A 48,704-nucleotide genomic window follows, 5' to 3' on the forward strand; every position below is an offset into this window, starting at 1 on the left:
CCCACCAGCGCCAGTCCTCGACTCCAGCGAAATACAGCGCAGTGCTAATCAGCAGCACTGAGCCCTGGAAACAGACGAATACTGCGACGAAGAAAGACACTCGATGGCGGCTGATAGCCATCGCACGAACCATGGAAAATGACACGGTAACCAAGGCGACAATGCCGGCCATTGCCGTCCACGGTCCGTAGACGACACCTGCGATGGCACAGGCAATCAGAGCGACCACAGTCATGGCGAAACCACTCGGAATGAGACCGTGGTCGTAATCATCGCGGCGCAGCAAAAGCCGATCGGCCCCAAAGCCGACGAAGGGCGCCACAATATAGGCGAACTGCAAAACGGTAGCGACCTCGCCTCGACCGGCGGGCCCCAGCACTCGCGCGGAAAGAATACTGACCACAAAGGCGACGACTGCGGCGAGCGCTGAAGCTGCCGAAATCGTCGCAACTGTTCGAACTCTTTGCGCCAGCTGCCCGGAGTTAGAGGAGCTGGTGGTTGTCACGGTGGGGAGTCATCCTAACTATTTTGCTTTCGAGCTAGCGGTTGCAAGTGATTGTGCATCAGCGGGATACGCCGCAATACTGCTTTGCGCCCCACCGAGCTCTGCAAGCCAACGACGTGAAGCATCGTGATTATGTGTGCACTGGAGAATCCGCGAATTCAGCCGTTCCGGCTCAACACGTACCTCAGTGATCAGCGGATGACGATCACCAATCTTGGGAACCTCGCGGTCATCAACCAAGTCCTCGGAGATCTTCTCACCTTCGCGAAGACCCGTGTAGACAATCTCTACGTCTGCGTCATGGAGCCTGATAAGGTTCTCCGCCAGCTCAGCAATCTTGACCGGCTTACCCATCTCCAGCACCAGAGTCTCACCGGACTCTGCAATAACGGTAGCCTGCAGCACCAGCTGCGATGCCTCCGGAATGGTCATGAAGTAGCGCTGAACGTCAGGGTGCGTCACCGTAACCGGGCCGCCCTCTTCAATCTGACGCTGGAAAGTCGTAATGACCGAGCCACGCGAGCCAAACACGTTACCGAATCGGACAGATGCCCAGACACCTTCGTGAGTTTGCCCCATGTGCGCAGTCAGACGTTCTGCGGCGCGCTTGGATTCACCCAGAATCGAGGCTGGGTTCGCAGCCTTGTCCGTGGAAATATTAATAACGGTTGAAACATTGGCCGCAGCGGCTGCATCCAGGACGTTCTGGGTTCCGATGACATTGGTTTGCACTGCTTCTGCAGGGTAGCTCTCCAGCAGCGGCAGGTGCTTGAGAGCTGCAGCATGGTAGACAACATCGGGCTTGCGCTCGGTGAAGATCTGCGTCAGCATTTCCGCGTCACGGATATCAGCCAAGACGGTATCGGAGCCGTCGAGAAGCGCCGAACCCGTCAGCGACAGCTGAGTGGCATGCAAGCCGCCCTCATCGCGATCCAGCATGATAAGTTCTGCCGGCTCAAAGCGGTGAACCTGTCGGCAGATCTCGGAACCGATAGAACCGCCAGCGCCTGTGACCAGCACCTTCTTACCGCGGATTATCGAAGCGACCTTGGATTCATCCAGGTGTAGGGGCTGACGGCCAATGAGGTCGGCGATGTTAATTTCGCGCACCTGCGAGGTAGCGACAGCGCCACGGTGGCGCGAGTACTCCTCCACCGGCGGCAGAATGAGCAGGCGCAGGGACGATTCCTCACAAATGTGGTTGAGGACGTTGATGCACTCAGTGGACAGTGGCTCATCAGTCGCAATAATGACCGACTCCGCCGAAGTGCGCGATGCGACTTCGCCCAGCTGATCAATGCCACGAATCACGCGGAGACCATGGATACGAGAAATATGGTTCTCGCCGCTTTCTTCGGGATCGACGATTCCAACCAAGTGGAAGCGGTTCTCACGGGAAATACCGGAATCCGTAAGGCTGTTAATAAAAAACTTGGCTCGACGGCCTGCACCGAGAACAATCAAGCGATCATCCGTCTGGCGGGAACCAAAGTTGTTGGTGATCCAGCGAGCGAGAGTTCGGGTATAGATACTTGCCAAAGTTGCGACACACCCACCGGCGAACGGAACGTACCACGCAATTTCCGGGACGGTCTTCAGAATTTGAGCCAAACCAGTGGCTGCGGTAGCGCCACCCATGCTGATGGTCAGCAGAACAATATCTTCAGTTCGACTGCCGGGCCATACGCGTTGCGGGTTAGTGTACTCCCCGAGCAGCAGGCCTAGCAGGACAATGACGACTACGGCGACGGCGACAACCAAAAAATTAGTGCCTGATATCTCAGAGAAAGATACCAATTCCCCGCGGACGATTCCGTTAGCGGCGGACAGCGCAACCAGCCAAGCGAGTACATCAAATACACACCAGGCGAGCTGCTTCCAGTCTCGGATAAACATTCTTATGCCTTTTACTGCTGGTTAAATTTCCTAACGCACAATGCGTTCCACAGGCTTGGCATACTATGCGATATAAACTACATTTACAGCTCCTACCCCAAAGGGCTACCCCATCGTTCGGGTAGCCAAAAAGCCACCCTTTCCACCCATCATTCTCCCTGGTAAAACAATGTTTCACCAACTATTTACCGAAGCTTCAATCTGTTTACATTCATATAACTAGCTGTACAAACTAACTTCTAACGTAACCACTTCCTGACGATTGCAATTAATGCAAAATCACCTCTTTATTGAGATGCTTATTCAAGGAAGTATTTGCGTGAATACTCAAACAATCGTTTTTGACAAAAGGGTTACACTTCCCCCGTGAGCACATCATCAACGCGTCGGGCACGCGCTTTCATCATCCGAAAGCCCTTCCTTGCTGCACTGATTACTGCCGTTTCAGTTCTAACGGTGATGGCGCTGTTGCTTGCTACCCTGATGCTGATTCAAAACCGGATGAGTCAGACACAGAACGTCGCCGACACATCGGCCACGCACCAAGAGACACTGCTCATCCTTGGTGTCGATAGTCAAGACTCATCCATGGTGGGACACCGCTCAGATGTCATCATGCTCATGCGTATGCGTCACGATCCGGAGTGGATTGACATTGTCTCTGTGCCGCGAGATTCCCTGGTAGATTTACCCGACTGCGCTGGTTCTCACGCCACCGAGCACTCCGGCAAAAAGGACAAACTGAACTCCGCATTCGCCTACGGATCCGTCGCCGATGTCGATGACCGCGGATCAGCCCAAGCGGGCATGGACTGCGCAGCCATGGCGATTACTGAAGAAGCTGGGATTCCCATCGATGACACCATCGCCACCACTTTCAACGGTGTCACCGGCATCATCGATAGCCTCGGCGGCGCAGACCTCCCCGTCGATGACGGCGGTCGCATCGTCCGCGAAGGCAAAGGTGAGCAGCACTTTTCCGGCCAAGGTGTGGTCACACAGCTTCGCGCTCGCAAGACCGAAACGGGTGGCAGTGACCTCTCGCGCATCAACCACCAGCAGGAAATTCTGGGAGCGCTACTGGATTACTACCGCAGCGAAGGAATCATTGACAGCAGCGGCTCCGTGAACTCCATGAAGGAGTTCACTGCCCTCCTCACCGCCCTAACTAATGGAACGGCCACTACTGTCAGTCTGAATGATGTCCGCAGCCTGATGCAGCGCGCCGCGTCCACACCGGTGTCCACCGCGACACTACCGACAGGCCCTGCCGACGATGGTGTCAATGCGGTCTGGACACAGCAGACCACACAGTTCTGGCAGGCCTACAAAAACGGCGAAGACCTGCCCAAATAAAAGCACTCTTACATGCACCCCTATTAAATACGCAACTAGTATGCGTATTATTGATATATGTCGTCGCCCGCCACACCAGAACCCCAAGCCCCCACAACCAAACCACCTTCTAAACCTGGCAAGAGTCACCGCATGTCCTGGCATCGCAAGGCCAGTATGCCGGTGCGCTGGTGGTTCGCTGCCATCATTGTGGCCGCATTAGTCCACCCATTTGTCTCCGATGGGCGCTGGCTGTTGGTGCACCTCTTTACCCTCGGCGCCGTCACCAACTCCATCCTCATTTGGGGCCGCCACTTCACCGAGAAACTACTGAAAATCGATGTGCCCGATGGCAATCGGCACATTCAGTTAGCAAACATTTACCTGCTCAACGTAGGTATTGGCACAACAGTCATCGGAAAGCTGGGTGATTGGTGGCCAGTGACCACCGCCGGCGCAGCGGTCGTCGGCGTCGCCGTCGCATGGCATGCGATTTCCCTCGGACGCGACCTGGTAGCGAAGCGCAATCGACCATTCGCCATCTCCGTTGCGTACTACGTCGCGTCGGCATGCCTACTGCCGATCGGCGCCACGCTCGGCGCCATCCTCGCATCTCCGAAGGGCGAAGCGCTTCACGACGACCTCCTACTGGCACATGAAGCCATCAACCTCATTGGCTTCCTCGGGCTCGCGGCCTGCGGCACGCTCATCACCATGTTCCCAGCGCTGTGGCGAACCCAGATGTCGCCGCATTCCCGCCCGAAGCTGGCACTAGCAGTACAGCTCATAGGTATCGCGACTACCACAATCGGTGCACTGACCAGCTTCAACTGGTTCGCCTCCGTCGGCCTTGGCATCATCACTATCGGCTGGGTCATAGCCGCCATTCCGTGGGCGCACAACGTCATGACTGTCGCTAAAGACCCCCGCGACCGCCTCAGCTACCCGGCGCTGTCTGTTGCGGCTGCGGTCGTCTGGCTGATCGGCACACTCACAGTTGCCACAGTCAAGGCGCTTGACGGCAGCTTCGTAATCTCATCCTTTACGCTGCCGCTGGTAATCGGTTTCGGCGCACAATTGCTTATCGGCATGATGAGCCAACTCTTGCCCGCTACCATCGGCGGAGGTGCTGGTCCAGTCTCCGCCGGTATGAAGGAACTTGACCGCGCGGGAGCATTCCGCTGGTCGACCATCAATATTGGTCTGGCACTGTGGCTAATGCCGCTGCCGTCCTGGACCAAAGTAGCGGTCTCCGCAATGGTCTCCCTTGCCTTGGTGTCCTATCTGCCACTTGTCGGCCGTGCCGCGAAGGCTCAGATTGGTGCGCTGAAAGAAAGTCAGAAGGCACGGGCCAACAAAGAAGCAACGCCGAAGCCGGTCGAACTGCACGCAACTGCACGTCGACTCGGTGCTCAAACTACCGCCGCTCTGGCTGTATTGGGCCTGGTAGTGACTATTGGTGTTGCGCTGAGCGGTGGCGGTACGGGAAGCATTGAAACCACCAGCGATGTTGCGCCCACCGGAGAAACCGTCGAGGTCACGGTTACTGCCAACGATATGACCTATACCCCGAACGTTATAGAGGCGAACCCCGGCGACCGACTGGTCATCACCATGGTCAACGCTGATTCCCAGGTCCACGATCTGCGCTTGGCCACCGGCGAGGACACCGGACGTGTCGCCCCTGGCAACTCCGCCACCATTGAAGTGCCGGTTGTTCCCGGTGACATTGACGGCTGGTGCACCATTGCTGGTCACCGCCAGATGGGCATGACGCTCACGGTCAATGCAGGTGGCTCGAATCATTCACACCACACCGGAGGTGGCAACCACGCTGACCATGCCACTCCCGGTGCGCTCGGGAATGTCGGCGAGCAACCCGGCCCGGATTCCCCCACCATCAACCCGCTATTAGAACCCGCCGAGGACGCCACGGTTCACCACGTCACCCTGAGAGCCAGCGAGTTCACCGGCTACGCTGCCCCTGGCGTCGAGCAGCAGCATTGGGTATTCAACGGCAAACCGCTGGGGCCAACTCTGCGCGGCAAGGTGGGCGACGAGTTCGTCGTCACGCTCATTAACGACGGCACGATGAGTCACTCCATCGACTTCCACGCGGGCATCGTTGCACCGGATGAACCTATGCGCGACATTGCCCCTGGTGAACAGCTTGAGTACCGCTTCCGTGCCGACCGCGCGGGCATATGGATGTACCACTGCGCAACCATGCCCATGTCCATGCACATCGCTGCCGGCATGCACGGTGCTGTCATTATCGACCCACCGAATCTCACCGAAGTCGACCACGAAGTTCTTCTGGTGCAGTCGGAAAGCTACTGGGGCGAGGACGGCCCCGATGCCGACAAGACCATGGCCGAGGACCCCGATATCTACAAGTTCAACGGCTACCCCGACCAGTATCTCACCCACCCAATTCGTATTCGCGCAGGTGAGACGGTACGTTTCTGGGTACTTGCCGCAGGTCCAAACAAGGGCACGAGCTTCCACATCGTCGGCACGCAGTTCCATCGCGTGTACAAAGAGGGAACGCTTTTGCTTGACGACGGCGTGGGCGGCGCCCAAGCCCTTGACCTCGGTGCCGCGCAGGGCGGTTATGTTGAGGCCGAATTCCCGGAGCCAGGCACGTACCGCTTTGTTGACCACCAGATGGTGCATGCCGAAATGGGGGCACGCGGCGACATAGTGGTGAACTAAACCAGGGTTTACAACTTAATTGGAGCATCCTCCGGCTCCACCGCGCGAGGCAGATTGGACTCGCCCATCAGGTACTGGTCCACGGCCTCGGCGCAGGCGCGGCCTTCGGCGATAGCCCACACAATCAAACTGGCACCGTGGCCATTGTCACCGGCCACGAACACCGGACCGTCGAAGTTCTGCTCGATGTCGCTGCGCACGGCAAGGTAGTCGTCGTCACGCATCATCACACCGCGATCGTTGAACTGAATACCCAGCTCATGCGGCAGGCCCCCGCGCTCCGGACCGGAGAAGCCCAGAGCAATGAGAACTAGGTCGGCATCGAGCTCGAAATCCGTGTCCTCCATGGGCACGCGCTTCCCATCGATGACCTCGACCTCGTTGGCGGACAGACCGGTCACGTGACCGTCCTCGCCGTGGAAGGAGACGGTGTTGACATTGAAGACGCGCTTGCCGAGAGTCTCACCGGTAACGCGGGCGTTGAGTCCAAGGGCCTCGGTAACCTCTGGTGGCTCGGAACCAGTGATGGTGTACTCGCCCTCTTCGTGAGCGGTGGCCACACGCCAGACCAGCGGGTACATCGGCCACGGAGTCGACGCCGCACGGGACTTCGGAGCCCGCGGACGGATATCGAACTGCGTGACGGACGCAGCACCTTGACGCAGCGCGGTACCAAAGCAGTCAATACCGGTGTCGCCACCGCCAATGACGACAACCTTCTTGCCCTTGGCATCAATTGGCGGGCTGTCGAGCTCGCCTACGGCAACGCGGTTGGCGCCCGGCAAGTACTCCATAGCCTGGTGAATGCCCTCGAGGTCACGGCCATCGACGGGCAGGTCACGAGCCAGCGAGGCGCCGGTAGCTAGGACCACTGCATCGAAATCGGCCAGGTCAGCGGCTGTCGGTGAGATGTTGGTGCGGAACTCAGTGCCCTCGATTTCCATCTGCTCAAGGCGACGGTCGAGGAAACGCTGCTCCATCTTGTAGTCCGGTACACCGTAGCGCATCAGACCACCAATCTTGTCGTCACGCTCGAAGACCGTGACATCATGCCCGGCGCGAGTGAGCTGCTGTGCTGCAGCAAGGCCCGCCGGCCCGGAGCCGATGACAGCGATGTGTTGGCCGGTGTCGAAAGTCGGCACAATCGGCTGCACCCAACCCTCATCGAAACCTCGCTCAACGATGGCCAGCTCAATATTTTTAATGGTCACCGCATCGTCGTTGATGCCGAGGACGCAGCCGCCTTCACAGGGAGCCGGGCACAGCCGGCCAGTCCACTCGGGAAAGTTGTTGGTGGCGTGCAAGCGCTCGAAAGCCTCGTGCCAGCGGTTCTGACGAACCAGGTCATTCCACTCCGGAATGATGTTGCCCAGAGGGCAGGCCGAGTGACAAAACGGCACGCCGCAGTCCATACAGCGGGTCGCCTGCTGTTGCAGGTGCTCCTGACTAGCCTCCTCATAGACTTCTTTCCAGTCCATCAGACGCAGCGGAACCGGGCGATGAGCAGGCTCTTCGCGTTGGAACTTCATGAAACCCTTCGGATCAGCCATTGCTTACTGCCTCCATGATTGCCTCGTTGATGTCAGCGTCGTTGTCCTTTGCCTTCGCGACTACGTCGAGAATTCGGGCGTAATCACGCGGCATAATTTTGATGAACTGTGCAGCCGGGAACCGAGTCTTAGAACCCGTGAGCTTGCGGTGCTTCGACAGCGTTGCCTCCAGCCAGCTGATGTCCTCATCGTCGAGCGGCACGATGTCGACCAACTCGGTGTTGATGTTCGCTCGCGTCGCCTCGTTATCCAGCAGGTAGGCGATACCGCCACTCATACCGGCGCCGAAGTTGTGACCGACCGGGCCCGCCACTACGACGCGGCCACCGGTCATGTACTCGCAACCGTGGTTACCGATGCCCTCGACCACGGCCGTGGCACCGGAGTTACGCACGCAGAAGCGCTCGCCGACGGTGCCGCGGACGAAGATTTCACCGCTAGTGGCACCGAAACCAATGACGTTGCCGGCAATCGTGTCGGTAGCCACATCCGCGGTTGGCGGGGCCGAACGTGAAGGTCGGACCACAATCTTGCCGCCGCATAGGCCCTTGCCGACGAAGTCGTTGGCATCGCCCTCCAGCTTGATAGTCACACCGGCTGGCAGGAACGCGCCCAGCGAGTTACCGGCAGAACCGAGCAGGTTGACGACGATAGAGTCGTCGGCAAGCCCCTGCTTACCTGCGACCTTGGTGACTTCGTACCCGAGGCGCGTGCCCACGGAACGGTTCACATTGCTGATGGCGTGGTGCAGCGCCACTGGCGTCGGCGCCAACCCGTTCGCACGCGCCGTACGCAGCGCGGGCTGCGCTTCGTCGATGAGGCGCTCGTCCAACGCCCCCTCGAGGCCGTGGTCCTGCGCCTTCGTGCAGTAGGAATCCTGATCCACAAAGAAGGGGCTCTCGGCAACGTGCAGGATTCGCTCTAGGTCAAGCTTTGCGACGCGCGGAAGGTTGCCCAGATTCTTGCGCGGACGCAGGCACTCGGCATGTCCGACCGCTTCATCGATGGTGCGGAAACCCAGCTCAGCGAGGTATTCACGGACCTGCTGGGCGATGAAGGTGAAGAAGTTGACCACGTGCTCGGCACGGCCGGTGAACTTGCTCCGCAACGTCGGATTCTGGGTGGCAATACCGACTGGGCAGGTGTCCAGGTGGCAGACGCGCATCATGACGCAGCCCTCAACCACCAGCGGAGCGGTAGCAAAACCAAACTCCTCAGCGCCCAACAGCATCGCGACCACGACATCGCGACCGGTCTTGAGCTGGCCATCGCACTGCACGCGGATGCGGTCGCGCAACCCGTTGAGCATCAGGGTCTGCTGGGTTTCAGCGAGCCCCAGCTCCCACGGACCGCCCGCGTGCTTGAGGCTGGTCAGCGGCGAGGCACCAGTGCCGCCATCGTGGCCGGAGATCAGCACGACGTCGGCATGCGCCTTCGACACACCAGCGGCGACAGTACCCACACCCTGCTCGGAGACGAGCTTCACGTGAATGCGGGCGCGCGGGTTGGCGTTCTTGAGGTCGTAAATGAGCTGCGCCAAATCCTCAATCGAGTAGATGTCGTGATGCGGTGGTGGCGAGATCAGACCCACGCCCGGGGTGGTGATGCGCACTTCCGCAATCCACGGGTAGACCTTGTTCGGTGGCAACTGGCCGCCTTCGCCGGGCTTTGCACCCTGGGCCATCTTAATCTGGATGTCGGTGCAGTTGGACAGGTAGTGGCTGGTCACACCGAAGCGGCCCGACGCTACCTGCTTGATGGCAGAGCGTTTCCAATCGCCGTTGGCCTCCATTTCGAAACGGTCTGGATCTTCGCCGCCCTCGCCGGAATTGGACATCGCACCCAGGCGATTCATAGCGATGGCCAGCGTCTCATGTGCCTCCGCAGAGATGGAGCCGTAGCTCATCGCGCCGGTGGAGAAACGCTTGACGATGCTGGAGACCGGTTCAACCTCTTCAATGTCGATCGGCTCGCGGTCCGAGGCGAACTCGAGCATGCCGCGCAGAGTTGCCAGCTGCTTGGTCTGCTCATCGACCTTGTTGGTGTAGTCGCGGAAGACCGCGTACTGACCAGTGCGGGTCGCATGCTGCAGCGTGTAGATGGTCTCCGGGTTGAATAGGTGGTACTCGCCTTCGCGACGCCACTTGTACTCGCCGCCGAGATCCAGCTCGCGGTGTGCTTGCTCTTCCGGACGCGGCAGGAATGCGCTGCGGTGACGAGCTGCAACGTCTTCTGCGACCTCGTCGAGACCGATACCCTCCAGCGGAGAAACAGCGCCGGTGAAGTACTCGTCCAGGAACTCCTGCGACAGACCGACGGTGTCGGCCAGCTGTGCGCCACGGTAGGACTGCAGTGAGGCGATACCCATCTTGGACATGACCTTCAACACGCCCTTGGAGGCGGCCTTACAGTAGTTCGAGCAGGCCTGATCCAGCGTCAGATCACCAAGCTGATCCTTCATGCGCAGCTCATCGATGGTTTCGAAAGCCATGTACGGATTAATGGCATCGGCACCAAAGCCCAGCAGCATGGCCATGTGGTGCACCTCGCGGGCGTCGCCAGCCTCAATGATGAGGCTGGCGCGCGTGCGAGTGCGCTCCTCCACCAGGTGGTGGTGGACCGCAGAGGTCAGCAGCAGCGACGGGATGGGGGCAAAGCGCTCATTGGACTCGCGGTCAGACAGCACAATCAGTCGGGCACCACGGTCGATGGCCTCAGAGACCTCACGGCGGACACGACGGATAGCGTTGCGCAGGCCGCGGCCACCGCGGGCGACCGGGTACAGGCCGGAGATGACCTCGGCACGGAACTCGGAATACTCCTCGTTCTTGCCTGCCTGGCACAGGGTGACAAAGTCGTGGTTGTCCAGGATTGGATGCTCAAGCCGGATGCGACGGGCGGCATCGGCGGTGGGCTCCAGGATGTTGGTCTCTGCACCCAGCAACGTATTCATGCTGGTGATGGACTTTTCGCGCAGCGAGTCCAACGGCGGGTTGGTAACCTGCGCGAACCGCTGCGAGAAGAAGTCGAACAGCATGCGAGGGCGGTTGGACAGTGCCGCAATCGGCGTGTCTGAGCCCATCGAACCCAGGCCCTCCGCGCCGGTGAGTGCCATCGGGCGGATGATTAGGTCAACGTCTTCCTCGGTGATGCCGAAGACGCGCTGCCGCAACACCGCGCGGGCATGCGGCATGTACTGGTAGCGCTCTCGTGGCAGGTCGGTGATGTCGACCAGGCCCTCTTTGATCCATTCCTCGTATGGACCGGTGGCGGCCAGCGTGGACTTAATCTCCTTGTCCTCAATAATGCGACCGGCCTTCATGTCCACCAGGAACATGCGCCCCGGCTGCACGCGTGTGCGCTGCACAATCTGCTCCGGCGGGATATCCAGGACGCCAGCTTCGGAGGCCATCACCACCAGGCCCTCGTCGGTCACCCAGATGCGCCCCGGGCGCAGGCCATTGCGATCCAGGGTGGCTCCGATGACCTGGCCGTCGGTAAAGCAGATGGCAGCGGGGCCGTCCCACGGCTCCATCAGGCAGGCGTGGTACTCGTAGAACGCGCGAACCTGCGGGCTGAGGTTGTCGTCGTGCTCCCAGGCCTGCGGAACCATCATCATGACCGCATGCGGGAGACTACGACCACCGAGATGCAGTAACTCCAGGGCCTCGTCGAAACGCGCAGTGTCAGAACCGTTGGGGTCGCACACCGGCAGTGCGCGGTCGATGTTGCCCAGCTTGCCAGAGCGAATCAGCGACTCGCGGGCGCGCATCCAATTCTCGTTGCCGCGCACAGTGTTGATTTCGCCATTGTGAGCGACGTAGCGGTACGGGTGTGCCAGCGGCCAGGACGGGAAAGTGTTCGTGGAAAAGCGTGAGTGCACGATGGCGAGCGCGGAAGTGACTTCCTTCTGCTGCAGGTCAAGGTAGACATCCTTCAGCTGCGGAGTAGTCAGCATGCCCTTGTAGACGATCGTGCGGCTGGACAGCGACGGGAAGTACACGGTGTCGCCACCAGAGCCCTCACCGGCGCCCTTTCCACCCAGCTCTCGCTCGCAGCGCTTACGCAGGAAGAACATCTTGCGGTCGAGATCGATATCGCTGAGCTGGCGCCCCTCGTAGTTCTTCGCGGTAACGAAGAGCTGACGCAGCACCGGCATAGCCTGGCGAGCCATCTGACCAAGCCCGTCAGCGTTAATCGGCACATCGCGCCATGCCAAGATCTCGATGCCCTCTTCGGCGCAGATATCTTCAATAGCCCGGATGGCATCGAGGGTGGCCATGCGCGACTGCGGCAGGAACGCAATACCGGTGGCGTAGGTGCCGGCCGGCGGCAAAATAACGCCTTCCTTGCTCAGCTCAGCACGGTAGTAGGCATCCGGAACCTGAATGAGAATGCCGGCACCGTCGCCGGTGGTCTTCTCAGCGCCGGCGGCACCGCGGTGGTCGAGGTTGACCAGTGCCTGAATGCCCTTTTCCACAATGTCATGGGTCTGGCGACCGTAAATGTCGGCAACAAAGGCCACGCCACACGCATCATGTTCGTTCGACGGGTGGTAGAGACCTTCCCTCTGAGGACCACGAGGCAATGTGGTCGCTGTTTCGGTCAGAGTCATGGCTGTCTTAGCTGTCATGGCTGTTTTCCCCTTGTAGGTGCAATGTGCCAATTGGGGGACACGGGTTATCTATATTTCCAACTGTTTTAACAATGCACTTTCATCTAGGCGTATTGCAATACGTATTTAGGGAACTAGCTATATTTACCCACCCCCGAAGGAGCTAGAACACCCTTCCCGTTCGACTAAAACCGGGCTTTTACTACCCGCTTTAACGCCATAACCCCCTAATCGAGCTACCACCCCCGCTAACTACGCACAATTGTTCGATTCTTTAGCAAACCTCCCTCCATACCCAATCCGCCCCCACCGCTATGGTTAGCTCCATGCTCGCCAACCGTCGTTTCCGCTCGCCACTGCAGGGCCTCGCCCTCCTCATCGGCGCAGCGACAATCCTCAGCGGCTGCACGGCTCCCACAGTCCCCACTCCAGAGAGCCAGTCGTACAGCCCGGCTCCGGCACCCGCATTCACGCCCGAGCCAGAGGAACCCGCGCCCGAGATTCCTGAAGCGCCCGACTCCCCGGACGTCCCCGACACCCCAGCGCCCGGCACATCGCCTATCGACGGCATCCGTAGCGCCCTCAACCAGCTGGAGATAAAAGGGCGGGCACCGAAAACCGGCTATGCGCGCGACGAGTTCGGGCAGCGTTGGAGCGATGACGTCTCTGCCGAGTTTGGGCACAACGGATGCGACACGCGAAACGATGTTTTGAATCGTGACCTTATTAATAAGGAGTACAAACCAAATAGTCGCGATTGCGTCGTGCTTTCAGGGCAGTTACTGGATCCCTATACCGGCACGATGATTGATTTCCAGCGCGGCCGCAACACCTCTTCCGCCGTACAGATCGACCATGTCGTAGCCTTGAGCGACGCCTGGCAAAAGGGGGCACAGCAACTCCCACCAGAGGTTCGGCAGGACTTTGCCAATGACCCCCTCAACCTCTTGGCCGTCGATGGCCCCGCCAATCAACAGAAGCGGGATAGCGATGCCGCATCCTGGGTACCCGCCAATAAGCCATTTCGCTGCCAGTATGTCGCTCGCCAGGTGGCGGTAAAACAGAAATACCACCTATGGGCCACGCAGGCGGAGTATGATGCCATCGACCGTTGGCTCTCCACCTGCACACCAGAGGATGAGCCCGCACTTGCCGCCCTAACCCTGAATTAGGGCAACTTCCTCAGGCGCTCACCAACACCACGCTTCTAGGCTCAAGCCGGCGAATATGTCACCTATTTAGCTACGTGTTCGCAACCTCCGCCCCTCCTAGTCTCGAACATTTCTATTTTTCAGAAGATTCCTAGCCCCCTAATTTCTGGGGGCGACCGCCATTCAGCTACTGCCCGCCCCGTCAAACAAACCAACCGAAAACCCCTGGGTTCATAGAGTTATATACGTCAATATCAGAATTGAATTCGTTACCGCAGTGTTATCCTTTCGTTATATTCACTGCTTCCTGTCGGTTTATAACTGTTTGATAACACTGTATCCTCGAGCCCGTACGCGAAAAGGTATCCGTCGTAAAGCATTGCGCACACTGACTGCGTATTTTTACTTTTCTTCGTGGAAACTACTTTTTGACGCGGCACAGGTTTGTTAAAGTCTGGTTGTTACAAAAACGCACTATCGTGACTGATGGTGTCAATGTGACTGAAGAGTCGCTTGGCGCTATTAGCCGCTTGTCCATCACCTTGGAGGATTCTCACCCATGGCAGCTGAAATGAAGGCTCCGCAAGTACCACTTGGGCTGCAAATCAAGGCTTTTGCCCAGTCGATTCCACCGCTCCTGCGTACCGGCGCCCTGTACATGACTCCGAAGACGGCGCCGAAGGTCCTCGATTACCTGCGTCGCCTGAAGTTCTCCGTCGCCAGCCTGATTTCCATGGGTGCGCTGCGCTACCCGGATCGCCTCGCCCTTGTCGACGATGACGGTGAACTCACCTATTCTCAGCTGCTTGACAACTCTCACGCCCTGGCTCGCGCCTTGATGGACCGTGGCATGACCCAGAAGTCCAGCTTCGGCGTTATCGCACGCAACGGCCGCGGCATCATCCTGCCGATGGCCATCAAGGGATTCATCGGCTCCGAAATTATGCTGATGAACATCGGCTCCGGCCCGACTCAGATTCGCGGTGTCGTTGACCAGAATAAGGCCAAGTTCCTGTTCGTCGATGACGAGTTCCTGGGCAACCTGCCAGAAGACCTCGACGATGTCACCGTCGTTATTACCTCCGTGACCAAGCCGGAGACCCGCAAGAACGCGGGCAAGAACTTCGTGTTCATGGAAGACCTCATTGAAGAAGGTCGTACATCGAACGCCAAGCTAGATCCGAAGCCGGAGCAGGGACGCATCATCATCATGTCCTCCGGCACCACCGGCATCCCGAAGGGTGTCCTGCGCAATGAGCCCAAGACACCGGCAACCGTGGGTGCAATCGCCGATCGTATTCCGTGGCGCCGCAACATGGTCATTCACCAGTCCGCATCCATGTTCCACGCCTGGGGCTGGGCAAATGTGCTGATTGGCATGGCTACCGGCTCCACCATTGTCACCATGCGTGTCTTCGACCCGAAGAAGGCTGTTGACCAGTGTGAACAGTACGGCTGTAACGGCATGATTTCCGCGGCCTTCTTCCTGCGCCAGATCAAGGATGTTCTGGATGAGGAGCCGAACCGCAAGATTGGCCCGTTCCGCTTCATTGTCTCCTCTGGTAACGCCATCCCGGGCTGGCTCGTCTCCGCGCTGACTCACCGCTTCGGTCCGGTTATCTGTAACTTCTACGGCTCCACCGAGGCCGGCCTGTGCTCCATCGCATCCGGCGCGGACCTCGCAGCCCGCCCGGACTCCGCAGGTCGCCCGGCAATTGGCGCCAAGGTTCGCATCCTGGGTGACGACGGCAAGGAAGTCGAGCCGGGTGAGGTTGGCATGATCCACACCGCTCAGGAGCTCTCCTTCATCGGTTACCTGAACAAGAAGGACAAGTTCACCACCGTCGATGGCCTGTTCCAGATTGGTGACCTCGGCCGTATCGACCAGGACGGCTACCTGTACATCTGTGGTCGCTCCGACGACATGGTGATCAAGGGCGGCGAGAACGTCTTCCCACGCGAGGTCGAAGAAATTCTGGGCCCGGTGCCGGGCATCGCCGATGTCTTCTGCCACGGCAGCAACGAAAACGACGAGATTTTCGCTGACCTGTTCCTCTACGTTGTCCGCGAGGACAATGAGGCCGGCAAGAACCTCACCGAGGACATGCTGCGCGAGTACGTCCGCGAAACTCTGGCCGAGCACTCCACTCCGGACCGCGTCTTCTTCGTCGACTCCCTGCCGCGCAACGCCATCGGCAAGGTTGTCCCGCGCGAGGTCAAGGCGATGCACGAGCGCCTGAATCTGGACGCTCAGTAAGAAGCCTGCACACGAAAGTGTGCCCACCGGCTATCCGCCTGGTGGGCACACTTTTTGCTTATTTCCGCTACCTTTTACACGGCTATCCGCGCGGGCGCACCTGGATTTCATCCACGTTGGCATCCGCTCCGGTATCAACGGCCAGACGTACCGCGGCTGCGATTGATTCAGGCCGCATGAACTTCGTGCCGTCGTAACGCCAATCCGCATCATCGCGGTGCCAATTCGACTGCAGCTGAACCTGCATATCGGTATCGACGCGCCCGGGGTGCACGGAGCTGACTCGTACCGCGCCACGCTCTTCCTCGCGCAGCGCATCGGTGAAGGCCCGCAGCGCGAACTTCGACGCTGCATACGGCGAAGTACCAGCTGAAGCGCGGAATCCCGAGCCCGAGTTGATTGTCACCAGCGTGCCCTCCGCCTTGCGCAGCGCTGGCAGCAGCTCGCGTGTCAGGTCGGCGACGGCGACGACGTTGATGTCCATAATTCGCGACCAGTCCGCACGCGAAACCTCCGCCACGTCCCCATCGACGTACACGCCCGCCGAGTGCACGAGCACATCTAACCCGCGCCCACCGAGCGCCTCCAACAGCTTTGCCACTTCCGCGTTTACGGCGTCGGTATCACCCAGATCAGCAACGAATACGCTTGCCGACGGCAACTGCGACGCCACCTTCTCGGCAGACTCAGCACTGGTAGCGCCCACAATGACATGGTGATCACGGGAGAGATCCTTGGCGACCGCCAGGCCAATACCACGGCTTGCGCCCGTGACCAGGGCAATTTTGGTGTCAGCGGCAATATCGATGCTCATGTACGGCTCCTCTATGTAGTCGGTTTACTTCTTCGGCTTTGCGCCGCCCACCTGGTCGATGGGGGTCACCTGCAGGAAGTCAATGTTGACGCGATTCGGGCGGGTGGCCGCGAACACAATGATGTCGGCAACATCATCGGCGGTCAGCGACTCAACGCCGTCGTAGACCGCTGCGGCCTTGGTCTCGTCGCCGTCGAAACGCACGAGTGAGAAGTCGGTGTGGACGCGCCCCGGATCGATTTCAGTGACGCGCACGCCATCGGCAGCAACCTCTTGACGCAGGACTTCCACCAGTGCGCGCTCAGCGTGCTTGGCTGCGTTGTAGCCGGCACCGCCGGTGTAGACCTGACGGCCGGCAATCGAGCCGACGGTGAGCACAATGCCACTGGTGGACTTCAATGCGGGCAGCAGTGCGCGGGTGACGCGCAGGGTGCCCAGCACATTGACCTCGTACATCCAGCGCCACTTTTCCTCGACAGCGCCTTCAACCGATTCCATGCCCCAGGCGCCACCGGCATTGTTAACCAGCACGTCGACGCGCGGTTCGGCCTTAGCCAGCGCCGCCACATCGGCGTCAGAGGTGACGTCAACCTTGTAGACCGTCGCTTCACCACCGGCAGCGCGAATCTCCTCCGCGACAGCCTCGAGCTTGTCCTCGCGGCGGGCTCCCAGCACAACGCGGAAACCTTCAGCTGCGAACTGCTTGGCAGTGGCTGCACCAATACCGGAAGAAGCACCGGTAACTACAGCTACTTTCTTGCCATTAGTTGAAGTTTCAGAGGTCATGGGGGCTCAACTCCTTGCTACATGCGTCTACTAATATCCCCGACTGTAGTCATACGACACCCTCCTGCGCCGAAGACTGCGTGTGCTTTACACCTGATGTTCCACGTGAAACGTATATAAAACTGTGCAGGAATTTTCCCGATTCACCTCATACACAGCCGCTAAAACCGCGATACTGGTTGCATGTCTGACCAGCCTCACTTCCCACATCTTCTCTCCCCTCTCGACGTCGGTCCTCTAACTCTGCGCAATCGCATCATCATGGGCTCAATGCACTCCGGTCTGGAAGATCGCACCCGTGATATCCCCAAGCTGGCTGCCTACCTGGGTCGACGCGCCGAAGGTGGCGTGGGGCTCATCGTCACCGGCGGTTATGCTCCCAACATCGAAGGTTGGCTGACTCCGGCCGGTTCGATGATGGCGTCGAAGCGCATGGCGGACAATCACCGCCGCGTTACTGACCTCGTGCACTCCCACGGCAGCCACATCGTGCTGCAGGTGCTGCACGCCGGTCGTTACAGCTACAGCCCGCTGGCCCGCTCCGCCAATACCGGTCAGTCGCCGATTAGCCCGTTTAAGGCTCACCGCCTCACCGGCTTTGATGTCTCGCGCACCATTGGCGCCTACGTCCGCGCCGCGAAGCTCGCAAAGCGCGCCGGTTACGACGGCATCGAGGTTATGGGCTCCGAGGGTTACCTGCTCAACCAGTTCCTGGCCGAGCGCACCAACCACCGCTCGGACAACTGGGGTGGCAGCGCCGAGGCTCGCATGCGCCTGCCCATCGAAATTGTCCGTCGTATTCGCGCCGAAGTGGGCGAGGACTTCCTACTGCAGTACCGCATTTCGCTTCTTGACCTGGTGGAAGACGGCCAGACCTGGTCCGAGACCACTGAACTCGCGCAACGTCTGGTCGAGGCTGGCGTCGATGTCTTCAACACCGGTATCGGCTGGCACGAAGCACGCGTCCCCACCATCGTCACGTCCGTGCCGCGCGCCGCATTCACGGATCTGACGGGTCGTCTCCGTTCGCTTGTCGACGTCCCGGTGGCAGCCTCCAACCGAATCAACCGCCCCGAGGTTGCGGAGAAGATCCTCGCTGACGGCAATGCGGACCTGATTTCCATGGCCCGCCCACTGCTGGCTGACCCGGACTTCGCCATCAAGGCGGGCGATGGTCGAGCTGACCAGATCAACACCTGTATCGCCTGTAACCAGGCCTGCTTGGACCACACCTTCGCGGCCAAGCGCTCCACCTGTTTGGTCAACCCGAAGGCTGCTTACGAAACCGAGTTGGTATCCGTGCCGGTTGCGAAGGACAAGGCCAAGCGCATCGCCGTCATCGGCGCTGGTGTGGCTGGACTCGCTTTCGCGGAAGCCGCAGCTCAGCGCGGTCACCACCCAGAGATTTTCGAGGCCGCCGACCAGATTGGTGGCCAGTTCAACCTCGCCGCAAAGATTCCGGGCAAGGAGGACTATGGCGAGACGCTGAAGTACTTCTCCCGTCGCCTGGAGGTCCTCGAAGTTCCGGTTCACCTGAACACGCGTGCCGACGTCGACGAGCTCAAGACCAAGTTTGACCACGTGATTGTGGCCACGGGTGTCACCCCGCGTATCCCGGGCATTGACGGTATCGACCACGAGAAGGTCATTCGTTACGACGAGCTGCTCTCGGGTGCGAAGCAGGCCGGCAACAAGGTGGCCGTCATCGGTGCTGGCGGTATCGGTGTGGACGTGTGTGAATACCTCACTCGCAAGCCGAACCAGACCATCGAAGCCTGGAAGGACGCCTGGGGCGTCGGTGACCCTGCGGAGTTCCGCGCGGGTCTGACCAAGCCGGGCACGGTCTCTGGCGCGGCTGAGGAGTTTGAGGTTGAGCGCGAGGTGCACCTGCTGCAGCGCAAGACCTCCCGCATCGGTAAGGGCCTGGGCAAGACCACTGGTTGGGTTCACCGTGCGGAGATCAAGAAGGCCGGTGTCAAGCAGTACACCGGCGTCACCTACAACCGTATCGATGACGAGGGCCTGCACATCACCATCGATGAAAAGCAACAGGTCATCGCGGTTGACAACGTGATTGTCTGTACTGGTCAGGTATCCAATCTGGACTGCCTGGGCGGCAAGGATCGCGAGAGCGTCACCGGCGATAACTCCAATGTCACCATCATCGGCGGCGCGGACGTGGCCGCTGAGCTGGACGCAAAGCGTGCCATCCGCCAGGCCGTTGAGGTAGCGCTCGCGCTGTAGGGCTAGGGCTGCTACGCCTCGTAGCGGTCGGTGTAGGCGCGCTGCTCGAACTCGAAACGGCCCGGGTGAGCCGGGAACTCACCCGGGACACCGATGGCCAGCAACAGCGCTACCGCCACATCGGTGTCACCGGCACCGATAGCTTCCTTGACCTTCTGCTCACTAAAGCCCGTCATCGGGGAGCTAGCCCAACCAAAGGCGCTGGCAGTGACCATAGCGAAAGAAGCGGCAATCATGGCGTCGCGGATTGCGAACTCGCGGGAGAGACCCTTTTCCTCGCGGACCTTATGGAAGGAGGTCATCGAGGCTTCCCGCTCGGCAGCGGCAACTTCGTCCCACAGGCCAGTCGCCTTGTTGGCCTCAACCAGGCGTGGAATACCGCGCTTCCAGCCGGTCGGCTCACCAATGAAGGCGAGCAGCAGCGGCGCATTGGCAACCTGCTTCTGACCACCGGCAGCTTCCACTACCTGCTGGCGCACCTCAGGGTCCTCGATGCGCACGATAGCCCGAGACTGAATGTTAAAGGCGCTGGGAGCTTCCAGAGATAGCTCCAGGAGGCGGCGCACGTCAGCGTCGTCAAGCGGTTCGTCAGCGTAGACGCGCGTGGCACGGCGGTTGCGGATGATGTTCTCAAATTCGGTGGCGAACTGGTCGCGCGGAGAATGCGAAGTCATGCATTAAAGAATAACTGTTTGCCAACCTTCGAGTTCGAGCAGCCAGCGCTTCATTTCGCGGCCGCCGGCATAGGATCCGAAAGACCCCGCTCCCCCACTGGCGGGCACCACGCGGTGACAGGGAATCAGAATGCCCAGCGGATTGGTGGCACAGGCCGAGCCAGCAGCTCTGGCGGCACGGGGTGATCCGGCCATTTCAGCGAGCTCACCGTAGGTCACAACCTGGCCATACGGCACGTCGCGCAGTGCGGTCAGCGCACGAGCGCGGAAAGAATCCTGGGTGAATATGTCGCAGTCCAGCGGCAGCGCAAACTCGCGGCGCTGCCCGGCAAAGTACTCGCGGAACTGCTGCGCTGCCTGTTCCGCCACCGCTTGCGCTTCGGGGTCGGCGGCGCTGGGGTCGTCGTCAAGCACGGGGCCTAAGAGATTGACTTCGACGACCCCGCGAGCGGAGGTGGCGATTCCAAGCACGCCGAAAGGCGTTTCTACCTGGGAAATCGCCATAAAACCTCCTACTTAGCCCTTGTTGGCCTGGAACCAGGCCAGCAGCTCGTCCCACTCCTTCTCGTGACCGGAGCGGAAGTAACCACCGTAGCCCACGCCCTTGCCGCCAGCCGGCTGAGCCTGGCGCTTTTCAATCTTTTCAGCAGAGCTCATCACATTGGTGATCAGGTCTGCCGAGGACTCCTCAGTCCAGTAATCATCCGGAACGCGGATGGACAGGAACGGCTGCGGAGCCTTGGAGAAGCGGTTAGCGAAGTCGAACTCGGAGTCGTCGAAGAAGTAGCCTTCCTTGCGAGCCCAGCGAGCCCACTGACGCATGACACCGTTCGGCGGCTCAACAGCCAGACGCCACGCCGACGCCGGAATATGGCCGGTAATGAAACCGCTAATCGGGCCGAGAATATTGAAGATGAAGAATGCGCGGACCTTGCCCGCCACTGACGGCACCTTGGAAATACGCATACCGCGGCAGTTGACCAACGCCGCTGCGTCATAGGTGCCCTCGGAGCCGGCGTAGACGATGCCGTGACCGCCAACCGCGTGGCCGACAGCGAAGTGCGGCACGTCCGGGTAGGTCTCCTTGGCCCACTCAATCACACCCGGAATATCCTTGGTGATCCAGTCCGACATCCGGATGTCTTCATTGTTCTGGTCAGTCTTCAGAGCGGACTGGCCAATTCCGCGGTAATCATAGGTGATAACGCCGTAGCCCTTTTCTGCCACGGTCTCAGCGAAACGGTGGTAGAAACCCTGCGGCACACCGGTACCGGAGTGAACGGTGATGATGCCGTTGGGAATGTTCTCTGGGTTCTCCTTCGGGCGGAACATGGTTCCGCGCAGCAGGACGCGGTCATTAGCCGGAATAATGATGTCCTGCCGAGGGCACGGCTCCGGCAACTTCGGGCTCTTCGCGGAAAAACGGCTATCCCCAGTGGAAGTGGTTGAGGCTTCGGAGGTCATTTATGCAGTTCCTTCGAGTGGACTTAAACAGTGCATGATTTTGTATACACAATCTTAAAGTGTAAGGCTCATCACTTTCAGCGCTTTCGTGGAATTTGCCTCACACGCGTTACAACTGCACATCCCCATAGGCGCGTTCGTCCTCAATTGGCTCCAGATGCGAGGAGATATGCACACCTGGGAAACGCTCCCGCAGCTCATCTTCCATCGCGGTAAGCACATCGTGACCGCGCTCCACGCTCCACGCGCCCGGCACCAGCACATGAAACTCAATGAACTTCTGATACCCCGACTCGCGAGTGCGGATTTCGTGGACGTCGATGCCACGACTCCGGTCACGGTGCGAGGCCAAAATCTCATCCACCGCCACGCGGTCGTCGCCCTCCATGGCCTTGTCCATCAGGCCGTTACCGGAATCGCGCAGCAGCTTGTAGCCGGTGACCAGGATGTTTACGGCCACGGCCAGCGCGATAATCGGGTCGAGCCACCACAGGCCGGTAGCCCACACCAGAGCCACACCCGCCAGAACGCCGGCGGAGGTCCACACGTCGGTCATCAGATGCTTACCGTCGGCGGTCAGCGCCAGGGAGTTGTGGTGGCGCCCGGCCTTAAGCAGAACCAGCGCCACCGCACCATTGATCACCGAGGCAATTACGGTCACGACGAGGCCCAGGCCAATCTGCTCAATCGGCTGCGGGTTCACCAACCGCTCGATGGAGACATAAATAATGGCCGCCGCCGCCACGAAGATCATGGCACCTTCCAGCCCGGCCGAGAAGTACTCTGCCTTGGAATGGCCGAACTCATGATCACGGTCCGCGGGCCGCGCGATAACCTTGAGCACAATAATTGCGACAACTGCCGCAACCAGATTGACAATCGACTCCGTCGCGTCGGAAAGCAGGCCCACCGATCCGGTCAGAGTGTAGCCCCAAAACTTCAGCGCGATGGTGACGACCGCCGCCCCCACTGAAAGCCAACCAAAACGAGATAAGTCCTGCATATGCGGGCACTTTACCCGCCTTTCCGGAGTTACTACCAGTTCTATGAGCACCGATTTCCAGTTCAATTTGCAGAACATTTCTGCAGGCCTGCCGTTCGCGTCGCAACTCGCCTCGCTTGCCGACGCCGTGCGCGACCACGACGTAGTAGTCCAGGCCCCACCGGGCACCGGCAAGACCACTTTGGTTCCGCCGGCAGTAGCCAACACCCTGGGCGGCCGCATTGTGGTCACGGCTCCCCGGCGTGTGGCGGTGCGCTCGGCAGCGCGGCGGTTGGCGCAGTTGTCGGGCACCAAGCTCGGTGAGGAAGTTGGCTACTCGGTGCGTGGCGACGCAAAAGTTTCCCGCGCCACCCGCGTGGAGTTTGTCACTCCCGGTGTGCTGCTGCGCCGACTGCTGCGCGACGGCGACGTGGATGCCAGCGCGGTGCTCATCGATGAGGTACACGAGCGCGGCTTGGACACCGACCTGGTGTTGGCAATGGTGCGCGACTTGCGGGATATCCGCGATGACCTGCGCCTTGTCGCTATGTCGGCAACGGTGGACGCACCGAAGTTCGCGGCCTTGCTCGGCGGCTCCACCCCGGCTCCCATTGTGGCGGCGGAGGCGGAGATCTTTCCTCTGGACATCCGCTACGCGCCCTTTCCGCAGCGGCTGAATGCACGCGGTGTGACCGACGACTTCCTGCAGCACGTTGCCGCCCAGGCCAGCACACTCGCGGAAGAAGCCGCCGGTGATGTGCTGGTTTTCCTCCCTGGCATCCGCGAGGTGGAACGCTGCGCAGGCTATATCGCGGATTCCTCGGAGGTGGCGGTGCTGACGCTGCACGGCCAGCAGAGCTCCGAGGAGCAGGACCGCGTGTTCCGTCGGCAAGCGGACGGTAGGCGCGTGATTGTGTCCACCGCGATTGCGGAATCATCCGTGACCGTGCCGGGCGTGCGCGCCGTTGTCGACGCCTGCCTCGCGCGCGGACCGCGACTCGACATTGCGCGTGGCTTCTCCGGCCTGGTCACCAGCTCGTGTGCACAGTCCTCGGCGAACCAGCGCGCAGGCCGAGCGGGACGTGAGGGCCCAGGCATCGTGGTGCGCTGCGTCTCCCAGTCGGAATTCGCGTCCTTTCCCGCCTGGCCCGCGCCGGAAATCGAGGTCGCCGACCTGACCCAAGCGCTCCTCGACGCCGCCGCGTGGGGCACGCCGGGGATGCAGGGACTGAAGCTTCTCGACGCCCCACCACCCCACCACGCCGAGGCTGCAAACCGCATTCTCGCTGGCCTGGGCGCTGTTGATGAGGCCGGTGACATCACGGAACTCGGCCGCACCCTGGCTACCCTGCCGGTGCATCCGCGCATGGGACGCGCGCTGCTGACCGCCACGGCCACGATGCCGCAGCACGCTGACGCGGTCGCACGCGCGGTGGAGAAACTCACCGACGCCCGCGGCTTGGCCAAGCAGGTGCGCAGCATTGAGCTGGATACTGAAGCGCCTGCCAACCTGCTGCCCTCGGACACTCCCGCGCTGGTCACGGCCCTGGCCTGGCCGGATTTCATCGGGCGACGCCGCAGTGCGAACTCCGACGAATACCTCTTTACCGGCGGCACCGCTGCGGAACTCACCCGTGGTTCTGACCTGCGCGGCCACGAATGGATCGCGGCCGCCGACATCTCGCGGCTCTCCCATGGGCGCGCGCTGATTCGCGACGGCGAGGCGATCGACCTGGAAATCGCCATGCTCGCCGCCGGCCACCTCGCCCGCACGGAGACCACGGCGCGCGTCGAACAGGGCCGCGTTCGCGCCCGCGAGCGTGACCTGCTCGGCGCCATCGAGCTGTCCTCCCGCCAGGTCTCCCCAACACCTGAGCAGTGCATTGCTGCCAACTCCGCCTGGCTTGCCGACGCGCTTGCCGACGCCGCCCCCAACCTCGACCGCGACACCGAACAACTCCGCCGCCGCATGGCCTTTCTCCACACTCATCGCGGTGCCCCATGGCCGGATGTCTCCCCCGCAGGGCTCGCGGCCCAGGCCGAGCTCCTCTTTGCTGGCGAGCTGGACCGCCCGACCCCTCCCAAGCTAGATGCCGAGCACCTCCGCCGCCTGCTGCCCTGGCCGGAGGCCACGGACTTCGACCGGCTGGTGCCCGAACGCCTGGAGGTCCCCTCCGGTTCGAAGATTCGCCTGGAGTACCCGGAGGACCCCACGGACCCTGAGGCAAAGATTGTGCTCGCCGTGAAGTTGCAGGAGTGCTTCGGCCTGGCGGAGACCCCGCAGGTATTGGAAAAGCCGGTGACAATGCATTTGCTGTCACCGGCTCAGCGACCCCTCGCGGTCACTCAGGACTTGGAAAGTTTCTGGAATGGCGCCTACGCACAGGTTCGCTCCGAGATGCGGGGCCGTTACCCCAAGCACCCGTGGCCGGAGAACCCGTGGAAGGAGCAGGCTACTGCGAGAACGAAGCGTCGTCGTTAAGCAAGCCCGTCGTTAAGCAGCTGCCTGTGCCCGCACGCGACTGGGCTTGCGCCAGAGGTAGATTGCGTAGCCCAGGCAGGTGAAGAAGAGCACGCCGCCCATGATTCCCTGCATGTTGCCGTAGAACCACTGCCCCACATTGGCAGCGTGGCCGAAGTCATTGCCCACGAACACCTCGTACGGTGCCCACCAGTGGGCGATCATGAACAGGACACCGACAATAATGTGCCCGATCTCGCGGACGAAGAGCACCAGCGGCACGAAGACCATGACGATCGACCAGTGGTGGCTGACCGCGTATGGCCCGGCGAAGCTGACCGCCAGCGCAACGAAACCAAGGGCTGCGACATCATAGCCGTTGCGGTGGTAGATCCACGCCACGAAAGCAGCAGCGATGGCACCGATGAGGAAGAAACCGTAGATGCCAATATCGAGCGCGGTACCCTCCACCCCGGCGCGGGCGAGCAGACCACTGAACGCCTGGTTGGCCTCATAGGTCGGGGCGCCACCGCGGTTGCCGGCGAAGAACTCATCGGTCCAGAAGTAGATGGACTCCTTAAAGCGCACGGCGAAACCAATAGCGACGGTCACCAGGAACCAGCAGAAGCTCTTGGCCACGGCCGCAAAGTCACGGCGCATGAGGAACACCAGCGCATATGCCGCGGGGGTGATCTTAATTCCCGCCGCGATACCCACGCCCAGTCCACGCAGTTTCTTGGGCAAAAAGCCCAGCACATCGGAGACCACCAGCAGCGCGAGGAAGACGTTGATCTGCCCGAAGAGCACGTTGGCGCGCAGCGGGTCGAGCAGCATCACAACACCGAGCACGCAGGTAGCCATCAGCTTCGGACGCTCAGAGCCGAGACGAGTGAAGACCATCCACAGCATCGCCCACACCGCCGCCAGCGTGGCGAACGTCCAGATGATCTGCAGGGTCACCGGCCCCGCCCAGGTCAGCGGGTAAAACAGCAGCGCCGCAAACGGTGGGTAGATGAAGCGGAAACCCGATCTGGTGGGAAACTCTGGTGAGTAGAGATCCTGGTCTCGTCGTAGTGCCCAGCCGGCGTCTTGGAAGACCTCGAGGTCCATCATGTAGGCAGTTGCCGCAAGATAGATGAAGTCGATGACAACGACCAGCGACACCAGCCCAAATACAATTGCCAAGATCCGTCTCTGCATGACGGAAAGCGTCGAGAGTCTGTCCATGAGCATGATTCGACACTACCGCACAGTTCTTCCTACTCAGGCCTTAGAGTGGGAGGTATGTTCGTGGAAAACTATCGCAAGGTTCGCTCCGAGATCGACGACGCTTGCCGACGAGCTGGGCGCCAGCCCTCCGAGGTCCGCCTGCTGCCCGTCAGCAAGACTGTGCCTGTCGACGCCCTGGTGGAATCCTGGCCGGAGCTCGCAGCAGCCGGCTGCGCTGGCCTGGCGGAAAACCGCGTCCAGGAAGCGGTGGCCAAGGCGGAGGCATTCCGGGAGGCCTTCGGCGACAAGGCACCACATATGGCCATCATTGGTCCACTGCAGACGAATAAGGCCGGCCACTTGGTCAGTTGTGCTGATGAGTTTCAGGCTCTGGACCGCCCGAAGGTGGCCGGAGCACTGCAGCGTCGCTTGGCCGATTCCGAGCGCACGCTCGATGTCTTGATTCAGGTCAATGCCTCCCGCGAGCCGCAGAAGTCGGGTCTGGCGCCGAGCCACGCGGCGGAGTTTGTCCGCATGTTTGGCCCCGATGGCGAATACCCGAACCTGCGTCTGCGCGGGTTTATGACCATCGCGGCCCAGAATGATCCGAATGTGCGCGAGACCTTCGCGGAGCTGCGGGAGCTGCGGGACAGTCTGCTCGGGGATTTGCGGGACGGTGTCAGCCTCAACGAACTGTCAATGGGTATGTCCGGCGACTACCGCGAAGCCATCGCCGAGGGGGCGACCACCGTGCGTGTGGGACGCGCCATCTTCGGTGAGCGCTCCTATCAGAAATAAAGGTCGCGAAATAGAGGTAATCTCAATGCCATGAGTTCTGATGTCTCCCCGTGCTCCCGTCGTCGTTTCCTCCTGGGAACTGCCGCCACTGCAGCTGGCGCACTCGTAGCCGCTTGTGCACCAAAGTCTGCGGTGGAGAAGGTTGACGCTGCCGACATTCCGGTTGGCGGCGGTGTGGTGATCGGCAATTACGTCGTCACGCAGCCGGAGGAAGGCAAGTTCGCCGCTTTCTCCAGCTCCTGCCCGCACCAGAATGGTCGTATCACTGAGGTCAGCAATGGTGTGATGATTTGCCCGAACCACAACTCCCACTTTGATATTGCTACTGGTGAGGTTGTTTCTGGCCCCTCGCGTAAGCCCGCTGGTCAGGCATCGCTTTCAGCCGAAGGCACTGAGCTGATTGTGGGCCAGAAGTAGGTTCCGGAAGCAGATTAGTGGTCGGTGGGTTCAAGGCCTAGAAGATCTACGCCAGCCGGCGCCAGCTGGAATCGCAGCGGACGGCGGCTCGTCGGCGTTGCCAGTCCTTGAGCCTCTAACTCGGCGAGATACTTTCGCGCTGTCCGCTTCTCCTTGCCGATGGTGTCGGCGACGTGTTCGAGCTTGATTCCATAATCAGGTCCGAACAACCGAGCCTGTGCCAGGACAAACAGCGTCCCGATCTCGTTGTCTGTCAGCGACACGGATAGTGCCTGCTCGGGCGAGTTGGTTAGCTCAGCTACCCGCTGTTCAAGCTTCTCGCACTGGTGGGACTTCATCTGCAGCTCTTCCAGCAAATACTGCTGAGCATTCAGAATGACATCAGCCATCACCTCGACGAAGAACGTGACTTCGCCCCGGTTCATTGGGTCTTCCGTAGTGGTAAAAGCCTTGTAATACTTCGCTTTATCCTCAGCGAGTTGGCGAGAAATAGTCAGCGCTGTGGCAGGTGAGAGTGTCTCCCGCAAAGCCACTGACAGCAGAAAACGCCCCATCCGACCATTGCCGTCATAAAACGGGTGAACGAACTCGAACATGAAATGGCTTGCCAGGATTCGAATAAGCCGATTGTCCTCTGAGGAATTCACCGTTTCCAGGAACTCATTGAGAAGTTGGTGAATGGCAGCTTCACTTTCAACACCGCGATGAATCTGTCGCTGCCCATCGGTAATTGTGACCGTTGATGCTCTAAAGAGTTCACCGTCTAACTCGTCCTCGGCGCCAATTTCATCGCCGAGAAGTTGATCGTACTGCTGCCGGATCCCTGTGAGCGTTGTCGGAAACTCAATCCGCTCATCGTTTGCCAGCCGGAAATAGAGCTGACTGAACTCATGAAAGCGCTTGTGCTGGGTTCCCGAAGTGTTGTCCAACGCCTCGGCGACTTCTCGCCGTGTGGAGTGGATTCCCTCAATCTCATTGGTGGCTACCACCTCGGCCAGGAGCAGATTGAAGAGATAGTGAGTCCGCGCTGCACCCGGCAGACGATTCCACAACTGTGAAATCTGCAGCTCTAGAGACAGAATCTTTTCAACCTTGGCTGCGAGATCGCTTGTAATGCAGCAAAAGAGTGGCCACTGCCCCAGCGGAAAGTGCCACTGAATCGTCGACGGGGAGTCTTTGCGTGACTGGTACTCGCTCTCCACTGCCTGTTCCGCATCGTGTGCAGACATGTGGAAGATCCTCTTAAGCGGATAGTGCTTCACGGCGAGTCTCCCCCCTTCTGTTTCCAATGCTTTTTACATGATGCTTTCTACATATAGTGCCCTAAAAACGAACCCTTAATGTAAAAAATCACCGTTTTTTTACATTAAGGGTTCGTTTCTTGGTGTCTAAATGTACCTTGCTGGCGATTTTCCCCCTACCGCGTTACCCTTAGCGCCTCGGCTTCAACCCCGCTACGGCACACGCGCCCGCGATGAAGGACAGCGCCACCAACCACGGAATCAGCCCTGCCCACTCGAAGCGACTGAACACCATGCCGGATACCCAACCGACAATGGACGAACCCGCGTAGTAGCTGAACAGGTACATCGATGATGCCTCGGCGCGGTCGCGCTGCGCCACCAGGCCCACCCCGGACGAGGACAGCGAGTGGGCCACAAAGAACGATGCCGTGAACACGAGCACGCCCACGATCAGCGCGGGCAGCCACGGCAGCAGCGCCAGCCCCAGGCCCACGCACGCGGCCAGAGTCGCAATGGCGATGAGGCGACGGCGGCTCACCGTCTTCGCCCACACACCCGCGCGTGCCGACGACCACGTGCCAGACAGGTAGAGAATAAATACGAACCCTGCCAGTGCCGGGGAGAGCCCGAACTTATCGCCCAGTCGGAAGCCCAGGTAGTTGTACAGGGAGACAAACGCTCCCATAAACAGGAACGCCAGGGCGCACAGCGCCAGGATGCGCGGGTCGCGCAAGTGTCGCGCAATGGCCTGCCCCTCCCCTGCAAACGACAGTTTCTTCGGCTTAAACCTGCGCTGTTGCGGCAGAAAGTACCAGGTCAGGATGGCGAAGATGAACGCCACCGTCGCCGAGACCGCAATCGCCACCCGCCAGGAGGCGAACTCCAGCACAATGGACGGAATGATACGGCCGAGCAGGCCACCGACCGTCGTGCCCGAGATATACAGCCCCATCACGCGACTGACGTGGTCGGCGTGGACTTCCTCACTGACATACGCCATAGCCACTGCGGGCACACCGGCAATGACAATGCCCTGCAACAGGCGCAGCGCAATCATCGAACCGATGCCCGGCGCGATTGACACCACGAGCCCCAGTAGCGTTGCCACAAATGCGCTGATGACGATGACGCGCCTGCGTCCAAAGCGTTCCGACAAAATGGACACCGGGATAATCGCACAGGCCAAGCCACCGGTGGTGGCGGATACCGTCAGCGCGGCGGTGGCGGGGTCGACCGATAGCTCGTCGGAAAGCGTGGGCAGTAGCGCCTGCGTTGCATAGAGCGCTTGGAACGATGCCAGGCCGGCGAAAAGCACAGCGATAAGCGCGCGACGGAATCCGGGATCTTCTGGCCGTAGTCCTTCGATCTGTTCGGGGTTTTCGTTAGCGCTAGTCACTTGTCCTAGGTTAGCCCTCCCTCCAAACCCCTCGCTGAATACACGGATTCAGAAAACCTTTTTAATTCGCCCGCGGTATCGCTTTTGTTTTATTAGTTTCGTAGGCATGACTACTTCTTCCGCACAGCCAAAGAGTCGCAACCACGACCGCGAGTACGACATCGTCGTCTACGGTGCCACGGGTTTCGTGGGCCGCTTGATTGTGGACTATCTGGCTAAACACGCCGGTCAGACGAAGGTGGCGCTTGCAGGCAGGAACGCTCAGAAGCTTGCCGACGTCGCGGAGAACGCAGGCGTATCGGACTGGCCGGTCATTGTTGCGGATGCCGCCGACCAGCCGGCGGTGGCTGAGCTTGCGGCCAGTACAAAGGTGGTGCTGACCGTTGTGGGGCCGTACGCGAAGTACGGTCGCACCCTGGTGGCCGAGTGCGCCAAGGCCGGTACTCACTACGTCGACCTGTGTGGCGAGGTGCTGTTCGTCCACGACTCCATCGCGAATAACCACGAGGTGGCGCAGCAGACCGGAGCGAAGATTGTCCACTCCTGCGGCTTCGACTCGATTCCTTCCGACGTCGCTGTCCGCGAGCTCCACGAGGCGGCCCACACCAAGCTCGGTGAGACAACCCTGCTGTTCAAGCACGTCAAGGGCGGTGTCTCCGGTGGCACCATCGATTCGGTCCGCGTCCAGCTTGCACAAGCCAAGAAGGACCCCAAGCTGCGTCGCATCATCGCGGATCAGTACGCCCTGGCTGAGCCGGGTCCCGACCAGGGTAAGTTCGGCGTCGACCTGCGCCCGGCGCGCTTCCGCCGCCACTGGCGAGCGCCCTTCTTCATGTCGCCGTTCAACACCCGCATTGTTCAGCGCTCGGCGATGCTGGCGGATTACGGTGATTCCTTCCGCTACCGCGAGCTACTCAATGTCGGCCGCGGTCCGAGAGCTTTCGTGCGCGCAAATATTTTCGCGGCTGTCTCTAGGTTGGCGCTGGCGGCGATGGCGTTCGGGCCGACGGCCAAGCTCATTGATAAGAAGCTGCCGAAGCCGGGCGAGGGCCCAAGCGCTGAAGAACAGGCCGAGGGACGCTTCACCATCGAGGCCTACACCGTCGATACTTCCGGTATTCACTGGCGTTCCAAGGTGTCTCTCGAGGAAGACCCCGGGTACGCGGGCACCGCGATCATGATTTCCAGCGCCGCCCTCGCACTCGTCCACGACGATCTGCCGGACGCTACCGGCGTGCTCACTCCTACTGTCGCGCTTGGCGACGCCCTGTCCCGCCGGCTCCGCGCGGGCGGCATGACCATTGAGGCGGTGCAGGCTCGATGATTGGCGGCCTGACCGGTGCTTTTGCGAATCTCACCCGCGGACCGAAACTGCCGAGTGTAGGTGGCGGCCGTGCGTTAGTGACCGGCGCTTCCTCCGGCATCGGTTGGGCATGCGCGGAGGCACTGGTCAAAGCCGGTTTCAAGGTCGTTGGCACGTCTCGCAGGGGCGCCGAGGCGCCGCACCCCGAGGGCGTGCAGATGGTGGCGCTCGACATGTCCAGCGCCGACGACATCGCTACTGTGGTCGCCCACGGGCCTTACGACGTCGTCGTCGCCAACGCCGGTGAGAGCCAGTCGGGCGCTTTCGAGGAGCTACCCCGCGAGGCGCTTGAGCGTCTCTTCCAAGTCAATGTTCTGGGGCAAGTGGAGCTGTTACAGCAGCTGCTGCCCGGCATGCGCGAGGCCGGTCGTGGCCGAATTGTGCTGGTTGGATCGATGCTCGGCGGGTTGCCGCTGTCCTACCGTTCTTCCTATGTGGCGACGAAGGCCGCTATCCGCGGCTTTGGGCTTTCGTTGCGCGGTGAAGTCGCGCAGTTCGGTATTGGGGTGACGGTTGTCGAGCCGGGTGCCATCAACACGGGGATTTCTACACGTCGGACGACGTATGGCGATGAGGGTTCCGTTTACGCTGCTGATGTCCACCGCATGCTGACGAAGTTGAATGCCAATGAGAAAGGTGGCATTCCCGCTTCTGAGATTGCTGAGGTGGTTATGCGCGAAGTGGCTGCCGAGCGACCTTTGGCTCTGGTGGCGCGGGGGTCGTCGGCAAGCGTTGCAGTGCCCTTCATGCGGCGAATCCCGACGCAAGCGATGTTGACCATCATGCGCCGGGTGCACGGGCTGCGGTGAGTTAATCGGCGACGGCGCGCATTTCGACTGCCTGCGCGCACGCCTCCGCGGCTTCGTGAGCCAGGTTGATGGCCTCTTGCTCGTCTGCGACTTGGACAATCCAAAAAGCTGACGGGAACGTCATCGCGTTGTAGTACGGCAGATCGCTATGTGAACCATCCGGCAGCACCGTCATGGCATCCTCCGGCGGTACCAGCCCGCCGGACATAACCCAGTGGCCTTCGTCCTGGAGCTTCTGATTGAAGCGTCCAATCCGTTCAAAGGCAGCGTGCATTTCCTCATCAGAGTCATACGCGTTGATATCTCTGCGGCCATGGACCGTGAAAAAGTACTGCACACCAAGCTCCTGGGTTTCGTTTTGCTAAGTGTAACAGATTGAGTGGGGATGGAACCGGGAATTTGTGAGGAATTTAGAGCTTTGGTTGAGCGTTTTTGCGGCCAGGGCCTAGTTCTCCTGTTGCGCAGCGGCGGCTCGCTGTGCCCTAATCTCCGCTACCTGCTGCTTGCGGGTATTGAAACCCATGCGCCACGGGGCGGCTAGACCTGACTCGGGGGCATGCGGGTTATCACGCCAAGATTTTCCCTCGTTGTAGGCCTGCGCGCCCTCACGGTATGCGGCGGACTGCTCAGTAAAGGTTGGATACGGCTGTTCGTCAGCCTGCCTGGCCTGCGCACCGACCGATTTCATTCTCGCGCGCAGTTCCTTGATTTTGCTCTTCACCCTTTCGTCATGCTGTTCCTGCTGCTCGGTGATCTCAGCGAGTGCCTGCTGCTCGGTGATGGGGTCGCACCAGTCTTCCTGACCGTCGTCTTTGTAGATACTGCCGCTGTGGTCCCAATACCTTGTCATGCGTTTACCCTCCTGAGTGTTTTTCATGGGTCTTACCACGCCGTTAGGTACAGGGAACCCGAAGGCGACAGAACCTACACTAACCTCTCCGCAGCTTCCGCCAGACCCAATCAACGATTACGAAGCCAACGAGAGTCACACCAAACAGTGGTGCAACCACCGAGTAGGCAATCAGCAATGCCACAACAGCCGCCGCAACACCCGGGCGAATGTCCCGCCAACGCGTCGGCGCCGGGAGCCTGCCAGGGCGGCCACCTCGACCGCGCCCAAACCACATGGCGTACCCGCGCACAATCATCGCCAACAAAGCGACACCGATCAGTGCCAGAACCAGCTGATTCACCCACCCGAACAGGATGCCCATGTGCGCGTTAATCAGCCATTCGGTCAGCTTCGCCGGCAGCGGCCAGTCCGCAAAATGAATCCGATCAACCATCGCTCCGGTCGAGCCGTCAACGGTGACGGTCTCAATGCCCATCCGCCATTCCTCGCGTGCTTCCTTGGCCATCCACACCGTGCCAGCTTCCGGTGGTGTCAGTTCGACTTTCCCGGACAGGCCCTCGGCACGTGCGAGGTTCATAACACTATCCGCCTCTGACCAGTCATAATTCGCTGGTGCAGTCGCAGTTATGGCTGGCTTCGGCGCGTACCAGTCCATCGTCTCGCGCAGCTTTGCGATGCCCGTTCCAGCCACCCACGACCACGTCAGGCCGGTGACGGTCAGGAACAAAAGTCCAACACTGACCGCCACGCCAACATTCGCGTGACGACGCATATGATGCGCCCTCTTACTTGTTCCCTGTGTCCGCTTGCGACGCGAACGGTCCCACCAGAGCCAGAGGCCACCAATGGCCAGTGCGCCCATCCAGGATGCTGCCGTCTCCGAGTAGAGGCGACCAAAGTTGCTATCAATCCAGAGTCTGCGGTGCCCTTCCGAGATCCACGCCCGCAGTGGCAGCGCCGCCGAGGAACCGTATTGCACCAGGTCACCCTTGATGCTCAAGTCGCCTGGGTCAACGAACACCGCATGTCGGTAGGACTCCGACTTCAGCTGCTCGTCATTGAACATGACTCGCGTTGTCTGCCCCGGCTTTTCCGGGACCTGCACTGCGGTTACCGGCAGGTTCGGGTGCACGCGCTGCGCGACCTCAACCTGCTTTTCCAGTGGTTGTGCGGGAAGGCTTGATGTTGCAGTTAGTTCTTCGTGGTAAACCACCTTTTCTATGCTCGGGGCGAGGGCATACGCCACGCCTGTGATAGCTGCAATAACAAGTAGTGGCGCAACGAGGATGCCTGCAACGACATGGATTCGGTGCAGTAATGCTCGTGGCCCACCATTTTTCTGAGTCTGTGCGACGGGGTTTGCGGCTGGCGTTCCAGCGGCATCGCCTGTGGCTATTGAAGTCATGCCTTATTAGTCGGACGAACTGCCCCAGTTGTTCCCCAGCAAGCTCACTTTTATTACTTCCAGGGGTAGCCATTCGGCCACGCGCCTCGTTGTCGGCCACCTTGTGCACAACTACTCGTCGTAAAGCCCGCGTACCCTCGAATACATGGCTTATCCAGACGTGTACCACGCCAATGACAACCGCTATGAGACGATGCCGTACAACCGCTCCGGCGGCACGGGGCTGAAGCTTCCAGCCATTACGCTGGGACTTTGGCATAACTTTGGTGATGACCGGCCGCTCGAGACGCAGCGTGAGATCCTGCGCACCGCGTTCGACCACGGCGTCACACACTTCGACCTCGCCAACAACTACGGCCCACCGCAGGGCTCTGCGGAGGCGAGTTTCGGTCGCATCATGGCCAAGGATTTCGCTCCTTACCGCGATGAAATGATCATTTCCTCCAAAGCCGGTTGGTACATGCAGGATGGTCCCTACGGCTTCGGCGGCTCGCGGAAGTACCTCGTGGCCAGCTGCGATGCCTCGCTGAAGCGCATGGGCCTGGATTATGTGGACATTTTCTACCACCACCGCCCCGACCCGGATACGCCTATCGAGGAAACCGTCGCCGCCCTCGACTTCCTCGTCCGCTCCGGTCGCGCGCTCTACGTCGGCGTGAGCTCCTACTCCCCCGAGCTCACTCGTCGCGCGCAGAAAATCGCCCGTGAGCTGGGCACACCGCTGACCATTCACCAGCCGAGCTACTCCATGTTCAACCGCTGGATCGAGGACGAACTGCTGGAAACCTGCGCCGATGAAGGCATGGGTGTCATCGCCTTTTCCGCGCTTGCGCAGGGGCTTCTCACCGACCGCTACTTGGATGGCGTGCCGGAATCCTCGCGTCTCGGGGCGCACAAGATGAACTCGGGGTTCCTCAACGACGACACGCTCACCGCCATCCGCGAGCTCAACGCCATTGCTTCACGACGAGGCCAGTCCCTGGCACAGATGGCCATCTCGTGGGTGCTCCGCCGTGACGAAGTGACCTCCGCCCTGATCGGCGCATCCTCGGTGGAGCAGCTGAAGAACAGCCTCGGCGCCCTGGAGGCTGCGCCGTTTAGCGATGAAGAACTCGCGGAGATCGACAAGTGGGCCGTCGACCGCGGGATTAATCAGTGGCAGGGCGCTACGGAGTCTGTGTAGGGAGCTCATCGAGCGCCGGCAGCACATATTCAATCAGCTCATCAATCTGCTCTTCCGCATCCCGTTTGGAGGTGCGGAAGTTGATGCTGACGTGATTGATGCCGAGCTGTCGCTGGGATTGCAGCAGTTCAATGAGCTTGTTGCGACCAAGGCGGTACCCGAAGTGGCCGCCCTGCGCGGGGGCGTCGGGATCTTCATGCAGGTCAATCCACAGTGATTCCAGGAATGGTTTGAACACGTCCTCACCGCACTCCTGAGCCACAGCCTCCTGCCAGTTGGCGATGTTTTTCTTCTGCATCTCCAGGCCCTTGTGGTACATGAACCACCCGTCGGTATGCGCGGCCTTCCACTCCAGGCTCTGCTGACAGGAGCCAGTGGCCAACAGCGGAACTCGGCGTGCCAGTGGCTTGGGCACCACATCGGATCCGCCCATCTTGCCCTCGGACCAGCGGATGGGCCGGTAGCTAGTACTGAGGGCCTTTTCATAGACCTCGATATGCTCGCGGAAGCGCTCACCGCGCTTGCCTTTGTCCTGGTTAAAGGCGGGGAACTCCTCGGGTCGGTCACCGGTGGCAACGCCAAAGAGGAAACGGCCGTCGGAAAGCCTGTCCAGTGTGGCAGCGCGCTTGGCCATCACCAGCGGATGCTGGAAGGGCACGACGACTGCACCGGTGCCGAGCGCGATATCGGTGGTGTGTGCGGCGATGTAGCTGAGGTACATCCAGGGGTCGTAGACCTGGCCGACGTCGCCAAATGTTTCCACGCGCAGCGGGATGTCGCGTGCCCAGACCGCCGCGATGCCTGCGCGTTCGACTTTCTGAATCAGCCGAATCTGGTTGCTCAGCGCGTCCCTGGGCTCGGCTTCGGCGTCCTGCTCGATGGGCAGACTGAGCCCCACAGTTAGCCTGCCCGGCGCGAATGTGCGCTGGTAACCGGGCAGTTCGTCAATGGGCTTGTCCGAAAGATCAAACAACGAGCTCATGGTGTTTAACGGTAGTACAGCTTGAGCCACGGCACCCGCAGTTAAGCTGGAACCATGCTTGAGGATGTCATCATCGTCGGTGGCGGCCAAGCTGCCCTCGCTACCGCCTATTACTTGCACAAACGCGGCATTGATCCGCTCATTCTGGACAATCAGCCCGCTCCCGGCGGCTCCTGGCGCAATGTCTGGCCCTCACTGACGCTCTTTTCCACCCCGGACTTTTCCAACCTTCCGGGCATCCAGATGCCCGATTATGACGGCTTCCCGCCCGCTTCCCATGTGATTGATTACCTCAGCTCCTACGAAAAGCGCTACGAACTGCGCGTTCAGCGTCCGGTTAACGTCACCCATGTCACCCACGACGGCACCTTCCGCCTCACCAGCGATGCCGGCGACTTCGAATCCCGACAGCTCATCGCCGCCACCGGCAACCGGCCCTTCGTCCCGTATTACCCCGGCACGACCTCCGCGAAACAGTGGCATTCGGCCAACTACCCAGGTCCCGAGCCATTCGAAGGCTCCCGCGTTGCCGTTGTCGGCGCGGCGAACTCCGGCGCCCAAATAGCCTCTGAACTGGTGCTTTCCGGCATCGACACCACCTGGTTCACCCGCCACGAACCACGCTGGATGCCCGACGACGTCGACGGCCGCGTCCTGTTCAAACGCTACCGCCAGGGCGCCACCGACAGCATTGGCGACATCGTTGCCCTACCGCCCGTCCGCAAAGCCCGCGACTCCGGCGCACTCACCTGGACACCCATGTTTTCTTCGCTTGACGACGTCCACGCGGACCACCTCATCTGGTGCACCGGTTTCCGCCCAGCGCTCGACCCTTTCCGCAGCATCGACTCTGACCTCATCGAGTTCGTCGGCTACGGCGACTGGGTTGGCCCCGGTGCCGCCACGATCATGGGTGTTGGCCCCTTTGCTAAGCGCGCGGCCGAGCGGGTGGCTGCCCGTCTGTCAGCATGACCTGCATCAACAGCATGTCCAACCATCGCCCGTTCTTCGTCCCCACCTGCGGCAGTAGCCCAACACGCTGGAAGCCGTACTTTTTGTGCAGCGCAATCGACCCCTCGTTGCTGCCTTCAATCGCCGCAACCAAGACATGCTTTCCCGCCTCGCGAGCAGCATCGATGGTCGCGCTTAACAGTGCGCCTCCAATTCCCCTGCCTTGAAAGTTCGGATGCACGTAGATGGAGTTTTCCACCGTGTACTGAAACCCGTCGAAGTCACGGAAATCGCTAAAGGTGGCATATCCAGCGACTTCGTCGTCAAGCGTGGCGACGAAAACCGGGTAGCCCTTGTCCCAGTGCGCCTCCATCCATGCGATGCGAGTCTCCGCACTGACCGTGTCATCGTTCCAGATGGCGACGGTGTTGATTACGGCTTCGTTGTAGATCTCCGCGATTGCCGCGGCGTCCTCCCGCGTTGCCTGTCGGATGATCATGGTTTTGCTCCCCGCTGTCTGCGCTGTTTCTGTGCTGTTTTCTACAGCTCCGCTTTTATGAAAGCGAGATTACCAAGCTTTCGTTTTCGAACGGGTGTTTTATTTGTATTTTGGTACGCCACCCCGCGAACAACCCACAAACACCCAGGTAAAATGTGCTTTTATAGTCGGCTAACCATCTTCGAAAACTCCTCAAAATTCTCTTTCATTTCTCTTTACAAGTCAGAAAAGCGTCTGTAAGATAGCAAGTAAGTTCGAAAGAAAACCGACAACCATTGGAGCACCAGGGGGATCCAATGAAGTCCGAACAAGTACCCGAACCATATTGGGCTCATGAAAATCCTGAAGATGAGCTCTCAGCACTCGCGCGGGCTACCAACCGCGCTCAACTTGAGTTAATTGAAGCCTGCTGCCCTGCAGGTGATGATGACGTTGAAAACCATGCCGCTCGCATCAGCGTTCGGTTGGGAATCACTCGCAGTGAGGCACTACGTATCTGTGACATTGGCCTGTTGCTGGAGAAAATGCCACAGTTGGCGGAATATGCCCGGGAAAGCTGCGCACTGTCCATGCGGCAACTCGGCATCATTGCACATGGCGTGGTCGGCATCGAGCCTGATCAAATACCCGATGCAGAGAAGAAGATTCTGGCATTGGTTACGCCACGGAAGCGTCGTCAAGCAATGATTGGTCCTCGCACTCTCACCACCAAAATTGGTGATATTGCTGCGGACTTGGATGACCGTGCTCGCGCCGACGGCACAATTCCCACCATCACCGACACGGAATCGGTGACTCTCGTGGAACGTCCCGACAGCTACTCCCAAATCATTCTCACCCTGCGGCCGGACCGCGCCTATTTTGCCATGTGCGCAATTGAAACGGTCTTCCGCGCGAATGAGGAAATGACGCAGGCGGATGCATTTGTGGAACTCATCCACCAGCGCACCAATGCGGAAGTTGTGCTCAATGTTTTCCGCGAGCCCCACAGTGATGATGCCTGGCTGGACGGTGCCGGCTGGCTAGGCGCGCTGGTCACGGAGGAGTGGATGCAAAAAGTGACGCATGTCCGCCTCTCAGCAGACAGCGCCACCAATGGTTACCGTCCAACTCCAGCGCAGGTCGCCCGCGTCCACGGTCGCGATGGAACATGTCGCTTCCCCGGCTGCGAAGTCCCAGCGTACAAGTGCGATATTGACCATATCGCGCCGTACAACCAGGAAGACCCCGAAGCCGGTGGCCCCACCGACACACAGAATCTGCACTGCCTATGCAGGAAGCACCACAACCTGAAAACCCACAAGCTCTGGGATATCACCGCTTATGAGGACGGCTCAGAGGTGTGGTCCTCTGCCGACGGTATTACCGCGGCGACCGTCCCGGCCGGACCATTAGCCGGGTTCGGGCGACAGACATTTGACAAACGCGCTACCCAGAAGACGAAAGCACGCCATGACCACTACATGAAGTGGTGGCTGTCATTCGCGGCTGTGCCAGATCTGGTCTTTGATGATGGGGAGGATTAACCCAGCGGGCCACCGCAGTTCGGCCATGCGCCAGCACCCTGGGAGGCAAGCACGCGCTCGCCAATCTCAATCTGCTGCTCCTTAGTGGCCTGGTCAGCTGTCGGTGCGTACTGGTCACCGCCGTGGCCACTCCAGGTCTGCTGCGAGAACTGCAGTCCGCCGTAGTAGCCGTTACCGGTATTGGTCTGCCAATTTCCGCCGGACTCACATGCCGCAACCTGATCCCAGGCGCTGACTGATGCAGCGTTAGCGGCGGCGGTCGGGGCAGCAATCATGCCTGCTGCCACAGCGGCGGATGCGATGAACTTACCGGAAAAACGCATAAAAAGAGAACACTCCTAAAGGGTTGACTTTTCTCTTGGGCGACCAACCTACGCGCACCCTCCCCCGTCCTGTCAACCCGTATCCTGGAAAGCATGTCCGTGGCAGATGTCGTCCGCAAGACCGAGAGAAGGATCAACGCGCTGGCCGCCAAGCGTTCCAAAAACGCTGGTTGGGAACCGGAAATCATCGGTTTCACCGGGTACGGAAATGCAGAGCGCGTGCGCGTATTCGGCCGTGTCCTCCTGAAGGATCCGGCCAAAAAACGAGACGAAGAACGAAACAAAAAACGCGGATTTTGGCAGTTCTTTACCGTCGAACTCGCGGACTTTCCCGTCACCATCACTGCCGGCGACCGCACGGTGGAAACCACCACGGATAGCAACGGCTATATCGAGGTACTAATCAGGAATCACGGCCTCGAACCCGGCTGGCACGAAATTACCATCAACGACACTCCTGCAGAGGTCCTCATCCTCTCCCCGGAGACCAAATACGGCATCGTCTCCGATATTGATGACACCGTGTTGGTCACCATGCTGCCGCGCGCCCTCATCGCCGCCTACAACTCCTGGGTCAAGGAGACAGACGAGCGCAAGGCCGTCGCTGGCTTCAGCGAGTTTTATGCGCAGCTTCGCCGTCGTTACGCGAGCAAAACCGACGAGGACACGGACGTCCCCGTCATCTATCTCTCCACCGGAGCGTGGAACACCTTCAGCACCCTAAAAAAGTTCCTGCACCGCAACAACCTGCCGAAGGGCCCACTGCTTCTCACCGATTGGGGGCCAACGCCCACCGGCCTGTTCCGCTCGGGCAAGGAACACAAGAAGGTGCGACTTCGCGACCTGTTTATTGACTTCCCCGAAATCAACTGGATTCTCGTCTGCGATGATGGCCAGTACGACCCGCTCATCTACGGCACGGCCGCGGCGGAGCATCCGGACAAGGTCGCGGCAATCGCAATCCGCAACCTCACTCCCAGCGAGCACGTGCTCTCTCACGGCACGGCGGTGCCAATTGAAAAGTTGGAGAACAAGGAGGTCCCGTTCATCGAGGGCGCCGACGGCTATGAACTGCTCAAACAGATTGACCAGCTGCCGCAACCATGATCTATCTCCGTCATGCCCGTATTCACGATGATGCCGAGCTCCCGGCGTACGTCGTAAAGCTCGCGCTGCCCTTCCCCATGACCTTCACCACGCCGATTACCATCCTGACCGGCGAAAACGGCAAGGGAAAGTCGACGGTGCTGGAGGCGTTGGCATCGGCGATGGGGGTCGATACAGACGGCGGCTCGCGATACAAGACGCAAGAGCGCACCTCCCCGGTCCCACTGGCGCTGACCAGGCGCAATCCCCCGGATACGTTTTTCTTTCGCGGCGACGCGCACCTGAACCTCGCGCGCTATTACGAGTCGCTTGGGCAGCTACCAGGTGGCAGAGAAATGGCAGACCTCACCCAGATGAGCCACGGCCAATCCATCATGACGCTGGCCGAACGCCGCTTCAGCGCCGAATCACTGATCTTCCTCGACGAACCCGAGGCCGGACTGTCGGTCCTACGCCAACTGGAGCTCCTCGGCCGCCTCGGCGCGCTCGCGGAAGCCGGCGCACAGATCATCATGGCGACGCATTCCCCCATCCTGCTCGCCGCACCGGAAGCAACAATCATTTCGCTTGACGACGCCGACACCACCCACTTCGAAGACACCCTCGCGGTACGGGCAACCAGGGATTTCCTAGCCGATCCCGTCGGCATCGCGGACTACATGGTGGAGCGTTTTACTTCGGATTCTTAAGCCCCAGCGCCGCCACGACACCCAGGGCCGACAGTGCCACCGGTAACCACATCGCGTCACTCATGGCGGTGGTGAAGTCGCCACGGTTGCTGCTGAGAGCTGCGGCCATGACGGTAGCAATCAGCGCGCTGCCCAGCACACTGCCAATCTGGCGGATGGTGTTGTACACACCGGAGGCGGCACCGGCGAGGGACGGGTCGATGTTGCGAGTAGCAGCCGTCGACAGCGTGCCCCAAATAAACGCGTTTGCCACACCGAATGCGGCGCCCGGCAGTAGCAGCCACAGCACGGAGAGGTCCTCGTGGATGAGGTAGTGGAACCCGAGCATGCCCACCAGCGAGGACCCAAAACCGATCAGCGCGAACTCGCGGAACTTCAGCCGGTCCAGCATTCGCCCAGTCCATGGCGCCATGACACCGGAAATGAGCGCCTGCGGCACGAGCAGTAGTGAGGCCTGGATGGTCGATAGGTCGCGGGCATTCTGGGCGAAGAGGATGATCGGGAAACCAACCGCGACCACCAGCGCGCCCATCACGGCAATGGCCAGCGAGGAGATGGTGAAGTTGCGATCCTTAAAAAGGGACAGCGGCATCAGCGGTTCGGCCGTCGTCTTGGCCTCCCACGCGGTGAATAGTCCAAGAACCACCACGCCACCGGCAATCAGTGCCCAGATCCAACCGGACCAGCCGGCACTCTCCCCCTCCTGAATGCCGAAGACCAGCAGGAACATACCAATCGCGCTGAGTACAACACCGAGATAATCAATCTTGTTGCGGTGTGTCTCAAATGTCGGCAGATAGCGGAACGCAAAAACGAGCCCGATCAGCCCAATCGGCACATTAATGAGGAAAATCCAGCGCCAACTCAGCAGCTCAATCAACACACCACCGGCCAGCGGCCCCGTCAGCGAGGCAATTCCGGCCGCCGCACCCCACAGGCCCATCGCCGCACCGCGATGCGCCGGCGGAAACATCTGCGTAATCAGCGCCATCGTCTGCGGCGTCAGCAGCGCGGCCCCCAGTCCCTGCACCACACGGGCAATGATCAGCATGCTTAACGACGGCGCCAACCCACACGCCAGCGACGCCAACACGAAGATAACCAGGCCCGCTACATAGGTGTGCTTGACTCCCCAGAGGTCACCAAGCCTGCCGGTAATAAGCAACGGCACAGCATAGGCCAGCAGATAACCACTGGTCACCCACATGACCTGGTTGAGCTCACCGCCCAGTTCATGCTGGATGGTGTTGATGCCAACAGTGACAATGGTGGCGTCGACCAGAATCATGAAGAAGCCGAGCAAAACGGTCCATAGCGCTGGCCACGCCTTTTTGGGATCAAACTGAGTATTCAAATCTGTAGCCACTCGGAGTCATGTTAGTTGATGGCTCGGGTGTTAGTTGATGGCACAGTAAAATCCAGGCCATGGCTGTTCAGCATATGACCGATGAAACCACCGCCGAGTTCTTCGCCAATCACCTCTCGCGGGTAGATGATGACACGCAGCGCACTGTCGCTCTCGAAGTGTTGGAATGGGTTCACGAAAAGTACCCGGAACTCGGCGTTCGCAACGCTTGGAATCAGCCGATGTTCACGCTCGATGGCACTTTTATCATCGGTTTCTCCTACGCCAAGAAGCACATGGCGATTGCCCCGGAACGCGCAGGTATTGAAAAGTTCGCCGACGACTTCGATGCCCGTGGCCTCTCCTACGGAAAAATGATGGTCCGTTTCCCCTGGCCAAAGGACGGCAAGGCCGAGTCCATGCCGCTGGACCTGCTGGCCAAGATGATTGAGTTCAACATCGAGGACAAGCGCGGGATGACCAAGTTTTGGCGATAGGCCCAACACCAGGCTCACACCGAGGCCACCTACATCGCTAAATCCGCCAGGGCATCCTCATCAATAATGGCCGTCCACCTTCTGCCCGAATCGATGATGCCCTCGCGCTTCCACTTACTCATCACCCGCGAGACCGACTCCGGCGTGGAATCAGCAAGACCGGCGATATCCGCCCTGGTCAGCGGCACATCCAGCACTAAGCGGGGTCCTTCACGGCGGCCCACTTTCTTCGCAAGATGCAGCAACGCCCGCGCAACGCGCTGAGGTACAGGCTCCACCGACTTCGAAATTCGCGTGAGCTAGGCGCGCGGCGACGTCGTCAAGCACGCGCAGCGCGATGGGCGGATACGTCGTCAGCACCGAACGGAATTCGTCGGGGCCGATCGTGAGCAGGCACGTGTCCACCAGCGCTTCGGCCGATTCCAGGTGATACGGCTCGCCGAGAGACCCCAGCGCACCGAACAACTCGCCGGAGACCACGATGTCGCTGATCCACTCCGCCCCATCGGCACCACTGCGCGTCAGCTTCACGCGCCCCACCGCCACAACATAGAGCGCATCGGCAGACTCACCGGCGGTATAGATGCGCTCGCCAGCCGAAAAACTCACCGTCCGCATCTGCTTATCGACGTCATCGAGGACATCCTCACCGAGACCAGTGAAGTACGAAGCATGCGATAACGCCGCCATTCGCACTGGTCGCGGGCATTGATGCGGCAATTCAACGATGCGCAGCGGAGTTCTTTTCGACATATTTCAACTTTATTTCCGTTAATTGACGGCCGTCATGTTACTTCCTGCAAATCCTTCATACCTTAAGAGTCACAGAGGCAAAGTCACACGGACAAAGCCCAGCTCACAGGAAGGAAATACCATGACCACCCACTCCACTTTCCGCGCCGAAGGTTTCAGCTGCCCGTCCTGCGTTAAGAAGATCGAAAACCAGGTTGGTGCCATGAACGGTGTCGACAGCGTCGAGGTGAAGTTCGCCTCCAGCCGCATTGAGGTTGATCATGCGGACTCGGTAAGCCGCGACGACATCATCGCTGAAATTGGCAAGGCCGGTTACAAGGCCACTTACTCCGCCTTCTAACTAACCCACCTAAACCGACTGACTACCTGACAAGGAAATTGAATGTTCAAACGTGTGGCAGTCTCGGGCGTCACTATTGCACTAGCGCTCGTGCTTGAACATGCCACTAACGCAAGTGCAATGTACTCCGACGGGTTGATGATTGTTGCCGCAATCATCGCCGGTCTGCCAATCCTCATCAGTGCGATTCGTGCTCTGAAGGTCAAGAATATTTCGATTGACCTGCTGGTTTCTATCGCCGCCATCGGTGCGATCTTTGTAGGAAACTACTGGGAGGCCGCAGCAGTGACCTTCCTGTTCGCCCTCGGTCACGCGCTGGAAACCCGCACGATGAACAAAACTCGGGCAGCGCTGTCCGAGCTGATTGAGGTCGCCCCCGAGACCGCCACCGTTATCCGCGACGGCCAGGAGGTCGAAGTGGATCCGGGGCAGGTACAGCCAGAAGAAATTGTCGTCGTGAAGCCCGGCGCGACGGTGCCCGTTGACGGTGTCGTGCGAACAGGCGTGGCGACCATCAACGAATCGTCCATCACCGGTGAATCCATCCCGGCGGAAAAGGGCGAGGGTGACCAGGTCTACGCCGGTACGGTGTCGACCTCGGGCGCGATTCACGTAGAAGCAACAGGCATTGGCTCCGATACAACCCTTGCGCGGATCATTCGCCGTGTTGAGGATACCCAAGATGCCAAGGCCAAGACGCAGACGTTCCTCGAGCGTTTCAGTACCTGGCACACGCCGGCAATCATCGTGTTGGCACTGGTCACTGGCCTGATTACACGTGATGTCACGCTGGCGCTGACGCTGCTTGTCGTCGGCTGCCCAGGCGCACTGGTGATTTCGATTCCGGTGGCTATCGTCGCCGGTATCGGCCGCGGCGCCCGCTCCGGCCTGCTGATTAAGGGCGGCGAATACCTCGAGACCGCCGCGCGCATCGATGCCGTGGCACTGGATAAAACCGGCACATTGACCTCCGGCACGCCACAACTTGTCGATGTCCTCGTCCCCGCCACCGTCCCCAGCACCTCCAAGGACGAAGTGCTGCGTCTCGCCGCGGCAATCGAGACCTACTCCGAACACCCACTGGCCGGCCCCATCGTCGAGTTCGCCGATGGCACCCCCGCCACCGATGTCGAACCGATCACCGGCCGCGGCATCGTCGGCACCGTCGAAGGCAAGCGCGTCGCCGTGGGCAATCGTTCATTGCTTAACGACGACCACTTGCTCGACATCGCAGCGGAACAGGAGCAGCTCGGCCGCACGGCCATGTTCGTCACGGTCGATGGCCGTGGAGTCGGTGTCATCTCGGTGGCGGACTCAATCCGCGAAGATGCCAAGGAGATGGTTGACGAGCTCCACGCCGCTGGTATGAAGAAGGTTGTCATGCTCACTGGTGACGCGCAGCGAGTCGCCGAAGCTGTCGCCCGCGAGGTCGGCATTGATGAGGTCCACGCCGGCCTACTGCCGGAGGACAAGCAAGCGGTGATTGAAAAGCTGCAGGCAGAGGGCTACACAGTCGGCATGGTTGGCGATGGTGTCAACGATGCCCCGGCTCTGGCGACGGCCAATACCGGTATCGCCATGGGTGCGGCTGGTACGAGCGTGGCCATTGAAACGGCCGACATTGCGCTGATGCGTGATGACATGCTCGCACTGCCCCAGGCCATTCGCCTGGCCAAGAAGACCGTGCGCATCATGCGCCAAAATATTGTGGTCTCGCTGCTGACAGTGGTCGCCCTGATGTCGGGCATCTTCGCCGGTGATGTCACCATGGCGATCGGCATGCTGGTCCACGAAGCCTCGGTGCTGCTGGTGATTGTCAACGCCATGCGCCTGCTGCGGGCTTAGGTTGGGTTAGGTCGCGTTTGGGCGGGTTACGCAGCCAATGGGGCCAACGGGGTTAACGGAGCCGCGCCGTTCCAGCACTCTGCCCACGCATCCGACGACTTATGGCCACGCTATTCACCTATCGATGCGCTACAGCGTGTCCACAAGTGAATAGCGCATCGACAAGTGAAAGAGCCTGGCCCACAGCGTGCGCATAAGTGCCGAAAAAGCATCGATAAGTCAGGAGAATACATCGATAAGTCCCCGAAACCTGGCCATAAGTGCCGGACAGGGTTAAAGGAGAGTTAAAGGACAAGCCAACAACGTCAGCTCAGCATCTGCCTCTGCTTCAACCCAAGCCCGGGTTAAGTAAAGAAAAGTGTGTCCGCATGCCACCATAACCCCAGACCACACACCACAAATCACCAAAGAATAGCTCCCCGAAAGCTATTACCCACACCATCCCGCACCTCCGGCCACATTTGTGCTAACCGCACACCGGTTGGATTAAAGGATGACCACCAACCGCCCCAGCTGCCCACTATGCGGCAACAACACAAAGAAAAACGGCACCACCAGCAAATCAACCACCCGTTGGCGCTGCACCCACTGCGGACACTCCTTTACCCGCAACACCCAAACCCACAACAAAAACACCGCCACCATGGCTTTGTTCATCCAATGGGCCACCGGCACCCAATCTCTAACCACCTTCGCCGCACACCATGGCGTAACCAGGCAAACCATGCACCACCGATTCCGATGGTGCTGGTGGATCATCCCCACACCCACCATCGACTCATTCCGCATCCATGACCAAATCTTCCTCGACGCGACCTATCTAAAGTCCGGATGCCTCCTGATCGCAGCCAGTAAAACCCACGTCATCAACTGGACCTGGGCCAGACACGAAACCACCGCCGCCTACACCGAACTCCTACGCCCCATTGCCGCACCACTAATCGCAGTCACAGACGGCGGACAAGGTGCCCAATCAGCCATCCACCACTGCTGGCCAACAACACGCATCCAACGCTGCCTCGTCCACGCCCAACGAACAGTCCGCCGCCACACCACCAGCAACCCCCGCACCGATGCCGGCAAAACCCTCTACCGCCTAGCCCTGAAACTCACTCGCATCACCGACCTTGACCAAGCATCCACATGGGTCGCCCACCTGCACGAATTCGACCACACCTACCGGGAATGGATGAACGAGAAAACCACCATCAAAGACCCTGCTACCGGCGCCTACACCAAGGTCTACACCCACCAACGCGTCCGAGCGGCCTATCAATCATTGCTATCTCTGCACCGCAGAGACCTGCTGTTTACCTACCTGCAACCCCCACCAACAACCATCGACCCCGACAACCTTGCAGCAACAACAAACAGCCTCGAAGGTGGCATCAACGCCCCCATAAAAGAACTAGCCCGCAGACACCGCGGACTATCACTACCGCATCAACGCACAGTGATGGATTGGTGGCTGTATCTACATACAGAAGTCCCTGACGATCCGGTCAAGATCGCCAGGGACCAACGATGGGGTCAAGACGCACTTTCCACAGCAACAGACCTGATCACCCACAACACCACAGCCACTACCAATGACATCGGTGCACCAGCAGAATACGACACCGCCATCGACACCAGCTACCAACACAACCTCGGCATCCAAAAAGGCTGGATCAAATAACCGCAACACGCCCGGAAAAGACACACTTTTCTTTACTTAACCC

The 48,704-nt window shown here is 60.0% G+C and carries 41 protein-coding genes (1 of these 41 only partly in view); 19 read left to right on the forward strand and 22 right to left on the reverse strand.

Annotation, left to right across the window (positions count from 1 at the left end):
• Positions 1–505 carry the 5' end (the start) of a lipopolysaccharide biosynthesis protein gene (locus ADB02_RS04795; RefSeq protein ID WP_049189806.1) on the reverse strand. The gene continues 740 nt to the left of window position 1, outside the view, so only the first 505 of its 1,245 coding nucleotides appear in the window; it begins with the start codon at positions 503–505; its stop codon lies beyond the left edge, outside the window.
• Between the two features lie 18 nt (positions 506–523).
• A complete protein-coding gene (locus ADB02_RS04800; protein WP_049189807.1) occupies positions 524–2,401 on the reverse strand; it encodes a polysaccharide biosynthesis protein in 1,878 nt (625 codons plus the stop codon).
• Positions 2,402–2,767: 366 nt separating this feature from the next.
• On the opposite strand from ADB02_RS04800, the gene ADB02_RS04805 reads away from it, so the two are divergent.
• Together ADB02_RS04805 and ADB02_RS04810 are read left to right on the forward strand one after the other, a co-directional pair.
• Positions 2,768–3,757, forward strand: a complete 990-nt coding sequence (locus tag ADB02_RS04805) for an LCP family protein (RefSeq protein ID WP_141737765.1) — start codon at positions 2,768–2,770, stop codon at positions 3,755–3,757.
• Positions 3,758–3,889: 132 nt separating this feature from the next.
• Positions 3,890–6,451 (forward strand): multicopper oxidase domain-containing protein, encoded by a 2,562-nt coding sequence (locus ADB02_RS04810; RefSeq protein ID WP_065421711.1) that lies wholly within the window; start codon positions 3,890–3,892, stop codon positions 6,449–6,451.
• Between the two features lie 8 nt (positions 6,452–6,459).
• Here the strand turns inward: ADB02_RS04810 and ADB02_RS04815 are convergent, their stop codons facing one another.
• A complete protein-coding gene (locus ADB02_RS04815; RefSeq protein ID WP_049189812.1) occupies positions 6,460–8,001 on the reverse strand; it encodes a glutamate synthase subunit beta in 1,542 nt (513 codons plus the stop codon).
• Positions 7,994–12,616, reverse strand: a complete 4,623-nt coding sequence (gene gltB / locus ADB02_RS04820; RefSeq protein ID WP_049189861.1) for a glutamate synthase large subunit — start codon at positions 12,614–12,616, stop codon at positions 7,994–7,996. Before gltB ends, ADB02_RS04815 begins: the two co-directional genes overlap by 8 nt.
• 314 nt (positions 12,617–12,930) lie before the next feature.
• Here gltB and ADB02_RS04825 point away from each other — a divergent pair, with 314 nt between their 5' ends.
• A complete protein-coding gene (locus tag ADB02_RS04825; RefSeq protein ID WP_080969576.1) occupies positions 12,931–13,788 on the forward strand; it encodes an HNH endonuclease family protein in 858 nt (285 codons plus the stop codon).
• Positions 13,789–14,326: 538 nt separating this feature from the next.
• Complete coding sequence (locus tag ADB02_RS04830) at positions 14,327–16,024, forward strand: AMP-binding protein (protein ID WP_049189813.1); 1,698 nt, start codon at positions 14,327–14,329, stop codon at positions 16,022–16,024.
• Between the two features lie 82 nt (positions 16,025–16,106).
• On the opposite strand, the gene ADB02_RS04835 is transcribed toward ADB02_RS04830, so the two are convergent.
• On the reverse strand, positions 16,107–16,838 hold the full coding sequence (locus ADB02_RS04835; protein WP_049189815.1) for an SDR family oxidoreductase: 732 nt from the start codon (positions 16,836–16,838) through the stop codon (positions 16,107–16,109).
• Positions 16,839–16,862: 24 nt separating this feature from the next.
• Positions 16,863–17,624 (reverse strand): SDR family oxidoreductase, encoded by a 762-nt coding sequence (locus ADB02_RS04840; protein ID WP_049189816.1) that lies wholly within the window; start codon positions 17,622–17,624, stop codon positions 16,863–16,865.
• Between the two features lie 183 nt (positions 17,625–17,807).
• On the opposite strand from ADB02_RS04840, the gene ADB02_RS04845 reads away from it, so the two are divergent.
• Positions 17,808–19,868, forward strand: coding sequence for an FAD-dependent oxidoreductase (locus tag ADB02_RS04845; RefSeq protein ID WP_049189818.1), 2,061 nt, complete (start codon positions 17,808–17,810; stop codon positions 19,866–19,868).
• Positions 19,869–19,879: 11 nt separating this feature from the next.
• On the opposite strand, the gene ADB02_RS04850 is transcribed toward ADB02_RS04845, so the two are convergent.
• The 4 genes from ADB02_RS04850 to ADB02_RS04865 form a co-directional block, all read right to left on the reverse strand.
• On the reverse strand, positions 19,880–20,542 hold the full coding sequence (locus ADB02_RS04850) for a nitroreductase family protein (protein ID WP_049172542.1): 663 nt from the start codon (positions 20,540–20,542) through the stop codon (positions 19,880–19,882).
• Positions 20,543–20,545: 3 nt separating this feature from the next.
• Positions 20,546–21,046, reverse strand: coding sequence for a methylated-DNA--[protein]-cysteine S-methyltransferase (locus ADB02_RS04855; protein WP_049172545.1), 501 nt, complete (start codon positions 21,044–21,046; stop codon positions 20,546–20,548).
• Between the two features lie 12 nt (positions 21,047–21,058).
• Positions 21,059–22,006: an alpha/beta fold hydrolase gene (locus ADB02_RS04860; RefSeq protein ID WP_049189819.1), complete on the reverse strand. Its 948-nt coding sequence runs from the start codon at positions 22,004–22,006 to the stop codon at positions 21,059–21,061.
• A gap of 109 nt (positions 22,007–22,115) precedes the next feature.
• A complete protein-coding gene (locus tag ADB02_RS04865) occupies positions 22,116–23,009 on the reverse strand; it encodes a cation diffusion facilitator family transporter (protein ID WP_049189821.1) in 894 nt (297 codons plus the stop codon).
• A 43-nt stretch (positions 23,010–23,052) separates the two neighbouring features.
• On the opposite strand from ADB02_RS04865, the gene ADB02_RS04870 reads away from it, so the two are divergent.
• Complete coding sequence (locus ADB02_RS04870) at positions 23,053–25,470, forward strand: ATP-dependent RNA helicase (protein WP_049189823.1); 2,418 nt, start codon at positions 23,053–23,055, stop codon at positions 25,468–25,470.
• A 12-nt stretch (positions 25,471–25,482) separates the two neighbouring features.
• Here the strand turns inward: ADB02_RS04870 and ADB02_RS04875 are convergent, their stop codons facing one another.
• A complete protein-coding gene (locus tag ADB02_RS04875; protein WP_224433604.1) occupies positions 25,483–26,649 on the reverse strand; it encodes a glycosyltransferase 87 family protein in 1,167 nt (388 codons plus the stop codon).
• Positions 26,650–26,733: 84 nt separating this feature from the next.
• Here ADB02_RS04875 and ADB02_RS04880 point away from each other — a divergent pair, with 84 nt between their 5' ends.
• Positions 26,734–27,456 carry a YggS family pyridoxal phosphate-dependent enzyme gene (locus ADB02_RS04880; RefSeq protein ID WP_049189826.1) on the forward strand — a complete coding sequence of 241 codons (723 nt, stop codon included), beginning with the start codon at positions 26,734–26,736 and terminating at the stop codon, positions 27,454–27,456.
• 30 nt (positions 27,457–27,486) lie between these two features.
• Positions 27,487–27,873 (forward strand): Rieske (2Fe-2S) protein, encoded by a 387-nt coding sequence (locus ADB02_RS04885; protein WP_049172555.1) that lies wholly within the window; start codon positions 27,487–27,489, stop codon positions 27,871–27,873.
• Between the two features lie 14 nt (positions 27,874–27,887).
• On the opposite strand, the gene ADB02_RS04890 is transcribed toward ADB02_RS04885, so the two are convergent.
• Positions 27,888–29,102, reverse strand: a complete 1,215-nt coding sequence (locus ADB02_RS04890; RefSeq protein ID WP_065421712.1) for a Fic family protein — start codon at positions 29,100–29,102, stop codon at positions 27,888–27,890.
• A gap of 202 nt (positions 29,103–29,304) precedes the next feature.
• Positions 29,305–30,513, reverse strand: a complete 1,209-nt coding sequence (locus ADB02_RS04895) for an MFS transporter (protein ID WP_049189830.1) — start codon at positions 30,511–30,513, stop codon at positions 29,305–29,307.
• Positions 30,514–30,619: 106 nt separating this feature from the next.
• On the opposite strand from ADB02_RS04895, the gene ADB02_RS04900 reads away from it, so the two are divergent.
• A complete protein-coding gene (locus ADB02_RS04900; protein ID WP_049189832.1) occupies positions 30,620–31,837 on the forward strand; it encodes a saccharopine dehydrogenase family protein in 1,218 nt (405 codons plus the stop codon).
• Positions 31,834–32,685: an SDR family NAD(P)-dependent oxidoreductase gene (locus ADB02_RS04905; RefSeq protein ID WP_049189835.1), complete on the forward strand. Its 852-nt coding sequence runs from the start codon at positions 31,834–31,836 to the stop codon at positions 32,683–32,685. Before ADB02_RS04900 ends, ADB02_RS04905 begins: the two co-directional genes overlap by 4 nt.
• 1 nt (position 32,686) lies before the next feature.
• On the opposite strand, the gene ADB02_RS04910 is transcribed toward ADB02_RS04905, so the two are convergent.
• The 3 genes from ADB02_RS04910 to ADB02_RS04920 form a co-directional block, all read right to left on the reverse strand.
• Positions 32,687–33,022, reverse strand: coding sequence for a YciI family protein (locus ADB02_RS04910; protein WP_049189837.1), 336 nt, complete (start codon positions 33,020–33,022; stop codon positions 32,687–32,689).
• A gap of 108 nt (positions 33,023–33,130) precedes the next feature.
• Positions 33,131–33,535 carry a hypothetical protein gene (locus tag ADB02_RS04915; RefSeq protein WP_080969577.1) on the reverse strand — a complete coding sequence of 135 codons (405 nt, stop codon included), beginning with the start codon at positions 33,533–33,535 and terminating at the stop codon, positions 33,131–33,133.
• A 79-nt stretch (positions 33,536–33,614) separates the two neighbouring features.
• Positions 33,615–34,943, reverse strand: coding sequence for a PepSY-associated TM helix domain-containing protein (locus ADB02_RS04920; protein WP_049189840.1), 1,329 nt, complete (start codon positions 34,941–34,943; stop codon positions 33,615–33,617).
• A 145-nt stretch (positions 34,944–35,088) separates the two neighbouring features.
• Here ADB02_RS04920 and ADB02_RS04925 point away from each other — a divergent pair, with 145 nt between their 5' ends.
• On the forward strand, positions 35,089–36,126 hold the full coding sequence (locus ADB02_RS04925; RefSeq protein ID WP_049189842.1) for an aldo/keto reductase: 1,038 nt from the start codon (positions 35,089–35,091) through the stop codon (positions 36,124–36,126).
• Here the strand turns inward: ADB02_RS04925 and ADB02_RS04930 are convergent.
• Positions 36,110–37,108 (reverse strand): LLM class oxidoreductase, encoded by a 999-nt coding sequence (locus ADB02_RS04930; RefSeq protein ID WP_049172573.1) that lies wholly within the window; start codon positions 37,106–37,108, stop codon positions 36,110–36,112. The two genes, ADB02_RS04925 and ADB02_RS04930, sit on opposite strands and share 17 nt — an antisense overlap.
• Positions 37,109–37,162: 54 nt before the next feature.
• Between ADB02_RS04930 and ADB02_RS04935 the strand changes: the two genes are divergently transcribed.
• Complete coding sequence (locus ADB02_RS04935) at positions 37,163–38,080, forward strand: FAD-dependent oxidoreductase (RefSeq protein WP_049189843.1); 918 nt, start codon at positions 37,163–37,165, stop codon at positions 38,078–38,080.
• Here the strand turns inward: ADB02_RS04935 and ADB02_RS04940 are convergent.
• Positions 38,037–38,558, reverse strand: coding sequence for a GNAT family N-acetyltransferase (locus ADB02_RS04940; protein ID WP_049172577.1), 522 nt, complete (start codon positions 38,556–38,558; stop codon positions 38,037–38,039). The genes ADB02_RS04935 and ADB02_RS04940 overlap by 44 nt on opposite strands.
• A gap of 296 nt (positions 38,559–38,854) precedes the next feature.
• On the opposite strand from ADB02_RS04940, the gene ADB02_RS04945 reads away from it, so the two are divergent.
• Positions 38,855–40,084, forward strand: coding sequence for an HNH endonuclease signature motif containing protein (locus tag ADB02_RS04945; RefSeq protein WP_049172579.1), 1,230 nt, complete (start codon positions 38,855–38,857; stop codon positions 40,082–40,084).
• On the opposite strand, the gene ADB02_RS04950 is transcribed toward ADB02_RS04945, so the two are convergent.
• Entirely contained in the window at positions 40,081–40,407 is a 327-nt protein-coding gene (locus ADB02_RS04950) for a transglycosylase family protein (RefSeq protein WP_005511827.1), read from the reverse strand. The two genes, ADB02_RS04945 and ADB02_RS04950, sit on opposite strands and share 4 nt — an antisense overlap.
• Before the next feature lie 93 nt (positions 40,408–40,500).
• On the opposite strand from ADB02_RS04950, the gene ADB02_RS04955 reads away from it, so the two are divergent.
• Together ADB02_RS04955 and ADB02_RS04960 are read left to right on the forward strand one after the other, a co-directional pair.
• Complete coding sequence (locus ADB02_RS04955; RefSeq protein WP_049172581.1) at positions 40,501–41,514, forward strand: App1 family protein; 1,014 nt, start codon at positions 40,501–40,503, stop codon at positions 41,512–41,514.
• The gene (locus ADB02_RS04960) at positions 41,511–42,203 is read left to right on the forward strand and encodes an AAA family ATPase (protein WP_049172583.1); all 693 of its coding nucleotides are present in this window, start codon (positions 41,511–41,513) and stop codon (positions 42,201–42,203) included. The genes ADB02_RS04955 and ADB02_RS04960 overlap by 4 nt, the downstream gene beginning before the upstream one ends.
• Here ADB02_RS04960 and ADB02_RS04965 read toward each other — a convergent pair.
• A complete protein-coding gene (locus ADB02_RS04965) occupies positions 42,187–43,569 on the reverse strand; it encodes a DHA2 family efflux MFS transporter permease subunit (RefSeq protein WP_049189846.1) in 1,383 nt (460 codons plus the stop codon). The genes ADB02_RS04960 and ADB02_RS04965 overlap by 17 nt on opposite strands.
• Before the next feature lie 59 nt (positions 43,570–43,628).
• Between ADB02_RS04965 and ADB02_RS04970 the strand changes: the two genes are divergently transcribed.
• Positions 43,629–44,045 (forward strand): iron chaperone, encoded by a 417-nt coding sequence (locus tag ADB02_RS04970; protein ID WP_049189848.1) that lies wholly within the window; start codon positions 43,629–43,631, stop codon positions 44,043–44,045.
• Between the two features lie 29 nt (positions 44,046–44,074).
• On the opposite strand, the gene ADB02_RS11650 is transcribed toward ADB02_RS04970, so the two are convergent.
• Positions 44,075–44,323, reverse strand: coding sequence for a helix-turn-helix domain-containing protein (locus ADB02_RS11650; protein ID WP_308314167.1), 249 nt, complete (start codon positions 44,321–44,323; stop codon positions 44,075–44,077).
• On the reverse strand, positions 44,256–44,798 hold the full coding sequence (locus ADB02_RS04975; RefSeq protein ID WP_206540534.1) for a Crp/Fnr family transcriptional regulator: 543 nt from the start codon (positions 44,796–44,798) through the stop codon (positions 44,256–44,258). The genes ADB02_RS11650 and ADB02_RS04975 overlap by 68 nt, the downstream gene beginning before the upstream one ends.
• Before the next feature lie 121 nt (positions 44,799–44,919).
• On the opposite strand from ADB02_RS04975, the gene ADB02_RS04980 reads away from it, so the two are divergent.
• From ADB02_RS04980 to ADB02_RS04990, 3 genes are all read left to right on the forward strand, one after another.
• A complete protein-coding gene (locus ADB02_RS04980; protein ID WP_049189850.1) occupies positions 44,920–45,138 on the forward strand; it encodes a heavy-metal-associated domain-containing protein in 219 nt (72 codons plus the stop codon).
• A gap of 42 nt (positions 45,139–45,180) precedes the next feature.
• Positions 45,181–46,983 (forward strand): heavy metal translocating P-type ATPase, encoded by a 1,803-nt coding sequence (locus ADB02_RS04985; RefSeq protein ID WP_049189851.1) that lies wholly within the window; start codon positions 45,181–45,183, stop codon positions 46,981–46,983.
• 493 nt (positions 46,984–47,476) lie between these two features.
• Positions 47,477–48,661: an IS256-like element IS3503 family transposase gene (locus ADB02_RS04990; protein ID WP_011018353.1), complete on the forward strand. Its 1,185-nt coding sequence runs from the start codon at positions 47,477–47,479 to the stop codon at positions 48,659–48,661.
• Positions 48,662–48,704 lie beyond the last annotated feature (43 nt).

Source organism: Corynebacterium sp. 212_CJEI (assembly GCF_001055915.1).
In the GTDB taxonomy this organism is placed as follows: domain Bacteria; phylum Actinomycetota; class Actinomycetes; order Mycobacteriales; family Mycobacteriaceae; genus Corynebacterium; species Corynebacterium jeikeium_D.

Bases quoted from the DNA above. Each gene is read 5' to 3' on its own strand.
- ADB02_RS04800 (WP_049189807.1), bottom strand. From the start codon at position 2,401: ATGTTTATCCGAGACTGGAAGCAGCTCGCCTGGTGTGTATTTGATGTA.
- ADB02_RS04810 (WP_065421711.1), top strand. From the start codon at position 3,890: ATGTCCTGGCATCGCAAGGCCAGTATGCCGGTGCGCTGGTGGTTCGCT.
- ADB02_RS04815 (WP_049189812.1), bottom strand. From the start codon at position 8,001: ATGGCTGATCCGAAGGGTTTCATGAAGTTCCAACGCGAAGAGCCTGCT.
- gltB (WP_049189861.1), bottom strand. From the start codon at position 12,616: ATGACTCTGACCGAAACAGCGACCACATTGCCTCGTGGTCCTCAGAGG.
- ADB02_RS04825 (WP_080969576.1), top strand. From the start codon at position 12,931: ATGGTTAGCTCCATGCTCGCCAACCGTCGTTTCCGCTCGCCACTGCAG.
- ADB02_RS04830 (WP_049189813.1), top strand. From the start codon at position 14,327: ATGGCAGCTGAAATGAAGGCTCCGCAAGTACCACTTGGGCTGCAAATC.
- ADB02_RS04835 (WP_049189815.1), bottom strand. From the start codon at position 16,838: ATGAGCATCGATATTGCCGCTGACACCAAAATTGCCCTGGTCACGGGC.
- ADB02_RS04840 (WP_049189816.1), bottom strand. From the start codon at position 17,624: ATGACCTCTGAAACTTCAACTAATGGCAAGAAAGTAGCTGTAGTTACC.
- ADB02_RS04845 (WP_049189818.1), top strand. From the start codon at position 17,808: ATGTCTGACCAGCCTCACTTCCCACATCTTCTCTCCCCTCTCGACGTC.
- ADB02_RS04850 (WP_049172542.1), bottom strand. From the start codon at position 20,542: ATGACTTCGCATTCTCCGCGCGACCAGTTCGCCACCGAATTTGAGAAC.
- ADB02_RS04855 (WP_049172545.1), bottom strand. From the start codon at position 21,046: ATGGCGATTTCCCAGGTAGAAACGCCTTTCGGCGTGCTTGGAATCGCC.
- ADB02_RS04860 (WP_049189819.1), bottom strand. From the start codon at position 22,006: ATGACCTCCGAAGCCTCAACCACTTCCACTGGGGATAGCCGTTTTTCC.
- ADB02_RS04865 (WP_049189821.1), bottom strand. From the start codon at position 23,009: ATGCAGGACTTATCTCGTTTTGGTTGGCTTTCAGTGGGGGCGGCGGTC.
- ADB02_RS04870 (WP_049189823.1), top strand. From the start codon at position 23,053: ATGAGCACCGATTTCCAGTTCAATTTGCAGAACATTTCTGCAGGCCTG.
- ADB02_RS04875 (WP_224433604.1), bottom strand. From the start codon at position 26,649: ATGCAGAGACGGATCTTGGCAATTGTATTTGGGCTGGTGTCGCTGGTC.
- ADB02_RS04880 (WP_049189826.1), top strand. From the start codon at position 26,734: ATGTTCGTGGAAAACTATCGCAAGGTTCGCTCCGAGATCGACGACGCT.
- ADB02_RS04885 (WP_049172555.1), top strand. From the start codon at position 27,487: ATGAGTTCTGATGTCTCCCCGTGCTCCCGTCGTCGTTTCCTCCTGGGA.
- ADB02_RS04890 (WP_065421712.1), bottom strand. From the start codon at position 29,102: ATGTCTGCACACGATGCGGAACAGGCAGTGGAGAGCGAGTACCAGTCA.
- ADB02_RS04900 (WP_049189832.1), top strand. From the start codon at position 30,620: ATGACTACTTCTTCCGCACAGCCAAAGAGTCGCAACCACGACCGCGAG.
- ADB02_RS04905 (WP_049189835.1), top strand. From the start codon at position 31,834: ATGATTGGCGGCCTGACCGGTGCTTTTGCGAATCTCACCCGCGGACCG.
- ADB02_RS04915 (WP_080969577.1), bottom strand. From the start codon at position 33,535: ATGACAAGGTATTGGGACCACAGCGGCAGTATCTACAAAGACGACGGT.
- ADB02_RS04920 (WP_049189840.1), bottom strand. From the start codon at position 34,943: ATGACTTCAATAGCCACAGGCGATGCCGCTGGAACGCCAGCCGCAAAC.
- ADB02_RS04925 (WP_049189842.1), top strand. From the start codon at position 35,089: ATGGCTTATCCAGACGTGTACCACGCCAATGACAACCGCTATGAGACG.
- ADB02_RS04930 (WP_049172573.1), bottom strand. From the start codon at position 37,108: ATGAGCTCGTTGTTTGATCTTTCGGACAAGCCCATTGACGAACTGCCC.
- ADB02_RS04935 (WP_049189843.1), top strand. From the start codon at position 37,163: ATGCTTGAGGATGTCATCATCGTCGGTGGCGGCCAAGCTGCCCTCGCT.
- ADB02_RS04940 (WP_049172577.1), bottom strand. From the start codon at position 38,558: ATGATCATCCGACAGGCAACGCGGGAGGACGCCGCGGCAATCGCGGAG.
- ADB02_RS04945 (WP_049172579.1), top strand. From the start codon at position 38,855: ATGAAGTCCGAACAAGTACCCGAACCATATTGGGCTCATGAAAATCCT.
- ADB02_RS04950 (WP_005511827.1), bottom strand. From the start codon at position 40,407: ATGCGTTTTTCCGGTAAGTTCATCGCATCCGCCGCTGTGGCAGCAGGC.
- ADB02_RS04955 (WP_049172581.1), top strand. From the start codon at position 40,501: ATGTCCGTGGCAGATGTCGTCCGCAAGACCGAGAGAAGGATCAACGCG.
- ADB02_RS04960 (WP_049172583.1), top strand. From the start codon at position 41,511: ATGATCTATCTCCGTCATGCCCGTATTCACGATGATGCCGAGCTCCCG.
- ADB02_RS04970 (WP_049189848.1), top strand. From the start codon at position 43,629: ATGGCTGTTCAGCATATGACCGATGAAACCACCGCCGAGTTCTTCGCC.
- ADB02_RS04975 (WP_206540534.1), bottom strand. From the start codon at position 44,798: ATGTCGAAAAGAACTCCGCTGCGCATCGTTGAATTGCCGCATCAATGC.
- ADB02_RS04980 (WP_049189850.1), top strand. From the start codon at position 44,920: ATGACCACCCACTCCACTTTCCGCGCCGAAGGTTTCAGCTGCCCGTCC.
- ADB02_RS04985 (WP_049189851.1), top strand. From the start codon at position 45,181: ATGTTCAAACGTGTGGCAGTCTCGGGCGTCACTATTGCACTAGCGCTC.
- ADB02_RS04990 (WP_011018353.1), top strand. From the start codon at position 47,477: ATGACCACCAACCGCCCCAGCTGCCCACTATGCGGCAACAACACAAAG.